The sequence below is a fragment of the Bacillus sp. FSL K6-0255 genome, assembly GCF_045040725.1.
Taxonomy (GTDB): domain Bacteria; phylum Bacillota; class Bacilli; order Bacillales; family Bacillaceae; genus Bacillus; species Bacillus subtilis.
Genome location: NZ_CP150278.1, coordinates 1,269,242 through 1,325,092, shown reverse-complemented (window position 1 = coordinate 1,325,092; position 55,851 = coordinate 1,269,242). Strand labels below are relative to the sequence as shown.

The 55,851-nt window shown below is 44.7% G+C and carries 69 protein-coding genes (2 of these 69 only partly in view); 14 read left to right on the top strand and 55 right to left on the bottom strand.

Features of this window, described 5'->3' with window-relative positions; all coding sequences use genetic code 11:
* Positions 1-504 carry the 5' portion of a D-aminopeptidase DppA gene (dppA, locus tag MHB62_RS06935; RefSeq protein ID WP_032721396.1) on the bottom strand. The gene continues 321 nt to the left of window position 1, outside the view, so the window shows 504 of its 825 coding nt (coding positions 1-504); its start codon is at positions 502-504; the stop codon falls past the left edge of the window.
* A gap of 128 nt (positions 505-632) precedes the next feature.
* Positions 633-1,451, bottom strand: a complete 819-nt coding sequence (gene proG, locus MHB62_RS06930) for a pyrroline-5-carboxylate reductase ProG (protein WP_032721395.1) — start codon at positions 1,449-1,451, stop codon at positions 633-635.
* Positions 1,452-1,619: 168 nt separating this feature from the next.
* Between proG and htrA the strand changes: the two genes are divergently transcribed.
* Together htrA and MHB62_RS06920 are read left to right on the top strand one after the other, a co-directional pair.
* Complete coding sequence (gene htrA, locus MHB62_RS06925; RefSeq protein ID WP_009967069.1) at positions 1,620-2,969, top strand: serine protease HtrA; 1,350 nt, start codon at positions 1,620-1,622, stop codon at positions 2,967-2,969.
* 157 nt (positions 2,970-3,126) lie between these two features.
* Positions 3,127-3,303: a hypothetical protein gene (locus MHB62_RS06920; RefSeq protein WP_003245413.1), complete on the top strand. Its 177-nt coding sequence runs from the start codon at positions 3,127-3,129 to the stop codon at positions 3,301-3,303.
* A 183-nt stretch (positions 3,304-3,486) separates the two neighbouring features.
* Here the strand turns inward: MHB62_RS06920 and MHB62_RS06915 are convergent, their stop codons facing one another.
* The 4 genes from MHB62_RS06915 to MHB62_RS06900 form a co-directional block, all read right to left on the bottom strand.
* A complete protein-coding gene (locus MHB62_RS06915; protein ID WP_003232632.1) occupies positions 3,487-4,458 on the bottom strand; it encodes a glycosyltransferase family 2 protein in 972 nt (323 codons plus the stop codon).
* Positions 4,459-4,469: 11 nt separating this feature from the next.
* Entirely contained in the window at positions 4,470-6,620 is a 2,151-nt protein-coding gene (locus tag MHB62_RS06910; RefSeq protein ID WP_160214995.1) for a glycosyltransferase family 39 protein, read from the bottom strand.
* Between the two features lie 7 nt (positions 6,621-6,627).
* On the bottom strand, positions 6,628-6,774 hold the full coding sequence (locus MHB62_RS06905; RefSeq protein ID WP_003244977.1) for a hypothetical protein: 147 nt from the start codon (positions 6,772-6,774) through the stop codon (positions 6,628-6,630).
* 100 nt (positions 6,775-6,874) lie between these two features.
* Positions 6,875-7,825 carry a ring-cleaving dioxygenase gene (locus tag MHB62_RS06900; protein ID WP_003245086.1) on the bottom strand — a complete coding sequence of 317 codons (951 nt, stop codon included), beginning with the start codon at positions 7,823-7,825 and terminating at the stop codon, positions 6,875-6,877.
* A gap of 388 nt (positions 7,826-8,213) precedes the next feature.
* Here MHB62_RS06900 and steT point away from each other — a divergent pair, with 388 nt between their 5' ends.
* From steT to spoIISC, 6 genes are all read left to right on the top strand, one after another.
* Positions 8,214-9,530, top strand: coding sequence for a serine/threonine exchanger (steT, locus tag MHB62_RS06895; protein ID WP_003244819.1), 1,317 nt, complete (start codon positions 8,214-8,216; stop codon positions 9,528-9,530).
* A gap of 275 nt (positions 9,531-9,805) precedes the next feature.
* On the top strand, positions 9,806-10,423 hold the full coding sequence (locus tag MHB62_RS06890) for a DUF47 domain-containing protein (RefSeq protein ID WP_003218470.1): 618 nt from the start codon (positions 9,806-9,808) through the stop codon (positions 10,421-10,423).
* 12 nt (positions 10,424-10,435) lie between these two features.
* Positions 10,436-11,437, top strand: a complete 1,002-nt coding sequence (locus MHB62_RS06885; protein ID WP_003232642.1) for an inorganic phosphate transporter — start codon at positions 10,436-10,438, stop codon at positions 11,435-11,437.
* A 109-nt stretch (positions 11,438-11,546) separates the two neighbouring features.
* Positions 11,547-12,293: a toxin-antitoxin-antitoxin system toxin SpoIISA gene (spoIISA, locus tag MHB62_RS06880; protein WP_003244695.1), complete on the top strand. Its 747-nt coding sequence runs from the start codon at positions 11,547-11,549 to the stop codon at positions 12,291-12,293.
* Positions 12,293-12,463: a three component toxin-antitoxin-antitoxin system antitoxin SpoIISB gene (spoIISB, locus tag MHB62_RS06875; protein ID WP_003232646.1), complete on the top strand. Its 171-nt coding sequence runs from the start codon at positions 12,293-12,295 to the stop codon at positions 12,461-12,463. Before spoIISA ends, spoIISB begins: the two co-directional genes overlap by 1 nt.
* An 85-nt stretch (positions 12,464-12,548) precedes the next feature.
* The gene (spoIISC, locus tag MHB62_RS06870) at positions 12,549-12,686 is read left to right on the top strand and encodes a three component toxin-antitoxin-antitoxin system antitoxin SpoIISC (protein WP_003232648.1); all 138 of its coding nucleotides are present in this window, start codon (positions 12,549-12,551) and stop codon (positions 12,684-12,686) included.
* Between the two features lie 36 nt (positions 12,687-12,722).
* On the opposite strand, the gene MHB62_RS06865 is transcribed toward spoIISC, so the two are convergent.
* From MHB62_RS06865 to MHB62_RS06690, 36 genes are all read right to left on the bottom strand, one after another.
* Entirely contained in the window at positions 12,723-13,616 is an 894-nt protein-coding gene (locus MHB62_RS06865; protein WP_003245230.1) for an N-acetylmuramoyl-L-alanine amidase, read from the bottom strand.
* 12 nt (positions 13,617-13,628) lie between these two features.
* A complete protein-coding gene (locus MHB62_RS06860; RefSeq protein WP_003232653.1) occupies positions 13,629-13,892 on the bottom strand; it encodes a phage holin in 264 nt (87 codons plus the stop codon).
* 12 nt (positions 13,893-13,904) lie between these two features.
* Positions 13,905-14,174, bottom strand: a complete 270-nt coding sequence (locus tag MHB62_RS06855; RefSeq protein WP_003232655.1) for a hemolysin XhlA family protein — start codon at positions 14,172-14,174, stop codon at positions 13,905-13,907.
* Positions 14,175-14,226: 52 nt separating this feature from the next.
* The gene (gene xepA, locus MHB62_RS06850; protein ID WP_032721388.1) at positions 14,227-15,066 is read right to left on the bottom strand and encodes a phage-like element PBSX protein XepA; all 840 of its coding nucleotides are present in this window, start codon (positions 15,064-15,066) and stop codon (positions 14,227-14,229) included.
* Between the two features lie 43 nt (positions 15,067-15,109).
* On the bottom strand, positions 15,110-15,274 hold the full coding sequence (locus MHB62_RS06845) for an XkdX family protein (RefSeq protein WP_003232658.1): 165 nt from the start codon (positions 15,272-15,274) through the stop codon (positions 15,110-15,112).
* Complete coding sequence (locus MHB62_RS06840) at positions 15,271-15,600, bottom strand: XkdW family protein (RefSeq protein ID WP_003232660.1); 330 nt, start codon at positions 15,598-15,600, stop codon at positions 15,271-15,273. The genes MHB62_RS06845 and MHB62_RS06840 overlap by 4 nt, the downstream gene beginning before the upstream one ends.
* A gap of 11 nt (positions 15,601-15,611) precedes the next feature.
* Positions 15,612-17,675 carry a phage-like element PBSX protein XkdV gene (locus tag MHB62_RS06835; protein ID WP_003244681.1) on the bottom strand — a complete coding sequence of 688 codons (2,064 nt, stop codon included), beginning with the start codon at positions 17,673-17,675 and terminating at the stop codon, positions 15,612-15,614.
* Positions 17,676-17,677: 2 nt separating this feature from the next.
* The gene (locus MHB62_RS06830) at positions 17,678-17,950 is read right to left on the bottom strand and encodes a hypothetical protein (RefSeq protein WP_003232665.1); all 273 of its coding nucleotides are present in this window, start codon (positions 17,948-17,950) and stop codon (positions 17,678-17,680) included.
* Positions 17,947-18,525, bottom strand: a complete 579-nt coding sequence (locus MHB62_RS06825) for a YmfQ family protein (RefSeq protein WP_003244743.1) — start codon at positions 18,523-18,525, stop codon at positions 17,947-17,949. Before MHB62_RS06825 ends, MHB62_RS06830 begins: the two co-directional genes overlap by 4 nt.
* Positions 18,509-19,555 carry a baseplate J/gp47 family protein gene (locus MHB62_RS06820; protein WP_003232669.1) on the bottom strand — a complete coding sequence of 349 codons (1,047 nt, stop codon included), beginning with the start codon at positions 19,553-19,555 and terminating at the stop codon, positions 18,509-18,511. Before MHB62_RS06820 ends, MHB62_RS06825 begins: the two co-directional genes overlap by 17 nt.
* Entirely contained in the window at positions 19,548-19,973 is a 426-nt protein-coding gene (locus MHB62_RS06815) for a DUF2634 domain-containing protein (RefSeq protein ID WP_003232671.1), read from the bottom strand. The genes MHB62_RS06820 and MHB62_RS06815 overlap by 8 nt, the downstream gene beginning before the upstream one ends.
* 56 nt (positions 19,974-20,029) lie before the next feature.
* Positions 20,030-20,296, bottom strand: a complete 267-nt coding sequence (locus MHB62_RS06810) for a DUF2577 family protein (RefSeq protein ID WP_003244812.1) — start codon at positions 20,294-20,296, stop codon at positions 20,030-20,032.
* Positions 20,296-21,273 (bottom strand): phage-like element PBSX protein XkdQ, encoded by a 978-nt coding sequence (locus MHB62_RS06805; RefSeq protein ID WP_003245730.1) that lies wholly within the window; start codon positions 21,271-21,273, stop codon positions 20,296-20,298. Before MHB62_RS06805 ends, MHB62_RS06810 begins: the two co-directional genes overlap by 1 nt.
* A 15-nt stretch (positions 21,274-21,288) precedes the next feature.
* Positions 21,289-21,948, bottom strand: a complete 660-nt coding sequence (locus MHB62_RS06800; protein WP_003232674.1) for a LysM peptidoglycan-binding domain-containing protein — start codon at positions 21,946-21,948, stop codon at positions 21,289-21,291.
* The gene (locus MHB62_RS06795; RefSeq protein ID WP_010886493.1) at positions 21,941-25,939 is read right to left on the bottom strand and encodes a transglycosylase SLT domain-containing protein; all 3,999 of its coding nucleotides are present in this window, start codon (positions 25,937-25,939) and stop codon (positions 21,941-21,943) included. The genes MHB62_RS06800 and MHB62_RS06795 overlap by 8 nt, the downstream gene beginning before the upstream one ends.
* A gap of 1 nt (position 25,940) precedes the next feature.
* Positions 25,941-26,090 (bottom strand): hypothetical protein, encoded by a 150-nt coding sequence (locus MHB62_RS06790; protein ID WP_003239113.1) that lies wholly within the window; start codon positions 26,088-26,090, stop codon positions 25,941-25,943.
* 29 nt (positions 26,091-26,119) lie between these two features.
* The gene (locus MHB62_RS06785; RefSeq protein ID WP_003232676.1) at positions 26,120-26,566 is read right to left on the bottom strand and encodes a phage-like element PBSX protein XkdN; all 447 of its coding nucleotides are present in this window, start codon (positions 26,564-26,566) and stop codon (positions 26,120-26,122) included.
* A 91-nt stretch (positions 26,567-26,657) separates the two neighbouring features.
* Positions 26,658-27,101: a phage tail tube protein gene (locus MHB62_RS06780; protein WP_003232677.1), complete on the bottom strand. Its 444-nt coding sequence runs from the start codon at positions 27,099-27,101 to the stop codon at positions 26,658-26,660.
* 1 nt (position 27,102) lies between these two features.
* Positions 27,103-28,503: a phage tail sheath family protein gene (locus MHB62_RS06775; RefSeq protein ID WP_003245369.1), complete on the bottom strand. Its 1,401-nt coding sequence runs from the start codon at positions 28,501-28,503 to the stop codon at positions 27,103-27,105.
* A complete protein-coding gene (locus MHB62_RS06770; protein ID WP_003232679.1) occupies positions 28,500-28,718 on the bottom strand; it encodes a hypothetical protein in 219 nt (72 codons plus the stop codon). Before MHB62_RS06770 ends, MHB62_RS06775 begins: the two co-directional genes overlap by 4 nt.
* A 3-nt stretch (positions 28,719-28,721) precedes the next feature.
* Entirely contained in the window at positions 28,722-29,162 is a 441-nt protein-coding gene (locus tag MHB62_RS06765) for a phage-like element PBSX protein XkdJ (RefSeq protein ID WP_032721380.1), read from the bottom strand.
* A 12-nt stretch (positions 29,163-29,174) separates the two neighbouring features.
* Entirely contained in the window at positions 29,175-29,660 is a 486-nt protein-coding gene (locus MHB62_RS06760; RefSeq protein WP_003245226.1) for an HK97 gp10 family phage protein, read from the bottom strand.
* The gene (locus tag MHB62_RS06755) at positions 29,657-30,013 is read right to left on the bottom strand and encodes a YqbH/XkdH family protein (RefSeq protein WP_009967053.1); all 357 of its coding nucleotides are present in this window, start codon (positions 30,011-30,013) and stop codon (positions 29,657-29,659) included. Before MHB62_RS06755 ends, MHB62_RS06760 begins: the two co-directional genes overlap by 4 nt.
* Complete coding sequence (locus tag MHB62_RS06750; protein WP_003245011.1) at positions 30,010-30,393, bottom strand: DUF3199 family protein; 384 nt, start codon at positions 30,391-30,393, stop codon at positions 30,010-30,012. The genes MHB62_RS06755 and MHB62_RS06750 overlap by 4 nt, the downstream gene beginning before the upstream one ends.
* A 21-nt stretch (positions 30,394-30,414) precedes the next feature.
* Positions 30,415-31,350, bottom strand: a complete 936-nt coding sequence (locus tag MHB62_RS06745) for a phage major capsid protein (RefSeq protein ID WP_019712464.1) — start codon at positions 31,348-31,350, stop codon at positions 30,415-30,417.
* 25 nt (positions 31,351-31,375) lie between these two features.
* Positions 31,376-32,203: an XkdF-like putative serine protease domain-containing protein gene (locus tag MHB62_RS06740; RefSeq protein ID WP_003232691.1), complete on the bottom strand. Its 828-nt coding sequence runs from the start codon at positions 32,201-32,203 to the stop codon at positions 31,376-31,378.
* A gap of 19 nt (positions 32,204-32,222) precedes the next feature.
* Positions 32,223-33,710, bottom strand: a complete 1,488-nt coding sequence (locus MHB62_RS06735; RefSeq protein ID WP_019712463.1) for a phage portal protein — start codon at positions 33,708-33,710, stop codon at positions 32,223-32,225.
* A 3-nt stretch (positions 33,711-33,713) separates the two neighbouring features.
* A complete protein-coding gene (locus tag MHB62_RS06730) occupies positions 33,714-35,015 on the bottom strand; it encodes a PBSX family phage terminase large subunit (protein ID WP_019712462.1) in 1,302 nt (433 codons plus the stop codon).
* The gene (xtmA, locus tag MHB62_RS06725; protein WP_019712461.1) at positions 35,012-35,809 is read right to left on the bottom strand and encodes a phage terminase small subunit; all 798 of its coding nucleotides are present in this window, start codon (positions 35,807-35,809) and stop codon (positions 35,012-35,014) included. The genes MHB62_RS06730 and xtmA overlap by 4 nt, the downstream gene beginning before the upstream one ends.
* 114 nt (positions 35,810-35,923) lie before the next feature.
* Positions 35,924-36,433 (bottom strand): sigma-70 family RNA polymerase sigma factor, encoded by a 510-nt coding sequence (locus MHB62_RS06720; RefSeq protein ID WP_019712460.1) that lies wholly within the window; start codon positions 36,431-36,433, stop codon positions 35,924-35,926.
* Positions 36,434-36,548: 115 nt separating this feature from the next.
* Positions 36,549-36,755 carry a phage-like element PBSX protein XtrA gene (gene xtrA / locus MHB62_RS06715; protein ID WP_032721378.1) on the bottom strand — a complete coding sequence of 69 codons (207 nt, stop codon included), beginning with the start codon at positions 36,753-36,755 and terminating at the stop codon, positions 36,549-36,551.
* Positions 36,752-37,102, bottom strand: a complete 351-nt coding sequence (gene xkdD / locus MHB62_RS06710; RefSeq protein ID WP_021479479.1) for a phage-like element PBSX protein XkdD — start codon at positions 37,100-37,102, stop codon at positions 36,752-36,754. The genes xtrA and xkdD overlap by 4 nt, the downstream gene beginning before the upstream one ends.
* Before the next feature lie 84 nt (positions 37,103-37,186).
* Positions 37,187-37,354, bottom strand: a complete 168-nt coding sequence (locus tag MHB62_RS06705) for a hypothetical protein (protein ID WP_003245588.1) — start codon at positions 37,352-37,354, stop codon at positions 37,187-37,189.
* Positions 37,354-38,154, bottom strand: coding sequence for an ATP-binding protein (locus tag MHB62_RS06700; protein WP_080009791.1), 801 nt, complete (start codon positions 38,152-38,154; stop codon positions 37,354-37,356). Before MHB62_RS06700 ends, MHB62_RS06705 begins: the two co-directional genes overlap by 1 nt.
* Positions 38,054-38,890: a phage portal protein gene (locus MHB62_RS06695; protein ID WP_019712458.1), complete on the bottom strand. Its 837-nt coding sequence runs from the start codon at positions 38,888-38,890 to the stop codon at positions 38,054-38,056. The genes MHB62_RS06700 and MHB62_RS06695 overlap by 101 nt, the downstream gene beginning before the upstream one ends.
* On the bottom strand, positions 38,877-39,056 hold the full coding sequence (locus tag MHB62_RS06690; RefSeq protein WP_019712457.1) for a hypothetical protein: 180 nt from the start codon (positions 39,054-39,056) through the stop codon (positions 38,877-38,879). Before MHB62_RS06690 ends, MHB62_RS06695 begins: the two co-directional genes overlap by 14 nt.
* Positions 39,057-39,234: 178 nt before the next feature.
* On the opposite strand from MHB62_RS06690, the gene xre reads away from it, so the two are divergent.
* Both xre and MHB62_RS06680 read left to right on the top strand, forming a co-directional pair.
* A complete protein-coding gene (xre, locus tag MHB62_RS06685) occupies positions 39,235-39,576 on the top strand; it encodes an HTH-type transcriptional regulator Xre (protein ID WP_003232719.1) in 342 nt (113 codons plus the stop codon).
* Positions 39,577-39,738: 162 nt separating this feature from the next.
* Positions 39,739-40,335, top strand: coding sequence for an ImmA/IrrE family metallo-endopeptidase (locus MHB62_RS06680; protein ID WP_019712456.1), 597 nt, complete (start codon positions 39,739-39,741; stop codon positions 40,333-40,335).
* A gap of 35 nt (positions 40,336-40,370) precedes the next feature.
* Here the strand turns inward: MHB62_RS06680 and MHB62_RS06675 are convergent, their stop codons facing one another.
* Both MHB62_RS06675 and MHB62_RS06670 read right to left on the bottom strand, forming a co-directional pair.
* Positions 40,371-41,207 (bottom strand): manganese catalase family protein, encoded by an 837-nt coding sequence (locus tag MHB62_RS06675; RefSeq protein WP_003245071.1) that lies wholly within the window; start codon positions 41,205-41,207, stop codon positions 40,371-40,373.
* Positions 41,208-41,283: 76 nt separating this feature from the next.
* The gene (locus MHB62_RS06670; protein ID WP_015252289.1) at positions 41,284-41,886 is read right to left on the bottom strand and encodes a poly-gamma-glutamate hydrolase family protein; all 603 of its coding nucleotides are present in this window, start codon (positions 41,884-41,886) and stop codon (positions 41,284-41,286) included.
* A gap of 104 nt (positions 41,887-41,990) precedes the next feature.
* On the opposite strand from MHB62_RS06670, the gene MHB62_RS06665 reads away from it, so the two are divergent.
* Positions 41,991-42,368: a PH domain-containing protein gene (locus MHB62_RS06665; RefSeq protein WP_014476529.1), complete on the top strand. Its 378-nt coding sequence runs from the start codon at positions 41,991-41,993 to the stop codon at positions 42,366-42,368.
* Positions 42,369-42,407: 39 nt separating this feature from the next.
* On the opposite strand, the gene MHB62_RS06660 is transcribed toward MHB62_RS06665, so the two are convergent.
* On the bottom strand, positions 42,408-43,361 hold the full coding sequence (locus tag MHB62_RS06660; protein WP_032721375.1) for an N-acetylmuramoyl-L-alanine amidase: 954 nt from the start codon (positions 43,359-43,361) through the stop codon (positions 42,408-42,410).
* Positions 43,362-43,480: 119 nt separating this feature from the next.
* Here MHB62_RS06660 and MHB62_RS06655 point away from each other — a divergent pair, with 119 nt between their 5' ends.
* Positions 43,481-43,738 (top strand): YciI family protein, encoded by a 258-nt coding sequence (locus MHB62_RS06655; RefSeq protein ID WP_003232731.1) that lies wholly within the window; start codon positions 43,481-43,483, stop codon positions 43,736-43,738.
* 30 nt (positions 43,739-43,768) lie between these two features.
* Here MHB62_RS06655 and phrA read toward each other — a convergent pair whose 3' ends face one another.
* The 3 genes from phrA to yjoB all read right to left on the bottom strand — a co-directional run bounded on the left by phrA (position 43,769) and on the right by yjoB (position 46,445).
* On the bottom strand, positions 43,769-43,903 hold the full coding sequence (phrA, locus tag MHB62_RS06650) for a phosphatase RapA inhibitor PhrA (RefSeq protein ID WP_003245487.1): 135 nt from the start codon (positions 43,901-43,903) through the stop codon (positions 43,769-43,771).
* Positions 43,893-45,029, bottom strand: coding sequence for a response regulator aspartate phosphatase RapA (rapA, locus tag MHB62_RS06645; RefSeq protein WP_015252291.1), 1,137 nt, complete (start codon positions 45,027-45,029; stop codon positions 43,893-43,895). The genes phrA and rapA overlap by 11 nt, the downstream gene beginning before the upstream one ends.
* Positions 45,030-45,173: 144 nt before the next feature.
* Complete coding sequence (gene yjoB, locus MHB62_RS06640; RefSeq protein ID WP_003245490.1) at positions 45,174-46,445, bottom strand: ATPase YjoB; 1,272 nt, start codon at positions 46,443-46,445, stop codon at positions 45,174-45,176.
* Positions 46,446-46,593: 148 nt separating this feature from the next.
* On the opposite strand from yjoB, the gene MHB62_RS06635 reads away from it, so the two are divergent.
* Both MHB62_RS06635 and MHB62_RS06630 read left to right on the top strand, forming a co-directional pair.
* On the top strand, positions 46,594-47,058 hold the full coding sequence (locus MHB62_RS06635) for a DinB family protein (protein WP_014479541.1): 465 nt from the start codon (positions 46,594-46,596) through the stop codon (positions 47,056-47,058).
* Positions 47,059-47,281: 223 nt separating this feature from the next.
* Complete coding sequence (locus MHB62_RS06630) at positions 47,282-48,046, top strand: sulfite exporter TauE/SafE family protein (protein ID WP_014476525.1); 765 nt, start codon at positions 47,282-47,284, stop codon at positions 48,044-48,046.
* 38 nt (positions 48,047-48,084) lie between these two features.
* Here the strand turns inward: MHB62_RS06630 and MHB62_RS06625 are convergent, their stop codons facing one another.
* The 7 genes from MHB62_RS06625 to MHB62_RS06595 form a co-directional block, all read right to left on the bottom strand.
* The gene (locus MHB62_RS06625; RefSeq protein ID WP_019712454.1) at positions 48,085-49,578 is read right to left on the bottom strand and encodes a UxaA family hydrolase; all 1,494 of its coding nucleotides are present in this window, start codon (positions 49,576-49,578) and stop codon (positions 48,085-48,087) included.
* A complete protein-coding gene (locus MHB62_RS06620; RefSeq protein WP_003245710.1) occupies positions 49,575-51,017 on the bottom strand; it encodes a tagaturonate reductase in 1,443 nt (480 codons plus the stop codon). The genes MHB62_RS06625 and MHB62_RS06620 overlap by 4 nt, the downstream gene beginning before the upstream one ends.
* Before the next feature lie 76 nt (positions 51,018-51,093).
* The gene (locus MHB62_RS06615; protein WP_003244946.1) at positions 51,094-52,095 is read right to left on the bottom strand and encodes a LacI family DNA-binding transcriptional regulator; all 1,002 of its coding nucleotides are present in this window, start codon (positions 52,093-52,095) and stop codon (positions 51,094-51,096) included.
* Between the two features lie 87 nt (positions 52,096-52,182).
* Complete coding sequence (locus MHB62_RS06610) at positions 52,183-53,451, bottom strand: MFS transporter (RefSeq protein ID WP_003245531.1); 1,269 nt, start codon at positions 53,449-53,451, stop codon at positions 52,183-52,185.
* Positions 53,452-53,498: 47 nt separating this feature from the next.
* Complete coding sequence (locus tag MHB62_RS06605; protein ID WP_003245605.1) at positions 53,499-54,335, bottom strand: SDR family oxidoreductase; 837 nt, start codon at positions 54,333-54,335, stop codon at positions 53,499-53,501.
* Positions 54,332-55,411 carry a mannonate dehydratase gene (uxuA, locus tag MHB62_RS06600; protein ID WP_003244855.1) on the bottom strand — a complete coding sequence of 360 codons (1,080 nt, stop codon included), beginning with the start codon at positions 55,409-55,411 and terminating at the stop codon, positions 54,332-54,334. Before uxuA ends, MHB62_RS06605 begins: the two co-directional genes overlap by 4 nt.
* Before the next feature lie 24 nt (positions 55,412-55,435).
* Positions 55,436-55,851: the 3' portion of a zinc-binding alcohol dehydrogenase family protein gene (locus MHB62_RS06595; RefSeq protein ID WP_003245542.1), read on the bottom strand. Its footprint extends 604 nt past the window's final position; the window shows 416 of its 1,020 coding nt (coding positions 605-1,020); its start codon lies beyond the right edge, outside the window; the stop codon is at positions 55,436-55,438.

Here is a 55,851-nt window from a genome sequence, read left to right as displayed (position 1 = left end):
CACGTTCGGGATAAGCTCTTCCGCTTCCTTCGCCGCCCGGTCATCCCCGGCTACCAGTAATACCGGGACATCATAATAACCGGCAACGTATGCATTTAATCCAAGCTCACCGACAGGCCGATCGTTTATGTAAAAATGACGGACGCCGAAAATCATGCTGTGTGACATGACACCGGGAGTCGAGGCTCTCGCATGATAACCGAGAAACAAAGCGCCTGTAAACTTATCATCCAGTCCCTCCACCATTGAAAATGGTTTGACGTCACCAGAAATCAAGTCTGCTTCAGGGTGAAGCTTTTCAACCATCAGATTATTCATCTTCGAATGACTGTCATTGACCAGCACCTCGGTACACCCGCTGTTAAACGCTTCAGCAATACAGTAGTTTGCTTCTTCAGTCATGATAAGCCGTCCGCGTTCATAATTCCGCTTGCCGGAATCCACAAAGGTATCGTCCGGAAGACCCGAAATACCTTCCATATCTACTGACATGTACAATTTCATAACGCTCCTCCTTTTTTACTAAATTATGAATATTCTAACAGATTATATTAAAAAAAGAGGGAAAATGCAATATAACTGGGGAAAATCTCAACCATTCAGTAATAAAAAAAGAATCCTCTTTCAAGGATTCATGTCTGTTTACCAACCTGTTCTGTAAGCAGTTCATATTTTTTCAGGGTTCTTTCAAACACCTCATCAAAAACGTCTGGCACAGAGGCGCGTATCACCTCAGCTCCCTCTCCCGTTATTCCGCCTTTGGTTGCGACACGTTCCAGCGTCTCCTCGAAAGACATATTTTTTTCGATCAGCATCTTGCCAGTTCCGTATAGCGAATGAATCAGAAAATCAAAGGCTTCTTCTTTGGACAGGCTGCTGTTTCTGACGGCAGACAGTGCCAGTTCTTCAAAGATTGCGGCTATGAATCCCGGTGCCGAGCTCGTTAAATTGCTGGCCGCATCTAAATTCGATTCTTTGATTTCTCGTACACGGCTGAAAACCGATAACAATTCATTCAGACGTTCTTTTTTCTCTGCAGCCAGTGCTTCACTGTGAACGACAAGTGAGATGCCAGCTTCTGCTTCGGACGTAATGGCAGGAATAACACGTGAGATACCCGCCTCTGTTTCTGCCTCCAAAAGACGCAGCGGCACACCGGCAGCTATGGATACGATGTGAGTATTTCTGTTCACATACGGGTGCAGACGGCGCATTGTTTCGATGACATGGAGTGGCGGGACGCATATCAAAATCAATTGGCACGTATTTGCCCAATTCTCCAACGGATCAGCCGATACGTTTGGATAATCTGACATGAGTGCCCGCAGCCGCTCCCCCTTCGTTCTCGTCTCAATAAATAGCTCATTCTCTTTTATTTGTTCATGTTTCAACAGCTGTCTAGCGATCATATCCGCCATGCTGCCATATCCAATCAATCCAATCTGTTCCATCGACTCAGTCCTTTCATATACAATATGAAGTGTACCGTTTTCCGCACTTTTTCACAATTTCCCATAATCTTTTCATTTTTATCCCACAGTTTTTGTTTATGATAAACTCAAGTCATAAACCTATCAATATAAATAGACATGTGAAAATAGAGAAACGGAGTGAACATGATGGATAACTATCGTGATGAAAACAGAACGAAAGGTAATGAGAATGAGGTCTTTTTAACGAAAGAGAACGATCAGAGCGCCTCCTACTCGGCCCGCAATGTCATTCATGATCAGGAGAAGAAAAAACGAGGATTCGGATGGTTCAGACCGTTGCTTGGCGGAGTGATCGGCGGCAGTCTTGCTCTTGGCATTTACACGTTTACACCGCTTGGTGACCATGATTCTCAGGACACTGCAAAACAATCATCCAGCCAGCAGCAAACGCAATCTGTTACAGCAACAAGCACCTCCTCTGAATCTAAAAAAAGCTCAAGCAGCTCATCTGCATTCAAGAGCGAGGACTCTTCTAAAATCTCAGATATGGTAGAAGACCTTTCACCAGCGATTGTCGGTATTACAAATCTTCAGGCACAATCAAACAGCTCTTTGTTCGGCTCTAGTTCTTCTGATTCCAGCGAAGATACAGAAAGCGGTTCAGGGTCAGGTGTCATTTTCAAAAAAGAGAATGGCAAGGCTTATATCATTACAAATAACCACGTCGTAGAAGGGGCATCATCACTGAAGGTATCTTTATATGACGGCACTGAGGTTACTGCAAAGCTGGTAGGCAGTGACTCGTTAACTGATTTAGCCGTCCTCCAAATCAGTGATGACCACGTCACAAAAGTGGCAAACTTCGGTGATTCATCTGATCTTAGAACAGGCGAGACCGTTATTGCGATTGGGGATCCGCTTGGAAAAGACCTGTCCCGCACAGTAACACAAGGAATTGTAAGCGGCGTGGACAGAACGGTTTCAATGTCTACATCAGCCGGCGAAACGAGCATTAACGTCATTCAGACAGACGCAGCAATTAATCCAGGTAACAGCGGCGGTCCTTTGTTAAATACAGACGGCAAAATTGTCGGCATTAACAGTATGAAAATCAGTGAGGATGATGTTGAGGGTATCGGATTCGCCATTCCAAGCAATGACGTAAAACCGATTGCTGAAGAATTGCTGTCTAAAGGACAAATTGAACGTCCATATATCGGTGTCAGCATGCTTGATCTAGAGCAAGTGCCGCAAAATTACCAAGAAGGCACACTCGGCCTGTTCGGCAGCCAGCTGAATAAAGGCGTTTACATCCGTGAGGTCGCTTCAGGCTCTCCTGCTGAAAAGGCCGGATTAAAAGCGGAGGATATTATCATCGGCCTAAAAGGTAAAGAAATTGATACAGGCAGTGAATTGCGCAATATCTTATATAAAGACGCAAAGATCGGTGATACCGTTGAAGTGAAAATTCTCCGAAACGGCAAAGAAATGACGAAAAAAATTAAACTGGATCAAAAAGAAGAGAAAACTTCGTAAGACATAATGCCTCAGGCCGTAAAAGCGGTCTGAGGCTTTTTATTAGATAAAAGACCTAATTGTTCTATGAAACTTTCTGACGAGATATCCGTATATCATACAGATTGACATCATTCACATCAGATGCTAGAAACATCGTTTGCTAGGAGGCATGAACATGAAAACCGTGGGACTGGGTATGATCTGCGCAGGATTGGCTTTTCTTTTGCTGAGCTTTCTTCTCTCTGAATCGACGTTGACGTGGGGAATTGTATTGGGTACGAGTATTCTATTAAACATAACTGGTACGGCTCTAATCATGCGTTTCTTAAAAGCCCCCCAATATAACAGCTGACATGCAGCAAAGCCGAGGACGAAATCTTTAAGTTTTGCTGTTTTTATTTCAGCATGACTGAACCGCAGTACAAGCTCACAATCTCTTCTTTACCCAATTTCCATATATCTATCAGCATCTTTTGCTTTAGATCGTGCTCAGAGCATAAAAACCCCCTGTCCATTACGGACAGGGGGTTTGAGGTTATGACATATGCTGGTCTCTATAGAGTCTTTTATTTTCAATTCCATACGATTTTTGGACGATGTAAAGCGGCCTGTCTTTGGCTTCATCGTAGATTCTGCCGATATATTCGCCAATCACGCCCAAAATCAGAAGGACAATGCCGCTGAACAGGAGCTGGATCACAATAAGTGATGACCAGCCGGTAATCGTGCTGTCTGTGAATAGCTTCAGATACAGCACGATAAACATATACAGAAATCCAGTACCTGACATTAAAATCCCCGCATAGCTTGCCAGCTTCAGCGGTTTATGTGAAAATGTCGTGATGCCGTCCATTGACAGCTTCAGCATTTTCTTGAGCGGGTACTTTGTTTCTCCGGCGAGCCTTTCATCACGTACATACTCGACCGCTGTCTGTTTGAAACCCACCCAGCTGACTAGCCCTCTTACAAATGGATTTTTTTCTTTTAATCTCTTCATTTCATCACAGACTTTTCTGTCCATGAGGCGAAAATCCCCCGTATCAATCGGGATATCAATATCTGTCATACCGCTGAGAAGCCGGTAAAACATAGCCGCGGTTTGTTTTTTGAAAAAGGTTTCCCCTTTTCGTTTAGTCCGTACGGCGTACACGACTTCATAGCCTTCCTTCCACTTTTCAATCATTTCTAAAATCAGTTCAGGAGGGTCCTGCAAATCGGCGTCAATGACGACGATTGCATTCCCCTGTGCATAATCCATACCTGCCGTAATGGCGATCTGATGTCCAAAATTCCTTGAAAAATCAATAATTTTCACTCTCGGATCGATCAGGCTGTGCTCTCTTAAAATCTCAATACTGCGGTCTTTGCTGCCATCGTTGACAAAAAGCAGCTCGTAGTTTTCCTTCGTTTGATCCATGACCTCTTTTAAGCGCTGATAGGTTTCATGAATGACAAGCTCTTCATTATACACAGGTACAACAATTGAATATTGAATATGTCTGCTCATGTTTTTGCCTCCTATTCATCAGCATGTAGTTCGTATAATGTTGCTGACTGATTCATTCCGCCAGGTCCGCCCATTTTGCCGTTTTCACCTGAAGCCTTGCTGCTTGATGTATCAGCTGAATCAGTATTTTCTGTTTTTTGATCAGAACTTGATTGCCATTTTTCTGATGCTACTTCTTTTCCATTTTTCTCAACCCATTCAACAATGTCATTGTTTCCGCCTCTTCCCATTCCAGAAGCCAAGAAGTATTTCACTTTTCCTTCTTTTACAAGTTTTTTGAATTGAGTCAGTGTGATTGCCGGGTCAGAACCGCTGTATCCACCAATAGCCATGACAGCTTTTTTCGTTTTAATGATATATGGTGCCGCTGTGTTCGAATCGGTTGTGGCGAATAGGTATTCAGCTCCGGAGTTATTCTCCTCTAGATATTTGATCAGTTTTTCATTTACAGTCGCATCAGACATTCCCATGCCTTTTCCGCTCATTGATGCGAGTTGAGGGCCTGTTTCAGGCAGTGAGCTGTTGCCTCCGTACAGAAGCGGTGTACTTGCCCAATACATCGGCATCACCAGAAATGCGAGGAGAGCTGCAAGTGAAACATAATAACTGAACGGTTTTTGGCGCTGTTTAAACAGCAGCAAAGCAATCGCTGACAACACGCCGATAACACCTACCCCGATACTCCATCCAACACCGATTTGATCGTTGTAGTTTCTGAGAATAAACAATTCAAATCCAGTTGTCGCAATAATTGCTCCCGGCAAAAGCCATGCTTTCCAGCCTGTCTGATTGCGGTACAGATGAACAAGAGCGACCCACCCCGCACCGACAAGAGCCGCAATCGGCGGTGCCAGCATGATGAGATAATAATGATGGAAAAATTCTGCGACACTGAAGAATCCGGCAATCGGTACAAGCCACGCAACCCAGAACACCGTTTCCTTCTGCTCTACAGATAATCTTCTTCTTTCTCTTGCGCCAGCGATCAGTAAGCCTGCGATTCCAAATATCGCAAATGGCAGAAGCCAGCTGATTTGATCAGATAACTCTTGTTGGAAAAGCCGCAGTGGACCAGGTGTTCCCGTTCCAAACATCCCTGAACCTGATTGCATTTTCGAACCGGTTCCTGTACCGCCTTTCCCTCCGTCTCCGCCGGGTCCGCCTTGGCCGCCATCTCCGCCGCTTGGAGGGCCTCCTTGACCGCCGCTTGGCATTTGGCCATTGGATGGAGGCGCCGCCATATTGCCATTTGAGGATTTACCATCGCTTGATGAGCTGTTGCTTGATGACTGATTAGGCGGTGCTTGAGTGTTATCAGAAGAAGACATTTCTTTTGAAGCGTCTTTGTTTGGCGCACCCTGGCCGCCGCCTGAATTTTGGCCTGTCAGCCGCTGGATTCCGTTATAGCCGAAAGCCAATTCCAAAACAGAGTTGGTTTGGCTGCTTCCGATATAAGGCCGCTTGCTTGCAGGGATATTGTCAACAATGAGCGGCCACGATAACGAAACGGCTGCTAATACGGCTAACGCACTTACCAATGAAACGATTTTTTTCTTGATTGTGGCGTTTGCCGCAATCAGATAGAACAATAAGAAAGCCGGTAAAATCATGTAAGCCTGCAGCATTTTTGTATTAAAACCTACTCCAACAACGAAAAATGCTGCTAACAGCCAGATCAGCTTTCCTTTTCTGATCGCTTTAAAGAGAAGCCATGTAGCAAGCAATAAGAAAAATACCAGTAATGCATCAACATTGTTTGTACGTGCTACAGCTACAGCTATCGGCGTACATGCCATAACAAATGAGGCAATACGCGCCGCCGTTTTTCCAAATGTCGGCTTTATCAGCAAGTACATAAGAAGGACAGAACCTACACCAGCAAGTGCCTGAGGCAGGATGACGCTCCAGCCGTGCATACCGAATATCAGTGCGCTGATCGTTTGGATTTGGTATGTAACAGGCGGTTTATCTACTGTTATAAAGCCGGCAGCATCGAACGAAGCATAAAAGAAATTATGAAAGCTTTGCATCATACTTGTAACTGCCGCGGTGTAATAAGGATTCACCGTGTCGTCCTTCCAAATGTTATAGATATTTAAGAATGCAGATGCGAGCAAAATGAGGAGGAGGACGATATCCAGCTCGCGTTTTTTCTTTTCCACTTATTTTTCACTCCTTTTTGTCTAACTTTGAAATAGTGTAACAAGCAAATATGAATAAACTATTAATAAACAAAGACAATATTTTTGCCGAGGCCATTCCATACCAATCACCCATATTTGCAAAGGGTTTTAAGCCATTTCTCCCAATCAGCATCTGATATTTCCTCCCTAATAAGGCATGCTGTTTAGGTCAAAATTAATTATGGTAATAAAAAAAGCCCTCCGGCGGCGCCGGAAGGCAAAAGAATCACAATTTATTGGATCGGTTTCAATTTTGCTTCAATTTCTGCTCTTCGATGCTCTAGATATGGCGGAAGAGCAATCGTTTGGCCAAGCTCATCAAGATTTTCATCTACCATAAAGCCCGGTCCGTCTGTTGATAACTCGAACAAAATGCCGTTCGGTTCTCTGAAATACAGCGCCTTGAAATAGTAGCGCTCAACTATGCCTGAATTGCTAAAGCCTTCGCGGCTGATGATCCGGTGCCACCCGGCAAGTTCTTCTTCATCTCTTACCCGAAATGCGACGTGGTGAACACTCCCTTTGCCTTGACGCTCTCGCGGAAGATCGTTTCTTTCTATTAAATGGATTTCCGTTGCAGCACCGCCTTCTCCTGATTCCAGAATAACGGCGGTTCCTTGCCCTTCGACTGGTTCACGGCTGATTTCTGTAAATCCAAGAATATTCGTCAATACGTGTAAAGTTGGTTCAGCATATGGCACAGTCAGTTCAACCGGCCCTAACCCGCGAAACGAAAATTCTTCCGGAATGCCGCTCTGTTTAACAGGCAGGCCATATCCTTTTCCTTCCTCATCAGCAGTCAGCACAAGTCGCTGCCCCTCATGATCTTGAAATGCCAATATGTCACGTCCGGCTCTTTTGGAGATGCCGCTGTGCGTTACTTGCTGCTCTTCAAAACGTTCTTTCCAGTAATGCAGGGCTTCTGTGCCTGGAACGCGCAATCCAATAGAAGAAATACTGTTTGTTCCCGCATGAAACGGTGCAATGCGGGGAATCTCGAAAAACGTCAGCTCAGTTCCCGGGTTTGCCACTTCATCTCCGTAGAACAGATGGTACATTGTCGGTTCATCCTGATTGACGGATTTTTTGACGAGCTTTAATCCTAATACTTTCTTATAGAAATCCAAGTTTTTTTGTGCGTCGGCCGTTAATGCCGATACGTGGTGAATGCCGTTAACTTTCATATGCTGTCCCTCCAGGTTATTTTATCTCGATTTCGAGATATCATATCATAATTGTATATTTATTGTTCTAATAACAAAGTATTTTATTCGCATGAGAAAGTCAACATATCAGCTTCACCGAAGGTTCGTTCATTTTCTGAATTCTCATCTCCCCTCTGTACCGGCTAAAATCCTAATACATAAAACACGAACTTTGTAAATAAAAATTATGAATTTTATTCGTTTATAGACCATTAAAACAGGTATTTCTACAGTTTTATCTGCTGTACACAAAGCAAATTTCGAAAATCAGAAAATTTATTTTATTTCACTTTTCTAAAATAGGGTTTACAATATGAAAAAATAGATTCTTCAACATGAAGCTTCAACATCATAGGAGGTTAAGGACATGCATACTGAAGACAACGGTTTGAAAAAAGAGATAGGCCTCTTGTTTGCCCTTACTCTTGTCATCGGAACCATTATCGGTTCTGGTGTTTTTATGAAGCCCGGCGCTGTGCTTGCTTATTCAGGTGATTCAAAAATGGCGCTTTTCGCCTGGCTGTTAGGCGGTATTTTAACACTGGCGGGCGGTTTGACAATCGCGGAAATCGGAACGCAGATTCCAAAAACCGGCGGGCTTTATACGTACCTTGAAGAAGTGTACGGCGAGTTTTGGGGATTTTTGTGCGGCTGGGTGCAGATTATCATTTACGGCCCGGCGATTATTGGCGCGCTGGGTTTATATTTTGGATCTTTAATGGCGAATCTTTTCGGCTGGGGATCTGGACTATCAAAAGTCATTGGAATTATAGCAGTTCTCTTTTTATGCGTCATTAATATTATCGGTACAAAATACGGCGGTTTTGTCCAAACGCTGACAACGATCGGAAAACTGATTCCGATTGCCTGCATCATCGTCTTTGGCCTTTGGAAAGGCGATCAGCACATCTTCACAGCAGTAAACGAAAGCATTTCTGATATGAACTTCGGGGCGGCTATTTTAGCTACGTTGTTTGCTTATGACGGATGGATTCTCCTTGCCGCTCTCGGCGGAGAAATGAAAAATCCCGAAAAGCTGCTGCCACGCGCTATGACGGGCGGATTATTAATTGTAACGGCGATCTATATTTTCATTAATTTTGCATTGCTTCACATCCTGTCAGCGAACGAAATTGTCACGCTTGGTGAAAATGCGACAAGCACCGCTGCAACCATGCTGTTCGGTTCAATTGGCGGAAAGCTGATCAGTGTAGGGATTATCGTCAGCATCTTTGGGTGCTTAAATGGAAAGGTGCTTTCTTTCCCGCGTGTTTCATTTGCAATGGCGGAACGCAAACAGCTTCCATTTGCTGAAAAACTGTCACATGTACACCCGTCGTTCCGCACACCATGGATTGCGATTTCTTTTCAAATTGCTTTGGCTTTGATTATGATGCTGATCAGCAACCCTGATAAGCTCTCAGAAATCTCCATTTTCATGATCTACATTTTTTATGTGATGGCCTTTTTTGCAGTGTTTATTCTCCGCAAGCGAGCAAAGGGAGAAAAGCGCGCCTACAGTGTTCCGCTTTATCCATTTATGCCAATTCTGGCAATCGCGGGCTCCTTCTTTGTGTTAGGCAGCACACTCATTACAGATACAATGAGCTGCGGATTATCCATCCTCATCGGCCTTGCCGGACTGCCTGTTTATTACGGGATGAAAAAACGAAAAGCAAGCTGATAAAACGGTTCCCTTGTTTAGGGAACCGTTTTTTGGTGAAACAGAAGATAAAAGTTGACAGGAAAAACACAACTTTTGATATACTTTTTACGTTAAGCAGAAAGTTTTTGCAAACTTGGGTCGTTTTTTTAAAGCGAAGTAGGTCAAAATAAGGAGACACGATTTATCAAAAAAGTCAAGATACGTTTTTTTCGACTTTACCTGTTTTTTTTCGACAAAAGGCTATATAATAATTTGATGTGTGCATTGTTCATTCAAACTATGGAGGGTTTTTAATGATAAGAAGAAAAAAAGATAAGTTCTCACTCCTTTTAACAGAAATTGCAAAGAACATAGACGAAACTGCAGAATATTTTGTGAATTTTAAGGTCACTAACCAAACGACTCTTAAAGAATTTGCAGATACGTTAAAGGAATATGAAACAAAAGGTGACAATCATGTTCATGTCATGATTAAAGAGCTTAACAAAGCGTTCATCACTCCTATTGAGCGCGAAGATATCCTTCAGCTGACAAACAGCTTGGATGATGTGCTTGACGGAATCGAACATTTCTCTGCCATGATGGAGATTTTCTCAATTACTTCATCAGACGAGCATATTGATAAATTCAGCGGATATATCAGAGAATGTGCGAAAGAGATTTTGATTACGATCGAGCTGCTGGCAGAAAATCGCTTAAAGGATATTCAGCCTCACGCAATCAAAATTAAAGAGTATGAGCACAGTTGTGACAACTTGCACAGAAAATCATTAAAGAATCTTTTCGGAAATGAAACAGATCCAATCAAAGTCATTCAATATCGTGAAATATACGAAACGCTTGAAGAAATCGCCGACTCTTGTCAAAGTGTTGCCAATAATCTTGAAACCATCATTATGAAAAACGCGTAACGAGGGGTAAAAATGGATATTCTATTAATATTAACGATACTAATAGTCATTTGTGCTCTGGCGTTTGATTTCATCAACGGGTTTCATGATACGGCAAACGCAATTGCGACTTCGGTATCAACAAAAGCGTTAAAACCGCGCCATGCCATTATATTGGCTGCTGTGATGAACTTTGTCGGAGCAATGACGTTTACAGGTGTTGCCAAAACCATTACGAAAGACATCGTAGATCCTTATACGCTGGAAAATGGCTCTGTTGTCATTTTGGCTGCGCTACTCGCTGCAATTGCCTGGAACCTTATCACATGGTACTACGGTATCCCAAGCAGCTCATCCCATGCCATCATCGGCGCTATTGCCGGTGCAGCCATTGCGGCAGCCGGATTTGCAGCGTTAAACTATAAGGGCTTCATTAAAATCATTGAAGCACTGATTCTATCACCAATTATTGCCTTTGTCCTTGGTTTTATTCTTTATAGCATCGTTAAGCTGATTTTCAAAGACAGCAACTTGGCGAAAACGAATAAGCAATTCCGCAGAGTGCAGATTGTAACAGCTGCCCTGCAATCGTATACACACGGAACAAACGATGCGCAAAAAGCAATGGGAATTATCACAATGGCTCTCATCACAGCGAATTTACATACTTCTGCTAATGATATTCCTACCTGGGTGCAATTCGCCTGCGCGACAGCCATGGGTCTCGGAACATCAATCGGCGGCTGGAAAATCATCAAAACCGTTGGCGGAAAGATCATGAAAATCCGTCCGGTAAACGGTGTTTCCGCTGACTTAACCGGAGCAGCCATTATTTTCGGCGCCACGTTTATTCATTTGCCGGTCAGTACAACCCACGTCATTTCTTCATCAATTCTTGGCGTCGGTGCGTCCCACCGCGTAAAAGGCGTAAACTGGGGTACGGCCAAGCGAATGCTCATTACATGGGTCATCACGCTTCCGATTTCAGCGACACTTGGTGCCATCGCCTACTTTATTTTAAATATGATATTTTAATGTCACACCGCTTCTGTCAAAGGAGCGGTTTTTTTGATGGAACAGGAAAACCATCCGGATCTCTCGAATACAATAAGCAGAACCTATTTCAGATGTGAGGGATTCGAATATGGTTTTATTCTTTCAGATCATGGTCTGGTGCATCGTGGCCGGACTGGGGTTATACGTGTATGCCACGTGGCGTTTCGAAGCGAAGGTCAAAGAAAAAATGTCCGCCATTCGGAAAACTTGGTATTTGCTGTTTGTTCTGGGCGCTATGGTATACTGGACATATGAGCCCACTTCCCTATTTACCCACTGGGAACGGTATCTCATTGTCGCAGTCAGTTTTGCTTTGATTGATGCTTTTATCTTCTTAAGTGCATATGTCAAAAAACTGGCCGGCAGCGAGCTTGAAACAGACACAAGAGAAATTCTTGAAGAAAACAACGAAATGCTCCACATGTATCTCAATCGGCTGAAAACATACCAATACCTATTGAAAAACGAACCGATCCATGTTTATTATGGAAGTATAGATGCTTATGCTGAAGGTATTGATAAGCTGCTGAAAACCTATGCTGATAAAATGAACTTAACGGCTTCTCTTTGCCACTATTCGACACAGGCTGATAAAGACCGGTTAACCGAGCATATGGATGATCCGGCAGATGTACAAACACGGCTCGATCGAAAGGATGTTTATTACGACCAATACGGAAAAGTGGTTCTCATCCCTTTTACCATCGAGACACAGAACTATGTCATCAAGCTGACGTCTGACAGCATTGTCACGGAATTTGATTATTTGCTATTTACGTCATTAACGAGCATATATGATTTGGTGCTGCCAATTGAGGAGGAAGGTGAAGGATAATGGAACGTGCGTTTCAAAACAGATGCGAGCCCAGAGCGGCGAAGCCGTTTAAAATCCTGAAAAAACGTTCAACCACCAGTGTCGCAAGCTATCAAGTCAGTCCGCATACAGCAAGAATCTTCAAAGAAAACGAACGGCTGATTGACGAGTATAAACGAAAAAAAGCATGATCACACTAAAAGGACAAGGGAAAACAGCTCTTGTCCTTATTCCTTTTCTTAAAGGGTGACATATAATAAATACAAACAGAGGATAATGTCAGGTGATACAGTGAAAAAATTGGTGAGGCGTGTGAAGTTTGTTGATTACGGAAGGTTTGGGCTTTCCGGGTACTCGCTTCGGGTGAGGGAGCGCAGTGCTGGAATTATAAAAAAGTTGAAGAAGAAAAAATAAATCCCGGAGCGGCTCCGGGATTTTTATGGTCTTTGATCAGCTTAATTGCGCTGCGATCTTCTCTTTCGTCGCAGGCCCGTAGATACCGTCAGCAGTTAGACCGTTAACAGACTGAAAACGGGCAACTGCGTCAGCTGTTTTCGGTCCGTAAACGCCGTCAATTCCGTTGTTAACAGCGCCTTTATCAGGGTAAAAATACAGAGCCGCAAGTGCTCGTTGCACCTGAAAGACGTGTTCTCCTGATGTATAAGGTGTTGTCAATTGAATGATACCATCAGGGAGCGGATAGAGCTCGGGTTTTTCAGCAGCCGATGGAGCACTTACAATTAATACTTGACCAACGCGAATAAGATTCGGGTCTTCGATATTGTTCCACTCTTGCAGCTGAGCAACCGTAACACCAAATGCTCTCGCTATAGATGTAAGTGTGTCGCCCTGTTTCACGACGTAAGTTTGGCTGCCGCCTCCCCCAATTCCTGCTTTGAACGAATCCCACGTATCTAACAATTTTCGCGGACATTCCTTCCCTGACCAATACTTATGAGGGACGACATTGGCGAGACTGATATTATGTTCAGCCATTAATGTTTTGATGAGCCACTGGGCATTTGCTGTTGCTTTTGCAAAATCGCCATCGGCATTTTCGCAAATTTCAATTCCAATAGAAGCCCGGTTGCCGCTGCCATTTCCGTCTCCCGCATGCCAGCCGTTTTCATTTAAAGGCAGATGCTGATAAATTTCTGTATCATCAACTGTAAAATGCCAGCTTGTCGTCGTATCAGGATTTTTCAAATAGCGGGCATGCGCTGCAGCATCTGCTCCTACTGCGGTATTCGCTGTGTTGTGCACCGTAATGTAAAGCGGCGTCATTGCGTAGCCTGGACGGTTATTTGCGCCAACCGGAATAAAGTCTTGAATAATGTTAACCATTTTCATCTCTCCTTATTTCGTCAGATTATTGTCCCTTAACAAGTCGCGCTGTTTTTTCCCTTTTTCTGTTACATAGTTGTTTTTAAACCAAGCGGCAAGTGTCGTTCCAATTGTAAATGCGATGGAACCGGCTGAATAAAGAGCGTCAGCGAGCTGATTGACCTGCTCCTCCTGAATGTCCAATGGTGATTTGCCGAGCATCAGCATGGTCTGGTTGATTAAAGCAATTAAAAGAAGCACCGTCCTGATGACCGTGCCCTTGTCAAACGTGTTCATAAAAATCCCCCTTTAATGCTGCAGCAGGCTGTACATAATGGCGATGGCTCCGCCAATGATGCCTGTAGACACTGCTGTAATGATGGCACCTGTGATGGTGCGTTTAATCCACGTGGTGTTTTCTTCAATTTTGTTTAATTTTTCGTTCAGCGTCATGATTTGCTGGTCTTGCCGGTCAGACACGCGTTCTAATGCGGAAACCCTCTGCTCAAGTGCTTTGTGCTCGCCTTTCATGTCTGCTAAATCCTGCTGAAACACATTCACGTCTGCCTCTTGCTGCATCTCTCACTCCTCCTTCACATGCAGATCACCTCCCTTCCGAGGGCCGAGACTATTATGAAACCGCGGTCCCTTTTACCGAAAGAGTACCGCCGGTGATACTGATAATCTCCATGATGATCTCCTTAAACCCTTTAATATCAAAGGCCCATGCCTCAGCTTTTCCTAATGTACTGGAGGCAGTGGTAGCATCATCAGTTTTCACGCCTCTGATCGGCAGTTTCTGTCCTGACACCGATTTGCCCCAAAATTTGACTTCGCTCATTTCTGCTGTGCCGTAGACTTCAACGAGTAAATGCGCGGCACCGTCAACAGGTAAAGCAGCCCCCTCGCTGGCGGACTCTGCATTTTCATGAAAGACAAAGTCAAATGTTTTGCGAGCCTCGACTTTCAGCCGTCCATCGTGTGTTTGATTCTCCGCAAAGTCAATCTGTAAAGGCGTTTTTTCATTGACACGCACATCCATCTCACCCGCACCGACTGATTGGTATAATACAAACTCAGATTGCTGAAGATTCCCGTTCACATAGCGGAAACGGTAATAGCGTTTAGAAAGATATACCCAGTCCGTCGCTGTCAGGACGCCTGCTGCGACATTAACTGCTGCTGTCGTTGTCCAAACATTGTTGTTGTCGCTTTCTTCTATAAAGAGCGTACCTTCACGATCTGCATACGCCCAGCCCTTCACTTTCGAAATCAGAACTGCGCCAAGCCTGTCCTGCCCGAGCTGACTGTATGCCTCAGTCGCCTTTAAAGCAGCATTTGTTAAAATCTCCGCTACGCCTGACATATTCGAAACAGGTGTCACAAAATCATTTTTTCCTCCTCGATAGGGCTTTACAGCGCCGGCTTTTCCAGCCTTATCGAGAGGAAATTCATATTGATACTTCACCATCTTCATCCTCCTTTGATCTAAAAACAGGCAAAATAAAAAAGCCTTACATGGCTTTACCGGTAATTTCTTTATACTGGTCAGCTGTGATCAGCTTTTTGTTCACACCCTCTGCCAGATCCTGAATTGAACAGTCTTCATATGCTAAAGCCTGTTTCACCATATCCGTTGTCGCCCACTCATAATAGAGGGCAAGCACCCAATAATTCATTCAGCATAATCTCCTTTCAAGGAAAGTAATGATAGCTTTATATCTGACAACTCGTTCCCTAATGTTTTGTTCAGCTCTTCAAGCTGCTTGCGTGCCAGCTTTTCCTGTGACAATTCTTGAGCGAGAAGCTCCACCTGATCAGGCGGCTCGTACGGCGGATTTTTTTGCAGCTCTTCCCACCAGGTTTCGAGTTCTGCCTGAGTCGGCAACGGCGCCCGGAGATTCCATTTCTCAATGTATGAACCGTTCCCGTCATTACGCAATTCAAAATCCTTTCTCGATACTGCGTTTGGATACTTGTACATAATGGCATCATATAAGATCATAAAGGTACCTCCTAAACTCTCGGGTAATTTCTTCCGCCAAGCTCCAGAACATCAAAATAATTGAGAGCTCCATTCGAATCTGTAACATATCGTGTTACATCCCCGGAATAACCAACATAAACATAAATTTCAACATAATCTCCTGCATCAAGCGGAACTGTAACAGATCCAGTAACAGTTGCATTAAACTCATTATCACTGTTATTGGAAGGGGTAGGCATTCTAAATTGATTCATTAATTTATACTTTGTGCCGTTTACATAAACATATAATTCAAAATTGGAGTATCGCTCAGTATTTTCTATATATAAACTAGCACTGACTAAATGCATTCCTGCATGACTGGCTACAAACCTATTGTTTTTTGTATCAAACAATTTATGGCTATCTTTTATAATACGGTTATATTTAATTTTGTTATTTTCTCCTTTAATAAGGGCTTGACGCCCAGTAGTCCCAATATTAGCGTGAGCAAACCCTGATATCTTTTGCCACGCAGTCCAGCCTGAATCTGCCCACCAATGGCGGATCCAAGTCCCTACATGATCATAACTTCCACTAGTTGTGTCTGCATTTCCATAGAAATACTGAGTAAAGCGATAATTACTATGCTTTTCATTTTTTACAAATCCATAAGTGAGCGGGTATCCTGTAGTGTTATTGGCCCCTATGTCCATAAAAGTGATTCCGTATTTGTAATCATTTCCGCTTATTCTCGCATCTTGGATTGCATTTGATCCTGTTAGAACAGTTAACTTTTGATTTGTATAATTTGTTTCAACATAGTTTTTAGCATCAGCTAAAGCTTTATCCGCTTTATTTTGTGAACCTTCCGAATTCTCTAATATATACCACCCTGAATAATCAGTACCATTAACTGCTACCCTTGTATAAAGTGTTTTCGTAGAGATGCTAAACCAATCTTGACGTGTAGCCCATTTATTTGCAGAGGGGTAGATAATTAATAAACCTGTTCTGTTATCATTTAATGGAAATTGATTTTGCAAAACTGGATTTGCATTCATGTAATTAGTGTCTAAACGATAAGTGCCAGGCGGAAGATTTAAATCATTTGCATCGGTTATTGAATTTAATGGTCTAGTAATAAAGGCCGTGCTGTTAGTATAATCTTTTGATTGGTTTAAAGCAGTATCAGCTTTTTTTTGCGCACCATCAGGTGTCTCCTGCTTAACATTCTCAACATTTCCGAGACCCACTTGTTGTTTAGTAACTGAATGAGGATTAGTTTTATCATTTTCATGAAGATCTAATTCTGTTTGAACTCTATCTATAAAATCTGTTGTTGCAATTTGTTTCCATCCTCTAAATTCTCCATCAGTGTGAACCATTCCAATCCACATCATACTTCCCCAACTTTGGTAAGCTACTATTGTTTTCCTTCCTGAACCGCCTTCTACAATATCGTAGTTATACCAAGCTGCATCGCCTTCCACCGGGTTGTTTACAACTGACTGACCAACTGCACAATAAAATCCAGAAGATAATGTAAGAATATCTGTACCGTCTTGGAGTTGTATTCTTTTACCGTCGTCTCCAGTAAGTTTAATTAGTTGGGCAGCATTCCATTTGTTTCTTTCCCCTTCAGATACATGAACTTTAGAATTGCTTAAATGAGCATCAAAATCTGCTAGTGAGGCTTGTTTCACATTTTCGACATTCCCAAGTCCAACCTGTGCTTTTGTTACTTGGTTAGGATTATCTCTTCGTGCAGCAAAATTGTCTGTATATGCTTTGGCGTTTGCTTCAGCTTGATCTGCCTTATACTGGGCTCCGGCAGGTGTTTCCTTCGCATTCCATTCATCACGTTCTACTGATGTAATATGCCGGGTTGAATCATGATTATGTTCATTAAATTCCGTCTTTGAAGCCTGCTGCACATTATCCACATTCCCCAGCCCGATTTGCGCCTTTGTTGTGTTGTGGGGGTTGTTCATGTCGTTTTTGTGGGCAGCCAGGTCGGTGTGGGCGTCTTTTATTCCTTTTTCCCAGCGGTTGACGTCATCTTCGTTGATTGGGTCGTCCGGAAGCCAGTCTGTTTTTTCTTCGTATGCCATGTTTACACCACCTCAAAAGTAAATCTGAAATCGAGTGTTCTGTTTTCGCTGACGTCCAGGTCAGTCTTTCTCTCTGTGATCACATTGCCCAGCTCGTCAAAAATTTGTACCGTTTCAATATGCTTGATGTCTTCCTCACGTTTTGTCAGAACGGTGACTGTCGCACCGTCAATGGCGAGCTCTACTATTTCTGTTTTTTGGCCGTTGAGCAGCACGTGATCGATTCTGCTTTTTAGATCAGCCGCTGTGCGTTCTCTGTATATGGTTGAAATCAAGTTAAAACCACCTCATTGTTGTTAAGAGTGACAGAATAACCGACCTTGAGCTCACTGGCTGTTCGGTATCTGCGGTGATTCAGGATGACTGTATCTTTGATTCGCAGCGTCTCATTCAATCCGCCTCTGAGCGTATACGCCAAATGAGCGGGTTTCATGTTTTCTATCGCTTCGATCAGCTCATTCATGTGCTGGAGGTCATCAACATTGATATCGACGTTAAATCGGTATTCGCCGGGAAGCAGGCGGACCTGTGCAGACGGGTTTTTCAAGAAACGGTTTACCGCCTGCTCAATGGCCCTGTATGTGATTGGCGGGATGTTCGACATTTTGGAAATGAGCCGCAATCGTCTGATCTCATCAGTGTCGCCTGATTCCCGCGGGACGTTTAAAATTTTTTCCCAGCGGCTGAGCCCCCAAGTCGCCGTCGGTACGAATAACTGATCCGTCAGATCAAATATGCTGTCATTTTGTTTATCAAACTCAGGCGCTTCCGCTTTCAGCAGCTCGGCCATTTCTTTAAGGCTGGTGAGAAACGGCGGCAGATAAGCTCGCATGTCATCTTGTTTGCTCAATGATCTTCACCTGCCCAAGCTTAGGAATTTCCACGTCGCTCAGCACCAGATTTTCAGACGTGCCGTTGATTTGAATATTGGAGTAGTCACTGACTGATGGTGAATTATAGACGATATTGTTAATTTGAGAAAGGCGGATAACGTTGTCTTCAAACGCCATTTTTTTAAAGAGGTTTAAAACGCCTTCCTCAATTTCCGACTTCACTTCATCAATTGAGTGATTGATCTCAGGCAGCACTTCGGCAGAAATCTCAACTTCCTTCCAGACCGCGCTTTCCACCGTGACAACGGCTCCGATTGGCGCCTGTCCCTCTCCCTGTCCTGGTTCAGGGTCGATATAATCTTTCACTTTTTGAATTAAAATAGGAGAAGCGGGCTCAAGATTCGCATTGGTGACGACAATTTTGACCGTGCCTTCACCGTTCCAAAGCGGGAAGATCTTTGCCTTTCCCACACCGTCCACTTCCTCAGCCCACTCTTTATAATGCATTTTATTGGCACTGACGGCCTCACGCCGAACCCTTGTAAAATACCGTTCTCGCAAGCTGTCATCTCCCTCTTCCTCGCGCCCCGGAATCAGGATTTCTTTGACAATGGCCGTTTCTAAACCGGGAATGGTATCCAATGACAGTAAATTGCGTCCGGTCAGATTGGCGTTTCCCGCTTCACCAGGTGTTTCACAGATGAGCGTCCCGTCTGCCGTATATTGAAAATAAAGATTATCCACGTAAAAGCGGGAGCCGACAGGAATAGTAACTCCAGATGTAAACTCTCCCGCTCTGACCGCCTTTGTCGCGGCTGTCCGTTCAATTCCCGCTTCCGCTGCACGCCTGTCTAAAAATTCGCCTTGTGCGGTATCAGAAAAAACTAGCTCAAGCACAGTATCCAGCCATATATAAGACTTCGCAAGCTCGGCCGCCGCCGGGGCTAACGCATTATAAATGACGCTGCCTTCTCTTGTGTCAATATCTGCGGAAATGCTGTTCAGCATACGCTCCATAATCGCTTCAAAAGTCTGATCTTCAAACATCTTCGCCAATCACCTCCTCAATCTCAAGCGTTCCTTCATCCGTCTCCACCACGAAGGACACATGAAACGCGTCGCCTTGTTTTTCAATCTCAAAATCTGTTACAGCAGATATCCGGTCATCATAAACCAGCGCCTCTTCTATCAGTCTCGGAATCTCCATCTTTTTATACGCATCAGTCGTCTCATGATCTGTCAGCACGTCCTGAAGCTCGTTTCCGACATTATGGCTGTATATGGAATATGCATAGCGTTCTGTCTGTAAGGCGATATACACGAACTGCCTGATCGCTTCAAGCCCGGTAATCAGCTCATTCGTAATTCTTCCGTTTTCAAAATCTATTTTGTACGTTTGCGAGGTTTCAATGACTTCGCTCTCAACTTCAATATCTTCAAACTCCACTTCTGGTGTCAGGGCCATGTTGCCCACTCCTTTTACATGCTAAATAAAAACCCCTTCGTACTGAAGCGGTTTGTCTATACCTTATCTAAAATAAAAAACGATTGCCCGCCAGTCAGAGCCGCGGTCATGAGGCGATCCCCCGGCTCGAGTGCATCGTCTCCTCCGGACTGCATTCGTTTTGGGATAATGATGGCGTCTTCCGGTATGATCAGTTTGCTGTTTTCTTTTAATTTGATTTCCACAGGAGAAACCGAAACGACTTCAGCCGGGAGCAGTTCTACCGGAGACTCAGCGTCAACTGCGCCGACTGCCAAATGTTTTATAGCCTCACTTAATCTCATCAGGAAACTCCTTCCGGCATCGTATTCTTTTCGACAACATCGATCGTCATCGTATGTTTCGTTCCTTTAAATTCATGCCGGTCCGTATCTACCCAATAGGTTTTCTTGATGCCGGCCTCCGGAATCGAAATATAGACAGGCAAGCCGCTCTGCACTTCTGGGATGCCCACTGCCTGAATATTTTTCAGTTCTTTTTTCACGCCCTTTTTTTCAGCAAGGCGTACATCTGCCCGCTGCTGAAGCTGTGCCTGGTTGATGTCATCTGTGACCGTTTCCGTATATTGAAGCACACCGTATTTATTTAAGCCTGAACTGTCCTTGGCAGAGGCTTTATATGTCTTATTGTCCTTCTGCCGGCGAAGCACCACCCGAGTAGCAGTGTCGTTTATAGAAGTGCTGTATTGGTAGCCCGTGATATTGACGCCCGTTTCAAGCACCCATACCTCTGACGGATCTGGCCAAGCGCGCAGGCCGAGCTTTCCTTTTTCCGAATACAGCTGGTAATGTCGTCCTGTCTGGCTTTTCGTCTGTTTCAGCGCTTTTAATATGATGTCATACAATGTCGTATCATTTTTAATGACAAGACTTTTGATCGTATGGCCTGTGTTTGCGATCGAGGTTGTCGGTATCTGGAAGTCACTCGCAATCCTTCTGATGATCTGGTCGGCCCGCTGATTGGAAAACACGTACATATCCTGGTTTTTGACCAGGTACTGCAGCATGTCATAAGCGCTGAAGGCAAGCGTATGCTCGTCCGGGGTTCTTGCAAAAACAATGCCCCGAAACAGCTCTTTTCCCTTCCATTTAAACAAGACCGTATCTCCTTCTGAGACACTGTAATACGTCTGGTCGCCCTGCTTGGTGACGATGGTTGCTTCAATGGAACGCGGCGCCTGATAACGATGGCCTTCAAGCGATACGCTTTCTGCAACCAGCTCAAGCCACTCTGTGTCTTTAATGACGAACAGTTCTATCATCATACATCACCTGTTTCATTGCGGTATCTTTAATTTTTGGCCGGGAAAAATCCAGTGGCCCGGCTGCCTGATGTTCCGTTTGCTTCGTTTGATCATTGCTGTTTTATTGGCATTCCAAATTTTGCGCCATTGGGTGCTGTTCCCGTAAAATCTGCCTGCAATGTCCCATAGCGTGTCTCCCTTTTTCACTGTGTACGTCTTCGGCGCAGCCTTCGACGGACGTTTTGCCTTTGTTTTTTTCTTCTGCTTGATTTTCCGCGGGGAAGCGGTTTTGTATTCTTTTAATTGAATATCAAAGGAACGATCACCTATATCCTGCTGGCCTTCGCTATAGGAAAAACCTTCAATACTGCATGTTAAATTCACTTTAGTTCCCGTAATCAAAAACTGAACCGGTTTTTTGGCCTTCATCCATTTTTCAATTTTTGTTATCGCATTTTCCGGCGACGGGAAGTTTTGATATTCTGCTATCGGACTGTATTTCTTCGGAAAAAAAGAAGAGAACGAAATTTCTTTCGCTCCCTGCTCGTCAATAAATGTAAGGTCACCGAACTTGGCTACTTTAACCGTCTCATTCTGAACTGTATTTGAAATACTCAGCTGGTCGGGAAGAACGGGGAGCCGCAGCTTGTCCTTCCCTTGTGAAATCCAAAATTCATATACGGATTTAGTCAAATGCAACGACTCCCTTCGTTCCAATATTGATATCCTTTTGCAGTTCATCTATAAGCGCCTGCTTGATCTTCGCCGCTAGGCTTTCGGCGTCTTGTCCATTATGGAAGTGCTGGTCACCGTTAAATTGAATATAAATCTCTTTTGATCCAGAAACCGCTGCAGTCGGCCGGCTAGCCGAGGTAACAGCTGAAACTTGTCCTGAAGAAAGCTCAGACTGCTGGGATTGAGACGGATCTGTCACTTCCATACCAAGAGCCTGTGCCGCTCTCTGAAGAAGGTAGCGACCGCGGATGCCCCGTTCCTCTGGGATGATCCATTCCCGCTTGTTTCCTTCACCGACACGGGCAATTTGTTCTTTCGTGATCAGCCCGCCGTTTGCATAACCGACATAAGGACCGCCACGTTTCAGGCTTTTAATGCCAGGTACATTATCAATTGAGCCGTATCTGCTTTTGATATAGCCGATCGCGGCAGCAGCGTTGTGAATCGGATTTCTAATGTTACCCATGCCCGGTGCTTTATGAGCATTAAATGTGGTTGGAACTGTCTGCATGAGTCCTTGTGATGGATTTCCCGCCTTCGCGTTGCTATCCCACAGGTTAATAGAGTTCGGGTTGCCCCCTGATTCATACTGTGCAATCGTCATTAATCCCGAGAGCCAGCTCAATGGTGTCTTTGTGGCCATTATTGCTGCCATAAGCCACTGTTTCACATTTCCCCCTACTGCACCCATTCCGGAATAAGCAGCTGCCAATGAACCGGCTTGTTTTTCTGCGTATTTTTTCACATCGACAGAATCCAGTCCTTTTACAACACCGACAGAGGCAAAACGCCCCAAGCTCATCATGACTCGAGAAGGTGAATGGATATCTAATTCTTCACGGAAAGCCTGCTCCACTCTCTTGGCCATATCCTTTGCTGCTTGTTTTACTTCACTGGATTTAGAATTCATGCCTGTCACAAAGTTTCCAATCAAACCGGAGCCCCAGCTGTTCGATGTGTCTTTTGAACGCAGGAACGGTTTGTCAACATGTGTACTCACATACTGTGCAGTCCCTGTTTGGGTTGAATTTTGTCCTTGCGCAAAGCCTTTGACCGTTCCTGTGCCCCATGAAGACGATTTGCTCACAGTGGCTTGGAACGGCGTTTTAACTTTTGATTGCAAAAAGCCGTCTGTTCCGGTTGCAGTGCCGCTTTGGCCCTTGGCATACCCACTTACCATTTGTTTACCGTAATTTGGTGAAGCAGAAATCATTTGTGTAAATGGTGTATTGATGTTTTTCTTTTTCCAGTCTTCCATTTTGACCGGCTGATCGCTGATGCCTTTACCAAAGCCTTCTGAAAATTGCTGTCCGAGTGTGGACGCTTGGCCTGTAAGATTTGCAGTGTTCATTACTGGGGAGGCTGTGCCTGATAGAGGACTGACAGCTGCTCCTCCTGAAACAGATGCTGGACTTCCGCCAGAAGACGAAGCTGCGCCCATGTCGTCTACAACTTGCATACCCAGCTTAGACGCCGCTTGTGAAAGAAGCATCTTCCCCCGGCCTCGGTTGTTATCAACCGGGATAACGAATTCCTTGCCGGCTTCACCGATCCACGAGATGGTTGGTTTGGTGATGTAGCCGCCTGTGGCGTTCTGATCTAGTGCTTGTTGAAAAACAGTCATATTATTATTTGATGGAGATTGAGCAAAAATGTTATTAGTAGTTGGTTTGGAACTAGTTTTTTTCTCTTTCGAATCCTTTTTGATTGGTTTTTTCTTGAGGTGAGTAACTTCTTCCCCCCTGTGTATTACTTTTGCAACGAAACCACCAACTGAATCTTTTAAATCGAATAGCCATTGAAATTTCTCAGCAATTTTCTCTGATACTTTAACCAATGGATCTTTCACATGTTCATTAAACCAAGTTTCAATTCCATCCCATGCATCCTCAAAAAATTTCCTTGCATCATCGAATTTTTCTTTTATTGAAGTTTTAATATCTTCTACTTTTTTGACGATCGGGTTCCATACATTATCATAAAACCAATTCGATACTCCTGTCCAAATATTGGAAATTATTGTCCATGCATCATTGATCTTACTCCAAATCCATGTTGCCGCAGTGGTTACGGCTTCACTTACAGGATTCCACACATTGTCCATAAACCATGTTGAAACAGTAGACCATATGCCTGAAATAACCGTCCAGGCGTTGCACAATCCAGTCCATATCGTTGTAGCAACATTAGTAACTGCTCCGCTTATTGGATCCCACACGTTATCCTTAAACCACGGGTAGACAATGTTCCATACTGCCAATATGCCATCCCAGGCATAGGCAAACAATCCTACTATAAAATTAATTACAGGTACAGCAACATTATATATAGGTGTAAACACATACTGGTCAAACCAAGTTGAAACTTTACTCCATGTATCTTCAATCCAAGTAATAGCCCCATTGGCAGTATCAGAAATGGAGTTCCATTTTCCACTCCACCACTCTTTGTTAAATAGTGAATTGCTTATGCTCTCCTTTAACTTAGAAGTATCAAACATCTTACCAATGTTCTTACCTGCTTCTTCGCCGCCGATTCCGCCTACTAACCCGCCGCCAATTCCGCCGATTGCGCCGCCGATTGCTGTACCTTCCGGACCAACGAAAGATCCAATCGTTGCACCAGCTTCCGCTCCGGCTGTTGCACCAGCTTCCGCTCCGGCAATACGTCCTCCAATTGAACCAACCTTTTCGCCAGCATTATCTTTATTGATTCCAGCTAAATCAAACACTGCTAAAGCAGATCCTACGTATGGAACAGCCTTTCCCATTCCTCTGAACGCTTTACCTAGTTTAGATGAATCCTTCCCTAGCGATTTTAAGCCTCCAAGCCAGTTCTTTAACTTGGAACCCGAGGTCCTAGGTGCACTTTCAGCAGGTGTGCCGCTCTGGCGTCTTCTTATCACCTCTCCAGGAACCTTGAGTGTTCTGTTTGGAGCCTTTGTGGGACTTTTCTTTTTTCTATAGGTTTTTTTATTTTTAGTGCCCGGGCTGATACCGCCTTCACAGCAGTCACAGCAACAATTTCCTCCTGTATTACGGTTAAGGACTTTTTTATCTGTGTCAGAATTTTCACCAGAATCGTCCTTTTTTTGTGGTCCTAGAATTTTATCAATGATCTTATCAAACACATCATTTTTCAGCTTTTCTATCAATCTCTCTTTGAAACGATCCAAAAAAGCTTTGCCTATTTCATTGAGCGTATCTTTGATCCAAGGCCAAGCTGATTTTGTCCACCAATCCTTCAGCCAGCCTTTTATTTTTCCGACCCATCCAGGTTTTTGATCTGAGTTTTTATCAGAGCCTTTATCTGAGGATTTGTCTGATTCTTTCTTAGAAGTTTCTTTGTTAATCAGGCTTTCTTTTTTATTGATTTTGTCTGATATTTTTGTCTTAACAACCACTTTTACATAATAGGTTTTTTCAAATTTCCTTAGAAGGGCTGTTAATCGATTAACTGTTTTGGTGATTTCATCGATGACCTTTAGTTTTACTGTGTATCCGTTTTTCAAATTTTTCTTAATATAACCGATAATCCTTTTAACTGTAGAAGTAACCTTGTCATCTGGAATCAAAAGGAATGATAGCTTTTGATTAGAAAGCATCTTCTTTATTTTTTTATACGCAGCTGCTGTCCGATCTACCAAAGAGACAGTCAGCTTCGTTTCTTTCGGCAGCCGTTTAAGTTTTCTTTCAATTGCATCAAGCTTTGAAGTGACTTGGTCATCAAGTACAACTTTAATTTCAAGCGATTTCGCGAATTTCAAAATGATATAGTCGTTTATTTTTCTCAGCCGGTAAAATGCCTGATCTTCCGCTCTGATACTGATTTTGATTTGCCGATTAATGGTTTTGACTTTTTTTTCGACCTCTTGGAATCCTTTATGTATCCGTTTTAGTTTTTTAGATACCTTGTCTTCGAGATCAAAACGGGCTGTTAATTTTGCGATATTAGTTCCCTCCTCTCCTTGATTCTTTTTCTAATAGATCTAGCTTATAACCTATCAACCCAAATAAAAGAGCTTTAAAATGTTTTGGTGCTTCATATAATTCAAGAAGTTGGGATGGCGAGTAATGAAGCTCATGCATTGCATAGTACAAATACACAGCTTCCTTATCGCCATCCTTTACTAGTTTTTTGCTTCTTCTTCTAGATCTTCAAGATCATCTTCAAAACCATTGATTTCAATTGCTTTATTCAGCCAGTTCGCATACTCTCCCCCAACAGATAATACACGTTTGGCAACTTCTACCGGATCCGCAGTTTTGTATGCTTCCCTTAAATCTTTTGAACGAAAATCAGGATAAATAGTAGATTCGATGGCAATTCTCGCATAAAAGCGCTGGGAGTCTAAATCTTTGACACGGCCGCGGCCTTTCACATTTTTAAATGTGGTGTTTTCTTTCTCTAATTCATCAATCCGTTCAGTAGTAATTGGTTTTAAAATAAACGGAATGACATTCCCTTTTTTATCAACAAAACGCTTTGAGATCGGCACTTTGATTTCCTCAGCTTCAATTGTTTTTCCCGGCATAAAAAAGGAAAGATCATATACGTTTTCGTTCTTCTCGCTCATGTAAAAAAACTCCCTTGTCTATTGTTTGGTTTCATCTTTAAAAAACAGACCTTTCTGAGAAAGGTCTGCGTATGGGCTGATTCAGCTTTGATTAAAACGTGTCAGATAGCTTTTCAGGGACGTCGAAGTCTTCGAATGTAAATGGAACTTCTTCCTCTAACGCTTCTGAATCGACATCAAGGCTTGCGATTTTGGCAGAGTCAAAGTTGACGTCGTACAGCGTGACTCGCTCTGTGCCCCGGCCGGAGGATTGATCATCCAGCACAGCTTGGAGCGTGAAATAAGGGTCGCTGCCTTTTTTGACATAGTCCATCATCAATAGCACGAATTTTGATGTGACTTTGTAGAACGTCGCGGTCCCTGTTCCATTTGCCCCTGTTGTTTTATGGCCTGTCATGCGGCGGCCCATAATGTTGACTTCGGATTTGTTTTTCTCGACGTTTGCTTCAAAAGTTTTGATGTGTGCCATTTCCTCACCATCGAGGAATAAACGGCCTTCTTTTCCTGAGATTGTGTTTTGTGCTTTTAATGCCATATTAGTTTACCTCCACATTAAAGTAGAATTTTTCTGCTGCGTCGACAGGCTGTACAGCCAGGTCAATCAAGAAGCCGTCACGATCTTCATTCATTGAAATTGTGATATCTTCATCGGAATCAAAGCCAGTGATGCCGCCTGCGTCCTGAAGCGTTGTCATGTATTGTGTGATCATCGTTTTTACATACTGCAGTCCGTCTTCAGATGCCGGGATATCGCTTCCGCTGCCTTTTCTTGATTTAATTAAGGCTTTCAGCTCGCGTGTTAAATCATTATTCACAGCATCCAGGACACGAACGATTTTGTTCTTCGCAAATTTCTTGTTTTTCTCAGCTGTGAACGTCACGAGTGAGTTAATGTCCTTTTCTACGCTGACGGATTTATCACGGGCGTCGAATGTGAATAAAAATTCACCTTTACCCAGACGTTCAACAATCGTATCGTGGTCAAGGCGGTGTAACACATCAACTGCGCCTTCGTACTCTACAAATGTAAGTGATTGGTTAAAGGTTGCTCCTGCACTCGCTCCAGCTACCCAAGCTGTTGCTTTGTCCGGTGTAACTTCCGTGCCATCTTCAAGCAGCACACCCTCGGTTACGTTGATGATGCCTTCATAATCACCGGCATAATTGGCTGTGACGCCTTGCACTTTTTGTCCTTGGCCGTCGCGCAGGCGTTTAATGAAAGCAGCAAACGTCGCTTTCAACTGGTCACCTTCTGCAACAGGCAGCGCAATCACATCAAAGCTCTCCGTTTCAGCCGCGGCTAAGAAATCTGTATAGTCGGAGTTGACAGGGGCTTTATCCGTACCGCCGGATAAACGGATGCCCGCGGATGCATTCAGCGTCTCAGCTGCAGTGTCTCCTTCTGATCCAGTGAGAGGAATCGTTGAAGAAAGATCGCCTGTTCCGGTAAAAGTGACATAGCCGTTAGCTGTTAATTCTTCAGCCTTTTTGACAGTCTGTTTATCAACCTCTGATTCGTCCATATATGTTGTCACATCGAAAGAATTAGCATCCAGCACATTTTGATTGATGCGGATGATAATGTCATTTCCTTTTGTTCCGCCATATACTGCAGTTGCTTTGACGCCTTCAGCAATATCAGCAGACGCTCGGACACCTTCGGTTAGACGGTACATCAATACCGTTTTCGCATTTTTCTTCGCTTCACGCAGCAGCAATAAAGACGGGTCATCAATGCTGAGGCCCACTTTTTTGTTTAGGTCTTCAACGCTGGAAATGGAGACGAACGTTTTCGCTTCGCCCCAGCTTGAGGCGACCGGAAGTGCGACTGTTCCCCGTTCACTGAGTGATACCCGCTCCTGTGCCGTCGTTTTAAAGTTAAAATAAATGCCTGCACGTTCTTTTTCTTTGCCTGTTGTAAATGTTCCGCCATTCATGATGACATGACCTCCTTGGTTAGAAATGTTTGAATCAATTGGTTGGCTTCTGATTTCGTCATACGTGGTTGATCCACGCCAAATAAAGCCCCCTGAAGAATATCCGGCTTAACGCCGAACAGTTCCTTCGCGTGCTTAATCAAATCCGCTGTATCAAATAGAGCTTCCCGGCTCTTTGTATGTACAGCCTTCTTCTGTTGTTTGTCCTTTGACACCGTTTATTTCACCCCGCTGTTCATGTCGATATCCTGTAAGACAGGCTGTTCTGTTTTGTGATAATAATATCTGCTGCTCCACCTGATCACCATGGCCGCCTCGCCCCTGTCCCCTACCCTTGTCTCGATTTGGGAGATGCGAACCATATCCCCCGTCTTCTCGCCGGATTCACTCAGCAGCGGAATCATATTTCTCGCTTCTCTGATGGCATCCGTGAGCCTGTCCGCTTCATCCAGCGCCTGAACGGAGTCCAGATGAAACAGTTTCACATTGAGACTGTAGGTTTTTTTAAATGTGGAGACCGTATCTGTTTCCTCGAAAACAGATGGTGGCGGGACATATAACGACGGCACCTGAAAGTGATCAGGAAGCTCGCGTTCATAAATGGGAACAGACCACCGGCTGTACAAAAACGCCATGATCGATCCTGTTTCACTGTTCATCCTGCTCCTCCTTTACAGCTTCTTCAGCCACTGGCGCAGTTTGCTTTCCAGCGATTTTTCAAACAGCTGTTCATATAAAAGCAGTGCATGATCCCAGTAGCCCGTGCCCGGTATCCATTTTCTCTTGAGCGCCATTCCCGTTGAAGCCGCTGGATCATAAATAAACCGTGAGCCTTGAAAACGCCCCGGCACCCATCTCACATCTTGTTTTGACGTCCAATGGCCGTCATTAAGAAATGAGGCGTAATCAAGCTGTGTCCCCACCTCAAGCGAAAGCCCGCCGCTTTGCACAATCCAGAGATTGTCCTCTGCGCCTTTCTCAAAGGAACTGAGCAGTTTTTCTGTATCAATCGTTTGTGTGCTGATGAGTTCAGATTGGACGATCTCTAGAAAATCTTGCCCGCACTCCTCAAGCCACCGGGACGCCTGTCTGGAAAAACCGCCTGAAGCCGCTTCTTTTAATGCCGTGTTCAGCTGTTTCAATCCCGCTATTTTCATAGGCTTTCATCCCTGACTGCGACGACCTCCCAATGATGATGTCTGATCCTTTTCGGCAGCTTTAGTATATATTTATGATTCTCCCAAATGATTTTATCGTTCACGCGGATGTCCGCTGACAACGGAAAATGGACGAGAAAGCTATGATATACAGTTTGATCCGGCTCCTCCTGAATCAGCTGCTGTGTTTTTTCGGTAAAATAACAAGGGACATCTTGTTCATCGGGTGTATCCGGATATGAAATCACCGGCTGCAGCCTGTCTGCCGGAATCCCAAATCGGCCTGCAGACGGCGCTTGCGCTGCTTCATGATAAATATCGCAGCGGTGAATGAGCATCTGCCTGTAGCTCATAAAGATCTCACCTTCAGTCTGGAGGATTCAGGGACGTAGCCCGGCTTAATAAACTCTTCGAGCAAATGATACACCTCAGGCCGCTGAATCCTGCCTTCTCCGGAAACCGTGTAGGAATAATCCCCCATTTTCTCATACTGATAGCTTGATGAGGCAGATTCATCGCTGTTGACAAGCGCAAAATACTGGGCAAGCTTTACTAAAGCCAACTTCACCTTGCCGGGCAGCGGATCATACAAGCTGTCTTCAAAGCGGTGGCCCGTGATGAGAGCCGCTTCTGCTTCCGCCTCGATGATATCCTGCGCCAGCAGCTCTTCCGGCCTGTTTTTCACCCGATCATAGACCGAATAGGAAGCTACGTCAGTCGGTTCAATGAGCATGAGCTGACCACCTCGTTTCTATTATTCTTTTACGTTAATTAATTTCGCGCAGGCATCCTCTTCCTCGAACTTGCTGTCCAGCTTGGCCGTTAAGACAATAATGAATTTACGGGAGCGGATGTCTTTGTCGACTTCAATTCGGATATTGCGGGAGAAGCCGAGAATGATATTTTTCGGATGTGTGAGAATGATATCAGAAGCGTCATATTGCGCGTCTCCCTCACCGACTGTGTACGGCTGAATATTGGATACCCCTTTGACCGGTACGCCGAATGCTGTTGACAAGCCGCCCTGAACAGCTTGGTCCCCAAGGTTTGTCTGGCGGTCTGCCACGCGGTCCTTCCATTCAACTTCTAAGCCGTGAGACGTATAGAATCTGAATTCCTGAGGGATGCGCAAATATTTCGGCGGAACTGCCTTTAAGCCCTTCTTGAATGTCGCTCTGGACAGTTCTTCACCGTTCATGTCAACGATATGGGAAACCGCCTGTTTACGGATGCCGTCCAGCTGTGCCAGATACGGATCAGCTGATGCTGTATCACCGTTAACGATCAGCTCTTCAATATCAACTGCTGCGCGCTCTGCTAAAATTTGCATGATTGTCTGCTGCAGGCCGTCTTTTTCAATATTGTTTTCAAATGTGTCATACGTAATGTTAATTTCCGCAATGACTTCCTTCGTGTTCAGCTGGACAGTGCTTGTCGTTGGAACTGTCAGCTCGTCGTTTGACAGTGCTTTTCCTTCTTGCGCAGCCCGCAGAATACGCTGGCCGAAGCCGATTTTCTCAAATTTTTGCGAGTCATTTTCCATTTGAATCACGCGGGATTCACTGAAAATGGTCGGCGTGTTTTGCACCATGCGGATAAAAGCCGATGCTTGCGCAGGGTTCATAAGCCCGCCGCTTTTTAAAGCAGAAAGCGACATTTCCGCTTTCCGAATGATCTCTTGATTTCTCAATTGATTTCCTCCTCCTTGACTGGTTTTACAGCAGTCCGCTCCAGATTGATTTTTTGACTTGCTCTGTATTGCCGCCCGTATCGTCCGCTGTCTGCTTAGACGCGCCTCGCGCTTTTTCCAAAGCCTCGATGCGTTCGATCAGCGGGGCAAGCATGTCTTCAACGAGCTTTTTCAGACGCTCGTCATCACCCGTCTGCTCCGGCTTTTCCTCCGTGTCTGTGTTTTTTTCAATCCGCTCAAGCCGTTTGAGCAGAGGGTAAAGCGCATGCTCGAATGATTCTTTCATGTCTTCTTTTCTCATTTCTTCAGTCTCCTTCCCTGTTTTGTCAGCAAGCATTTGCTTGAATACACTGAAGAACCCTGCTTTTTCGACCGGTTCTTCTTCATACACATCTGCAGTGCCAGCCATGCTGTAGCCGGTGATAATTCCAGCCTTAATCTGTTCCCACACCTCGTCAGACGCTCTTGTCACGAGTACCCATGAGCCCTTTGTAATCCGCTTTGATCCAATCATAAAATCATCGGGCGCCACATAGGACTCGACCACGACGCCGGTTCCGCCCTCAAAGCTGTGATTGATATCAATCTCCCGTGCCTCCGCGAGAAAACCGTGCGCCGCTTTTTCAATTTCCTCGGCGGTCATAAAATCGCCGTGGGCATCAGGAACATCAGGCTCATACACGATTCCGTACACGAGCTTTTGTTCATCCTGCTCACTTTTTGTAAACAGCCGAACCTTTTTTTCAAATGACGGAGGTTTGGCTGACTTCGTAAAGAAAAATTCTGTCTGGTTAGCCGCCTTGTCCACATAACTGACAAAGCTGATTTTGGCATTTCTTAATTCTCGCGCCACCTGCTTGATTCACCTCCCTTCAGGACGTTTTGATATCTTCGATGCTTTCTTTCAACTCCTGCATGAGCGCAGTCAGGTTTGTCTTTTCCGCATCCTGTCCTGCAGGCCGTTTATAAATGTCCTCAGGCCACTCCTCCAGTGTTTTGCCAAGCACCCGTCCGGCAAGGTCGCGTAAATCATTCGGCGAGACCGCTCCTGCTGTAATAAAAGGACCGAGCACCTTCGCAATCTCAAGCGGATCACGAAAGTCTGGTCCTTTTAATGTCAGCCTGACGTCATGGATATTCAGCTCCGGCAAAAGCAGCGTATTCAGTTTATTCACGAGCGTTTTTCGCTCCGGCTGAAAAACCTGCTCCTCCGTAATTTTTCTAGCCGTATCAGCTGTCGCCCGGTTGTATTCCTGGGCCTCGCCTGTATACAGCGGCGGGAGGCGGAACGCTGAACGCAGCTTATTTCTGCTTTTTTCATCGTATTCAAGAAACAAGGCGTCGTTTTGGAGAATTTCAGCCAAGGATTTGATTTCCACGGAAACCGGCGTAATATCCTCGCCTCCGTGGAGATCCTTTTCTTTTGCGATTCCTTCCGCTTCGATCAGGAGAAATTTATGGGCGTTTTCCACGCCTTCAAGATCATTCATGTATTCCTGCAGCTCCCGGTAAGAAGCTTCAGACAGCATCCCGTTTTCCACTGTAATCGCAGCGGGGACGTGACGTCCCTGCTTAAAATACATAAAATTGAGCTCTTCTGCTTTTCGGGCTCCGTATAAATTGACAATATTGCCGATCCAGCGGGGTACACCGTATACGCCGCTTCCGATTTTGAGGTGAATGGCTTCATTTGCTTGATACTTCTCTGCCAATGTGTTTACATATTCACCTGTGCGAATATCCATTTTTCGCGGATCGCCGTATTCTTTAAAAAATACTTTCTTTCCATTGATCATCTGCACATATTTTCGGAAGCGTTTTTGCCTTTTGATCCTTTTCATTTTCCCGTTTTCTTCATATACGAATGAAACCTCTACAGGCTCGCCTGCTCCGCATACACGCATATATTTCACATCTAAATATTCGATGCCGGCAGGTTTTCCCGCCCCGTCGCGAAGCACTTCCATAAACCCGTTGCCTGTTTTTTCTCTGTCTTCGATGGCATAGCCTAAAATCATTTCAGCTGATTCATCAAAGTGAAGACATTTATAAAAGGCTTCGAGTCTGGCCCAGTCTTTTTCCGCTCTTTTCTTTTTTGCCTGATCGACATCACTTGCGTTGACATCAAATGTGTACTCAACATCGAATCCAAAGCCTGTAATATTCACTCTGTACGCATCAATGCATTGCTGAAGAATGGTCGAGTATTCGGCAATGGTTTTGAGCTCGGTGATATTGTAGGGCGGAGCGATAATGTCCTCTCCGTACAGCTCAGAAAAGTCATCTTCATAGATTTGCTTTGTCTGAGGAGCCGCGGCATTGGCTTTAAATACAGTTGCTCTGACTGTTTGATTGTGCATGATTTATGACCTCCTCCTTTCTCGGTTCGGCCGGATTCGTTTGTGTGCTGTCTCTTTCATATCAGCAACCTCATAATCATCAAGCGCATACCAAATGGCAGAAAGCGTATGCGGGTCAATTGTGAATTCATCCTCAATCAGAGCTCCGTTTTTATCTTTGGCATACGTAAGTGTCTTGAGCTCATAGATGACATTTTCACAGCGGTCCGAACAGAAGATTTTTTTGAACCGTTTTACCTTTTTGGTATATTGAAGCCTGGAGCCGGGAAACTTTCTGGCTCCAACCATCCGAAAGCCCTGCTGGCGGAAATATTGGATGCTTTTCGGCTCAGCCGAGTCGGCTTTGATCAATTCCTGTGTCTCAATAAACTCACGCAGCTCCTCAGCCGTCCTATCATCTGTCATTTTATTTTGATAATACTCCCAATAAATGTAGAGGTATTTTTTTTCAGGATCTACAGCAAGCCGGACGACGGCATTATAGGATTCCTCGAATCCAAAATCCATGCCTGTACGAAAGATTGGCTTGCTGATGGCTGCGATACATTTTTTCACTTGATCATGCGGGAGTACCTCGAACTGCGGCAGCACCCTGATCCCGTTGACGCCGAATCGTCCTTTGCGGGCAATCCGGTACAGGTCGGGATCATACTCTTTGAGTCCGTCAAGCTGTTTCAGATAGCTTTCCGGGAGAAAAAGATTGTCGTTAGCGGTGGAATGATGGTAATACGTATCTCCCTTTACAATCGTCCGCTTTTCGTAAAGTTCGCTGTCATCCAGCACAAACCGTTTCTTGCGTTCATCCCGAAAAAAATGCCTATACGTCCAATTGGAGGTGCCGACGGGATTGGTGGTACAGATCATATGAAGCTTCAGCTCAGGATGGCGAAGACGTCCGATTAACTCCTTGAACCCCTCATACTTCACCTCTGAGCACTCTTCAATCCATATTAATGAAATGTTATGAACCGATTTTAATTTTGCCGGATTGTCCATTCCTTTGAACATGATCCGGCTGCCATTGTGAAATCGCAGCTGCAGCGGGGAAGAAAGAGATGCCACGGCCTTTGTGAGACCGAGCTCTTCGATCACCTCTTGAAACAAGGCGAAGGTCGAATCCCGATGGGTATCGAACACCTCCCGGATCACAAGGGCCGTCCGTTTTTCCTTCAGCAGCTTTAGCACGATTTTCAATGCGGTATGATAGCTTTTGGATGAGCCGTAGCCACCGACAAGAAACTGGTACGTCTGCTCCCAATTGAACACGTAATCTTCGAAATGAGGGTTGATTTCTTTTACAATCATGACTTGCGCTCTTTTCGTTTGATCATAATTTCAATCGGCTCTTGGCTGTCATCTGTTTTCTCCGCTTTTTGTTTGGCAAGCTTCAATTTCTCATTTTCTATTTTTTGTTTAAATTGATCTGGAAACAAATCAAAATATAAGGATAGCTTCTCAAGCGCCTTCATTTTATCTGCAAGCTTGATGGCAATGCCTTCTTTGCCAAGCTTTGCTTCCGTTACAATGGTGCCATCAACGAGCCCGGAGTCTTTAACATCGACAAAGCTGATTTCCTTCATAATCGGGTTATCATCTTCATCAAACAGCGGACCCGATTTCCCGACAGCCTGGACCTCTTTTTTTCCAAAGGTCACATAGTCCGTAATATCCGCAAACGCGATCTTGATATAAACCTGCAGCACATCCATCGCTTCAATAAACATCTCATTGACCATTTCTTTTTTTATGCGTCTGATTTCAGCAGCGACCTTTTCGTTTTTTAAGAGCCGGCTGCCCGTCACATGAGCGCTGTCCGGAGAATAGCCCGCTTTGATTGCTGACTGTGTGGCATTGAAGCTTTTGACGTAATACAGGCAAAACAGCCGCTGGCGTTCATTTAATTCATCGTTGTCTATAGGGCGCTGTTTTTGTTCGTTTTTGGACGCAGAAAACAGGGCCTCTTTCCATTTGTCTTGTTTTTTCCAGATGCCGATTGTTTTCGCGGAAACACCGATTGTGTCCGCAATCGCCCGATTTGTGATCTTTCCTTGATGTTGTTGATAGATTGCTAATGCTTGTTCGCGAAGTTGTGTTTTCATGCTACGGCATCACCGCCACCTCCAGCATGGTTGTCTATTCATAAAAGCGGCTGATCAGCCAGCCGCTTATGTGTCATGCTATTCACTTATAGGTGGCAAACGTATGACAAGCTTTCATGCAAGTGATCGATTCATTTCTTCCTGCTGTCTTTGCACCTTTACGATTGCCCGTTTGATCGTCGTTTGCACTGTCGATTTTTTCACGCCGAGAAGATCGGCGATCCGTTCATAAGAAAAACATTCTACCTTATGCAGCAAAAACATTTCCTTTTCTCTGTCCGTTAACAGGGCTAATGCTTCTCGAATTCTCTCTCTGTCTTCTTCTGATACCTGTCCGTCCGGCTCAAACATCATAGCGCTGGAAAATGATTCGATGATCCTCGGGTCCTTGATCATCAGCCGCTGGTAGGCATCACGCCGGTCAATCGCCCGTCTGATGCCGGGCTGCCTTCCTTTTTCAAGCCACTCTGTTACATATTCAAGATCAGTAATCATATTTCTAATGATTTTTTTATCCTTCAGCTCTTCAGCTGAGAGCACGGATTCATCTGCCTCAGCGAGCGGTTTATATTGGTTTCTTGTTTGTTTGAGCGTTCGTTTATATTCAAATAGTAAGTCTTGCACTCTATGATCCTCCTCATTTTTGGCAAATAAAAAACGGACACCAATCAACGCACAAATGCTGTGCAGTTGATCAGTGTCCGCAGGCTTTCCGTCTTGGACGTATTCTGTTTTCGCTTTAATTTAATTTGTAGCCGATTTCAAATTCCACTCGGGCAAGGTCGCCCTTTCTTGTTTCGACGAGCGTTTTTCCATGCTCGGGCGCTTCTGTGATCCATGCTTCTTGCTTGATGCCATCCACAACAATGACACGGATTTTCCCTTCCTCCAGCTGGCTCTTAAGCGTGATGGAATCGATATGCAGCAGTTTTTTAGGATGAATCATGTTTTATTTCCTCCCCTTTTCGGTGCAGCGCTTGCTTCAGCTTTTTCTAATAGCTGAATGATGCGCTCCTTTGAATGAACAGAATTCCCTTTCAGAAAATCAAGCGCTGCTTTAGACGCTTCCAGCAATTCAGGCGCAGCGGCCATCAAAGCGGCATTGCTTTTTTGCGAATAAGAGCTAAGGTCAAATACAGCGGCAATCAGCCGTCCGTTTGAATATGGGAATCTTTCTTTTTCTTCTTCACTGTAAGCTGAATAAATATAGATCGGTTTCGTATCCCCGCACGGGACAGCACGCCACGGCGCAGGGCTTTTCTCTGCCTGTTTTGTCTTTGCCAACACTTTCACTTCCCGTCGTCCTTATACCATTGTTCAATGTTTTTTTCTGTTCGCTTTGCCCGAAACAGCAAAGTGATTAGAGCAGTCAGCTGTTTAATCATAGATATTCAGCCTCGCTTTTCCCGCTGTCAGCATTTGCTCCAGCTTTTGAATGACAGGCGTTAAGTCAGTGCCGGACCGGCAGTTCGGACATGGATGAAAAACGACTCCAATACCGGTATGTTCCACAATGACTTTCTTTGTTTGACAAAGCTTGCACATTATCTGACGCCCTCCAATCTATGGTTAAGCTCGTAGGCTGCTCCTTTGATAATCACTAGATAGTCACTGCACATCTCATAGATTCTCGTGCCGAGCGCTTCATCAACCCGTACAAGTGCTTCAATTGTCAGCTCGCTCGAAAGCAAAATCGGTTTATGATTTAAGTAGCGATAATTGAGTACCGAATACATTTGCTCTAATTGCCAATCTGTAGCGCGGGGTTTGCCGTTAACCGGTTTAAACAGATCATCAATGAACAGCACATCCGCCTGCTTCATCCGGTTCAGCTTCGCTTCTAATAGGGCAAAATCATTTTTCAGATCAGTAAAGCCTTCCACGAACGGAAAATAAATGACAGGCACATAGCATGTTCTCATTAATTCGTTGGCAGCGGCAGTCAAAAGGTGTGTTTTCCCTGATCCAGGCTGTCCTAAAAGGGCAATGCTGTTTTTTCGGCAATCCTTGATTTGTTCATAATCGGCAACATACTCTTTTGTACACTCAAATGCGTCTTTTATGGCCTGCGGCTTTCCCTCCGTGCGGAATTCCTTGAAGCCGAGCTGTCTGAAAGCGTGGGTAATCTCACTTGCACCCAGCAGCCGCTTCACTTTCCGTTCTGCTATGCAGCTGCACATCGTCCAGACTTCCAGGCCATTCTGCCTGACGAGATAACCTCCCTGATCCTTGCAGCGCAGGCAATCATACCTGCTTGCGTCTGATTCGGCCGGTTTGTCCGCCAGTAATGGACGTCTCCCTCTTCTCAGCTCGTCCAAAATCTGTTCGATTGTTCGTTTTGTCATGTTTTTTCATCCTCTCATGCTGAATTGCGGCATTCTTTTTGGCTTGCTGCGCGAAAAATCGGTCTTCAATGAATTTCGAGCAGTAGCGAAAGGCCTTGATTGTTTCTGAAGCGGCGGTCCGCCGGTTTTCAAAAGCCTGAAAGCATTCTTCAAGCCATTTGATTGTTTGCGTGACAGGAACGCCGATGGCAACAATGCGGGCGATGGCTTGATAATCTCTTGAGGAAGGATACACGGTGCGTCCTTCTTGAGCCGACCGTAATTGTGTAAACCGCTTCGCAATGTGATCCACTGCATCATCAGCAGCAGTATATTTGTTTGTTTTATCTATATCTGTACGGTCGTTTGTGTCCGGTGTCTGCGGCGAAAATGGCCGTTCTTTTAGACTCCCGTGTACAGTATTGTCCGATCTGAAGCTGAATTTTTTGGAATGCTTGACCGAAATCATCAGTCCGTATGGCGCACGGACGGCCTTTATGTAATCATGGTTTTCGAGAAGCTCCAGCCATCTTCTGACGGTTTTTTCACTTACGCCGAAGACTGCCGCCATTTCTCTCGCTTTTAACGGCTTATGGCCGAGTACGATGCCCCAGCTTACGCCGTCTTTTTCGATTTCTTTTGTTGTTGAGCTGATAAACCAGAGAAACAGCCATAGCGCCGGGCTAATTTTGTCATAATGTTCTGAATTCAATAACCCTGAATACGTCGGAAAAGGATAGCTTTTATCGTTTTTCATTGGACGCCGCTTCTCCTTTTAACATCATGTATGCTTGAAACTGTTCCTGCGTTTCAAAGTGAAACACCGGAAGGCCGCATGCGGTAAACGAAATGGTGCCGCCGGATTGTCCGAGATGGCGCTGATCTATGGGACTTTCACTAAAAACGATTTGGATCGGATACATGTGATCACTCTCCTGATCTTTTTTTGATACATTTTGTATCAGCTGTTACCAAGTATAAACGATACGTTCTGTATCATCAAGTTATTTTTGATACTTTTTTTATCATAACTTTATTTTGATACATATTGTATCTATAATCATAAGTAACTTAGGGAGTTTAAAAAAGAGAGGTCATAGTATGATAGGCGGCAGATTGAAGAGTCTCAGAGGGAAAAGGACACAGGAAGAAATCGCATCACACATCGGTGTGTCACGGGCACGATATTCCCACTATGAAAATGGGCGAAGCGAACCTGATTACGACACACTCCAAAAGCTGGCTGATTACTTTCAAGTAACGACTGATTACTTATTAACGGGAAAAGACAAAAAATCCGATGACGATATGTTCTCAGATCCGGACCTGCAGCTTGCATACCGCGATATGCAGGATTTTTCCCCAGAAAGCAAACAGCAGGCCATCGAATTTATCAACTATTTAAAAGAAAAAGAGAAAAACCGCAAACCGAAAAATAAATAAATCGTTCTCTGTTCTCTAAAACATATAAAAAGTAGACCGATATAAAGAAAAAAGTGTTTATTTTTTAAAGAAAAGGGAAAGATTTCTACACTACTTTCCAGTCCTATACGGGCTTTTCTTTCTCGCTAAAAACAGAACAAATGTTCGAAAGGGAGTATTCAATTGGGCGATTACTTATCACATCTGGAGGAATACGTTAAAAATTTATACGGCCGGCTGGGCATCACATCCCCTCATCACATTGACATGCTGAAAATCGCAAAGGATCTGGATATTTGGGTGCATTTTGAGGATATGGGGAGCATGATGGTGAAATACGACGGCATGTACAGTATCGTATTAAACCAAAAAAAGTCACGGGAAGAGCAATGGGAAGATTTTGGCCATGAGCTGTGCCACGTGTTAAAGCATGCAGGCAATCATTTTCAGATGAACAAACTCTTCAGAGAGCTTCAGGAATTCCAGGCAAATCAATTTATGTACCACTTCTGTGTGCCAACCTTTATGCTGTTGCAGATGGAACTGCCGCAATGGAGAAGCCAGGCACTCGCCACAATTTCGGCGGTATTCCGGGTAACAAAGGAATTTGCTGATAAAAGGCTTGACATGTTTGAACGGCGTAAAGCAGGTATTCAATTTCAGAAGCGGCTCGCTTATTTATTATCTCACAAGCGGCCACATGCGTACGAGGAAGGCGATCAGCAGCACTTGCAGGTCGCTGAGGAAAAAGCGTTATATCATATTGGCAAAATCAAATAAGGGCTAAGGATATATTCCTCAGCCCAGAAGAGAACCTAACATTTCGACATTGGGGGAACTGTATTATGCAGCCACATGGGCGCCGGTTTAAGATGAGGCGCAGATGCGAACGCAATCGGAGCCGGGATATACCTGAATTCACCCCGGCCGTCAAAGGCTTCCCCATGTGCCCATCTTCCTTGTGAGCTTTCATCCCCCCTGGAAAAGTTAAACAGGTCATAGGAGACTTCCTGCTTTTCGAGCTCACGCGGAAACGTCGTCGGGACGACAATATCCCGTTCTCTTTCCTCCAGCTCTTTAATGGCCGCGTACCACATATTTTGATGATAGGTATCCCTTGCAATCAAAAATGACAGCATATCTCTTACCCCTGGATCATCGGTCATGGCATAAAGCCGTGTCACCTGAAGGCGTCCTTGGGCCTCCGCATTTAAGTTGGCGCGAAAATCGGCCAGCAGGTTTCCGCTTGAGATAATGTATTTTGCATTCCACGGATAGCCCTCACTATCTGATGCCATCGCCCCCAATCCGGACACAATCGCGTGCTGAGGGTTCATCCCTGACATGACTGCTGCAATAGCGGGATTGCTTTTATAAGCATCCTCCTGTACATCCGCGGGTGCATTGTCCAGAAGTCTGGAAATCATCGTTGCCAGCATTTCTACGTGCCCAATCTCTTCGGTCCCCACATCATATAACAAATCTTTATACTTAGCATCCGCCCTGCAGTTAAACCCTTGAAACAAATACTGCATCATGACGCTAATTTCACCGAATTGGCCGCCTAGCACCTCTTGAAGTTTTTTCGCATAAACCGGATCGGGATGAGCTGGCTTTGCTTGATATTGAAGCTCTTTTATATGATAAAACATGAATCATTCCTCCCCACACTTTCGCACAACCCCAGCGTATGAAGGAATAGGCCAACCGTGCAGGTCCCGTCTAGTTTTATTTATAAAAGCCAAGCTTGACGGCTTCCACATATCGATCAAACAAATCGTTTTGTATGTAGCTTTTATCACGGCACCCAAAATTGCGGAATAGCGCATTTCGCTGTGCCGTGCTTACCTCCAATTGCAGTCCCATTTCTCTTTTCGTCCGATTGACAATATTGTTTGGGTGTACACCTGCCAGGCGGTCTTTCTCATTAGTGAGCTCGGCGCTAAAACCTGCTTCATTCAGACGCTCACAAATGAGCTTGGCTTTTTTACGATCCGCCCCCCCGACCAATGTATGCGGGATTTTCGGATCATAATACCCGTGAAACGCTAATGCGTAATGGTGGTCATTCACTTTTTCTAAAGCCAGCGGCTCATCAAAACGAATGCTAGTGAGATGCAAGGAACGGTTGTTTCGCTGCTTTAGACCCTCAAACAAATAGATGGAACATCGATCCGAAAATGCCCGCACCAGTTCACTGACGCCAGGCTCAATTCTGCCGCCGTGAGGACCGAGGACGATAAGCTCACTTCCGTTTTTCTCCTCATAAATAATCCGGTACTCCGACTCAGAAGCAGAAAGGGCTGCAAAGCTGTCATACATATCTTCCATTTTGAACGCCCCCTTTACCAGTCAGCACCAGTTTACTCTACTCATCTATGAATGAAAACCTTTTTTATAGTATGATTTGATAGAATACGCAGAGGAGGTATATGATGGGGTTTATTGATGGATTACTCGGCAATGCGTCAACACTGTCAACGGCTGCTGTGAAAGAAGAGCTTGCCCATATTTTACTTGAGGGTGAGAATGTTGAAGCCGCGTTTAAGCTGGTTCGCGATTTGATTGTCTTTACTGACAAGCGGCTTATCCTTGTAGATAAACAGGGAATCACAGGCAAGAAAACGGAATTTCAATCGATTCCGTACAAAAGCATTTCCAGATTCAGCGTGGAAACTGCCGGCCGCTTTGACCTTGATTCAGAGCTGAAAATTTGGATCTCTGGCGCGGAACTTCCCGCTGTCTCAAAGCAGTTTAAAAAAGATGAGAGCATTTATGATATTCAAAAGGTGCTTGCCGCAGTTTGTATGTAAGGCGAAAAGACGGAAGCTTCACAGCTTCCGTCTTTTCATTTACAGCTTTTCCTCCATCTTCGCTTTCGTTTTCGGACCGTAAATCCCATCAGCCGTTAAACCGCTGACAGACTGAAAACGTTTCACTGCATTTGCTGTTTTCGGGCCATAAACGCCGTCAACGCCGTGATTTTTCGCTCCTTTATCAGGATAAAAATAAAGAGCGGCTAAAGCAGTCTGCACCTGCTTTACTTTTGTCCCTTTCGTCAGCGGGCTTGTCACTTTGATCACGCCGGATGGGAGCGGATATGAGGATGCGGCATGGCTTTTAGAAGCAGATGCCGTCTGAGGCAGTTTGATCACCTGTCCGATTTTGATGTGGTTCGGGTCAGTGATATGATTTATGCTTTGCAGCGTTTTCACACTGGCCCCGTGTGATGCGGCAATCCCTGACAGTGTGTCGCCTTTTTTTACATGATATTCAGACGCCGAAGAAGAGACTGCAGCTTTTTTCGCTGATACGCCCCCGTTTAATTCCTTTTCAATCGCCGCCTTCACTTGATCCCAGCGCCCCTCTGATAAAATGCGGTGCGGGCAATACTTTCCGCTCCAGTCCTGATGCTTTCTCACCCGATCGATGCCCCAGCCGCGCTCCTTCAACAGCTGTGCAACAAATGAAATCGCCAAGGCTTCAGCTGCCTCATACCTCGGGCCTCCCGATTTGCTGTAGCAAATCTCAACGCCGATTGATTTGCGGTTTCCCGGACCGTTTGTGCCGTCACCTGTGTGCCAGGCGTTTCGGTTAAGCGGCAGACCTTGAATCACCTCTTTATCATCGACTGCAAAATGAAAGCTTGTCGAGCTTGTGTTCCCGATCATATAGCTGATTTCATTGGCCGCTGACGCATCGTTTGCCGTGTTGTGAATGGTAATGTATTCAGCGGACATTGCATTAGGACACTTCAACGCGTATTTCGCCTCAGAAACCAAATTTTGCTTTACTGGAATGCTCACCTATCATCTCTCCTTTTCTTTTTTCATAAATAGGTGGCATTCGTAGGACGAAAAACTCATATCATCTACACTGTAATATGGATAAATATGTTAAACTGAAGTTCACGGAGGGTCTGAATATGTATACATATTTAATGCTGACAATGAGAACGGAGAAATTTAATCAGGAGCATGTTGCTGGGCACTATGAATTTCTGGATCGTTTACAGGCAGAAAAGCGTTTAAAAATGTTTGGGCCATTCAGCGACGCCACAGGCGGAGCGTATGTCATCGAAGCAGATTCACTGGAAGAGGCAGCGGAAATCGGGCATGCGGATCCGCTGGTGGCAAGCGGATCTTCTGAGCTGACAATAAAAGAATGGAAGCTGAAGAAATAAAAAAGACCCCTAAGGGTCTTTTTTTATGCATCATGTTTGATTGCGTGCCGCAATATGAAATGTTTTCCCTTCTGTGTTTGCTGTTTCACCTGCATGAACCATCACCTGAGTAAAGCTGAACCCGACCGCAACGAGCAACAAACCTGACATCCATTTAGATTTCATATAAACAATCTCCTCTCTGGATTTGTTTTTGTGCGTGCACCATTTTCTCATAAAATGAAAGTGCTTTTTCGGGCTGTCCGTTTTCTATATAGAATTGGGCAGCATCATGCGCCAGCTCTTCAATATAAGGATACAGCATATGTTCTTCAAGAAATTGAAAGGTGTGTGAGACCGATTCTGTGTCAATGTTTTTTCCGTATAACGCATGTAAAAATTGAAAAAGCTCCACAAATAATTCATCACTGTATTGACGGGCGATTTCCAATCCTTCACGATACTTTTTTTGCGCTTCGGCGTCATTTTTTTGTTTATACAGAACTTGTGTTAAAGAGTAGATAGAATGCGGAAGATTATCGAACTTTTCCGACTTGCAAATAGAAACAGATTTCTCAAAGTATTCGGCTGCCTTTTGCAGTTCACCCATTTTCTCATAGCAGTTTCCGAGATTATACAGGGCGGAACTGATCAGGCGGGGATTGCCTTCTTTCTTTGCAAGATCTAAAGCCAGTTCTAAGTGGGGCAATGCTCTTTCTGGATACTGCATATCATCATAATTACCTGCAATAACGAATTCACATTGGATTCTGCGGACGGTGTACGTTTCATACATTTGGTATGTTTCTAATGCCTGAACGGCGTAGCTCATCGAAACATAGGTTTGTTTTAAATTGTAAAAAATCTCAGCCATTTTAAAAGCAAACTCGGCTTTCTCAATATCATCCGAGACGAGAGCAAGATTCTTTTCTGCCCGTTTATAGTACATCATGGCACTGACAAACATCTTCTGCTTAAATTCATACATTCCTCGAAAAAAATTAAAGTAATATTCGAGAAGCCCTGTCAGCTTGTACTGATTCCCTTCGATGTCTTCTAATAATTCTGAAAACTCCAGCTGCGACGTGTCCTCTCCAAAAGGCTTAATGTAATCCAGCATGACACGATGCCTGAACTCCATTAAAGAATAATACAGCAGCAAATCTTGGTCTTCTTCCATATCCTCAATTTCTCTTTCTACTTCGAGCTTGACCCGTTCGGCTTCAGCGACGTGGAACTGCCGGATATGAGTATACCATTCATTAATTTTAAGCCCGACATATGAGGACGGAATCGTCTGCTTCATCCTCAATTAATCCCCCCTTTTGAATTACCCGAGATATGTCATATTTTATCATATTTACAAGAAAAAGAAGAACGCAAAATAACCGCAATTGTCGAATTTCGGCTAACCGCAACAAAAAAGCACGGGGTTTTCAAACACCCGTGCTTTCTTTTAGTGAAAACCGACTTTGTTTCTTTCCATCCAGCTTCCCCGCTGGCTTTTTCTTTGCTCTCCTGTCATGTCTTTCACCATGGTTTCAATATGATGATTCCCTTCTTGGTGCCATTGAAGGGCTGAAGATACATATAATTCTCCCAGCTGTGCAAAGGAAAAGCCTTCTGTAAGTTTTGCGGCGTTTTTTATTTCTCCTTCACTCAAAAAGATGCCAAAGCCTCTCATTTTCATATATTCCAGCCGCAGCTCTTCATCCGGAAGCCCGATTTCATAGGCACGATCAAATCGCCCTGCACGATTCATCAAACCTGGATCGATCTCTTCGGGATAGTTTGTCGTACCGATGAGAAATAGCCCCTCTTTTGATGTCGCGCCGTCCAGCGTATTGAGAAAAAAGGACCGCACATCTTCCGGCATCGAATCTATATCCTCGATGACCAGAACTGCAGGAGCGAGGCGTCTCGCTGCCTGAAAGACTTCTTCTATTGTCTCGCTCGACGTAAATTCAGTAATTTGCCAATAAGCAACAGGTGCATCGATACTGCCTGCGATCGACTTCACTAACGTCGTCTTTCCGTTTCCAGGAGGTCCATATAACAGAATGCCGCGCTTGTAAGGGATGTCATATGTTTGATAAAACGATTTATCACTATGAAAAAACTGATCAATTGATCTGTATATCTCTTTTTTCAATAGCGGATTCATGATGACTTGACTCCGCTGAACCTCTCTGACAATGGCTTCCTGCTCTCTTGAAGTCCCTCCATCTCCATCCGTAAACACGGTCACTTTCCGCTTGCTTTTTTCCCAAAGACGCGGTCTGACTCCCTCCAGAAATGCACGCATCTTTTCATCGTTAACCGCAAACAGACAATCAAAACTCATAATGCTCCCATCTTGAAAATATGGAATTCTGGCAAAAGCAACTCCCTTTTCAGGATACGCGTATACACTGTTTCTTATAGACTTATGGACGGTATAATCCGGTTCTTTCTCATCTTCATCGTAAGCAAAGGTTTTCTTTTCAAGCTTTTCAAATATATATGCCACATGCTCAGGCTCCAATGAACCGCTGCGGACATCTTCTACAAGAAGCTCCCAGTATTCCGTATTTGGATCATCACTGGCATAGAGCTCATAGAATACACCGTATTGATCATAAAGCGTTTCTTCAATCCGTGTGATAAGGTAACCGAAAGTGCCGTAGCCCGCCGCAGCTCTTTCATTCTCTTTTTCTTCGTACTGATAAATGAAAGGTATGTTAGTCATGTTTATACTCCATTTCATGTTTTGTGAACGTTATATATACGATTGACATAGCATTTTGTTTCATCCCACAGCATATTACTTGTGAATTCATAACCGTTGATATAGGATTTCATTGCACCATTTATTTTTACATATGGAGGAGATCATAATGAGCCAATCCAATCAAATTGTCAGCCATTTTTTATCCCATCGAAACGTGACCAATGAGCTTGCCGAAAAAATCAGCAAAGACCATTACAGCTACAAACCGGCAGAAACATCAATGTCAGCAGAAGAGCTGGTCAAACACATTCTTACGTCTTTCCACTTGTTCGCAAATGTCATTAAGGAAGGCAATGCCTCACCATTTCAAAACAAGCAGGAAGAAACAGAAACAGATCTCAATGTTCTGGCAAAAACATATACAGAAAAAACGGCCGCTATCCTTGAACAGCTGACTGAAGAGCAGCTGGACAGAGAAATTGATCTGACATCCGCTTTCGGCAGAAAAGTCACAGGCCGCGCGCTGCTTCAGCTTGCAATGGAGCATGAAATTCACCATAAAGGCAACCTGTTCGTGTATGTGCGGGAAATGGGCCACACTGAGCTTCCTTTCTATCAGCAGCGCATGTAGCGTAAACAAGAAAAAAGATACCTGTTAAGAGGTATCTTTTTTTGCGCCTTTAGTACTTCTCGATTTCGTCCAGACACTCATTATAGGGCAAATGAATAGAGATATTGAGCATACCAAAATTTCAAGCAGCTAACGTGCAAAAATTCAAAAAATTTAATTGATTAACGCGTCCTAATCATATATAATCTGATAAAAATAGTCGGGTTTTCAGGAGGCCTTTATCATGAGTGTAAGCATCATATTGATGGGTTTGTTTGTCGGAGCCTTAGTCGGATTGACGGGAGTGGGTGGAGCGGCCTTATTAACTCCCCTTTTAATTGTGCTTGGAATTAATCCTTCCATCGCGGTCGGTACAGATCTTGTATATAACTCGATCACAAAGCTCTTTGGCGTTGCCTCCCATTGGCGGCAGAAAACGATTAACTTTAAATTGGTAAAATACTTAGCCATCGGCAGTATTCCGAGTGCTTCGCTAGCCATTGGCATCTTGCATTTGTTCCCCGCCTTTCACCAGCATCAGGAAGAAATTATTAAGCACGCTCTAGGATATGTGTTAACGCTGGTTGCCATTTCAATCATCGTTCGTTTGTTTTTGGATAGAAAACTTCGTCCCAACCGCTGGCAGCTGATGCCGCTTGAAAATAAGCGGGCGCTGACGATTCTTATTGGTGTTGTGTTTGGGTTTATCGTCGGCTTAACATCAATCGGTTCCGGCTCATTATTTGCAATCGCCATGATTTACTTATTTAACATGAAAGCGTCACAGATTGTCGGAACAGATATCGCGCATGCATTTCTTCTTGTTACGGCAGCAGGCATTTTGAACGCTAGCTTCGGAAGCGTGGATTACATGCTGGCAGCTAATCTGCTCATTGGTTCAATTCCCGGCGTGCTGATCGGAAGCCATCTTTCGCCTCGATTCTCCCCGCGTCCACTGCAATTTATTATGGCGTCCATTATTTTAGTCAGCGGTTTAAAATTGATTTAATGAAGAAGGCTATCCGCTTGAAGGATAGCCTTTTCTTATTATAGCGTCACACCCGATTTAAAAATGGCGAGTTCTCTGAAATCATTTTTTTCATGGTTCACAAGCTGGCCGCTTGCCACCTCAACCATATAGTGGATAAACTCACGCAGCACATATTCCTCATGAACATCATCCTCTGCTAAAAGGCCTGCGTTAAAATCAATCCAATGCGGCTTCGCTTCATACAGCTCGGTGTTTGTCGCTACTTTCACCGTCGGGACAAAGGTGCCAAACGGCGTGCCTCTCCCCGTTGTAAAGAGGACAATTTGGCAGCCGGCCGCCGCCAATGCGGAGGAGGCGATCAAATCATTGCCTGGCGCGCTCAAAAGCGTCAGCCCTCTTGTCTTGAGCACTTCCCCGTATTTCAAGACATCCGTGACAGGAGAAATCCCCGCTTTTTGCGTACAGCCCAGCGATTTATCCTCAAGTGTAGAAATGCCGCCCGCTTTGTTGCCCGGTGAGGGATTTTCGTACACCGGCTGATCATGTTTAATAAAGTATTGTTTGAAATCATTGATTAAATCGACTATCTTATGAAACACTTCTTCATTGGCAGCCCGCTGCATCAGGATGGTTTCTGCGCCGAACATTTCCGGTACTTCCGTCAGCACCGTGCTCCCTCCCTGTGCAATGAGATAATCTGAAAAACGTCCAAGCAGCGGGTTTGCGGTTATGCCGGAAAAACCGTCCGAACCTCCGCATTTCAGCCCGATCTTCAGTTCAGACAGCGGAATGTCTTCTCTCTTATCTCCTTTGGCCGCTTCATGAATTTCCTTCAGCAAAGCAACACCTGCCTCCATTTCGTCGGTCACCGACTGGGATTCCAGAAACTTCACCCGCTCCAGGTTCACATCTTGCAGTGCTTCCTTCATTCTTGCCAGCTCATTGTTTTCACAGCCAAGCCCTAACACCAAGACGCCGCCGGCATTTGGATGGCGAATGGCATTCAGCAGGATTTGCTTCGTATTTTCGTGATCATCGCCAAGCTGCGAGCATCCGTATTGATGCTTTAACACCAGTACGTTATCAAATGGAGCGATATCCCCTGTTTCTCTGACAAAACGCTGCAGCATTTTTTCTGCTATTCCATTGACACAGCCGACAGTTGGGACAATCCACAATTCATTCCGTACACCCGCATCTCCGTTTTCTCTTCTAAAACCTTTAAACGTCCGGTTCTCATTAGTATACGGATTTTCATCAAATCTCGGTGTATAGCTGTATGATTGGATATCAGACAGGTTTGTTTTCGTATTATGGACATGAATATGCTCTCCGATCGAGATATCTTGTGATGCATGCCCAATTGGAAACCCGTACTTGATGATGCTGTCATTTTCTTTAATAAGCTGCAATGCAATCTTGTGGCCTCTTTTTATATCATCCTTTACTTCAAGCGACACGCCGTAAGCATGCAGCCTCTCTCCCTTTTGAATATCCCGCAGAGCAAGAAGGACATTATCTTGCTTATGAATCTTTATAAACGACTTCAACGTACCTCTCCCCCTTGTATGCAGTATTGTTCAAGAGCCCTCTGCATGCCCAGCTCATGAATATGATTCAAGTAAACAGCGACTCTATCAGTCAGCTTCGGTATCTCATTGAGATCTGCCCCCCACAGCCGCTGTTCGCCTAACACTCTTGATGCAATCCGAAGCATGTCGCCATCCTCCTGACACCAAACCTCTTTGAAAAATTGAAGAACTGCCGGATCATCCTGCAATGTCTCGTTATCATGATAAAAATACAGAAGAGCGCTGAAAGAAAACACCAAGCGTTCAGGAAGCTGTCCCTTTTGTTCAGCATATTCCTTAAGAGTCGGCAGGTTTCTCGTTTTGAATTTGGAAATGGCGTTCAATGCAATGCTTTCCAGGTAATGCTTAATATACGGGTTTTTAAAACGGTTCAGCACATCGTCAGCATACTGAGAAAGACCTTCCATTTTTAAAACAGGAAGAATTTCGTCATCAATCAGCTCTCTTATAAATCGCCCCACTTCCGGATGCTCGACTGCATCCCTAACAGTCTTCAAGCCGTATAATAAAGCCACTGGCGTCATTGCTGTATGAGCGCCATTTAAAATTCTTACTTTTTTAGTCCGGTATGGGGTGAGGTCGCTGACGATCTTTGTATGCAGCCCTGCAGCCGCAAAGGGAAGTTCTTTTCCAATCCAATCAGGCCCCTCGATAACCCACAAATAATATTGCTCTCCCACAACTATCAAATCATCCTGATAGCCAAGATCTGCCGTGATCTCATCAATGCTGTCGACGGGAAAACCCGGAACAATCCGGTCTACTAAACTATTACAAAATGTATTGGCCTCATGAATCCACTGTGTAAATCCTTCCTCCAGCTTCCACAGATGTGCATAATGAAGAACCGTTTCCCTCAGCTTTTCACCGTTATTCTCGATCAGTTCACATGGGATCAGGACACACCCTTTTGTCTGATCTCCTTTAAAAGCCTGATAGCGAAAGTAAAGAAATGCAGTTAATTTCCCAGGGAATGTTTTTTGCGGCCTATCCTCTAAACGATCTTTTTCATCACATACAATCCCAGCCTCAGTGGTGTTGGAGATAATAAACCGAAGCCTTTCGCTTGATGCCAATTCTTTGTATGCTTCATAATCAGAAAACAGGTCAATTCCCCGGCTGATTGAGTTGATAATCATATGCTCGTTTACCGCTTCTCCGTCTTTCATTCCTTGTAAAAAAAGTGTATATAATCCATCTTGCTCATTTAATCGTTTGATTTTTTCTGAGCCTCTTGGCTGGACAACTGCCACGCTCCCATTAAAATCAGTGTGTTGATTCAATTGATCAATCTGCCAATCGATAAATCCCCGAAGAAAGTTTCCTTCTCCGAATTGGAGAATTTTTTCTGGATACTGAGTATAGTGATCGTACACATTTTTATTCAGCTTCTGCACCCTTATTGCCTCCCTCTCACTTTATGCACACGTTAACATTTTTCTGTATAAAGAATGCCCGCTGAAAAACGGGACATCACGTCGTCAATCGTCTGACTGAATCACGCACCATAAATTCTGTGTTTTCCAAGATTTTTTCTGCTTTTGTTTCGGGCTCGCTGATCAGCGACAAGAGTTTTTGCGCACCGAGCACGCTTATTTTCTCCACTGGGCGCTTTACTGTTGAAAGCCTTGGCGTGATGTACTGTGAAAACCCAATATCATCAAACCCGATCACCGAAATATCATCAGGAACGCGCAGGCCCTTTGCGAATATCGCATTCATCGCTCCGATTGCCATGTCATCATTCGAACAAAAAACAGCGGTTGGAGGATTCGGCAGTGCCAGCAGCCGCTCCATCGCTTGAAAGCCGCTTTCCATATCGTACTGTCCTTTGACACTGTATTCATGCTTGATCGGAATATGATGTTGAATCAGTGCGGATAAGTACCCTTCCTTTCGCTGCTGGGAGGATTTAAAGCCTTCGATCCCCTCGATGATGGCGATGTCTTGATGTCCGGACTGAATGAAGTATTCTACAGCTTCTTGAGAGCCTTCCTTGTCATTGGACAAAATATTCGTGATGGTACGATCATCAATATCACGATTCAGCACGACAAGCGGAATGTTTTTTTCGCGAATATGGTAAATAAAAGAATTATCAATGTCACTTTGGCTCATTAAAATGATGCCGTCATATCTCATCGGTGTAACGGAGTCATAGTTTTTCAGATCATCAATGCCGCGCACATACAGATTGTAATCCTCACTTATGGCTTGATTGACGCCTTTGATAGTGTCTGCAAAGAAGCTGTGTGAGGTTCCGTTTGTAATGCTTGTAAAGAATAGCCCGATCGTATGCGACTTTTGCATCGCCAGACTTTTCGCATTTACATTTGGTGTATAGTTGAGCTGCTCTGCTAGCTCTAATATTTTTTTCTTCGTATGTTCTTTGATGTAAGGGCTGTTGTTGAGTGCTCTGGAAACAGTAGTGTGGGATACGTTTGCGAGTTTTGCGATATCTTTTATGGTTACCATCTAATTCCCTTCCTTATCATACCGGCTGCGATTATTTACTGTATATTGTATCATCAAACATACCGCCTCTCCCACTATATTTCCAGATTAATAAGACACAGGATTCTCAGCTTCTGTTCCCGCTGGCTTACCAATGATTGGACGGACAAAACGAATCACAGCAAGTGAAGCGAAGACAGCCAGCCCACCGGCAAGCAAAAATGCTCCAGAAAACGTGCCTGTTTGGTCAACAATAAATCCGGTTAAAGCCGGGCCGATAATTCCTGCCGTGTTGGCGAGGAAATGCATGAAGCCGCCAACAGAACCGACATTGTTTTGATCAACCACATCTTGAATGACAGCCCAATAGATAGCACCGGTCAAATAAAGAAAGAACACTGACAGAGCGACAAGAGTGACAGCCCCCGCAGTCGTTGCCACAAGCCCGGCAAAACCAATCAGGACAGCTGATGAAAACAAACACGTGACAAGCACAACCTTGCGCGAGAACAGCACACCTTTTCGGGCCGTTTTTTTGTACACATAGTCAGAAACAAATCCCCCCGCAGCCAGCCCGATAAATCCTAAAATCCACGGTATGACCGTGATGACACTCATCGATTCAACACTTAATCCCCGCTCGTCGACAAGATAGCTCGGAAACCATGTCAAAAAGAAGAAGAGGATGTAGTTGTAAGCGAAAAAAGCGAACGCCGTGAACAGGACTGTTTTTTGCTTCAGGTAAAAGGTGAGCGGAATTTTTTCTCCGGGAGACGTTTCTGCTTTTATTGCCGGTGCTTCCTTGATCGTCTCTTGCGGCTTTTCTTTGACAAACTTGAACCAGAGCACTGCCCATATCAATCCAATAATCATAATGAGAACGAAGGATACCTTCCAGCTGAACGCCACTGCGATCATGCCGACTATCGGGCCGGAAATGGCTCCCCCGAGGGGCGTGCCGCTGTTGGTTACACCGATAACGGACGCCCGCTGGGTCGGCGGGAACCAGTTGTTCACCATCTTGTTGATGGTCGCCGAAAGCGGGCCTTCTCCCATTCCGAAGAGAATGCGTATAATCAGCAGGCTGACAAAGCCAAAAGCGAGGGCGACTGCTCCGCTAAACAGCGACCAAACAACCATCGCGACAAACAAGGTCAGCTTTGCCCCATAGCGGTCGGATGCCACGCCCCCAAGAAAATTAAAAATGGCATAACCTATCGAAAAACTGCTGAAAATCAAGCCCATTTGTGTGGCAGACAATGTGAGATCATCCTGAATAAAAGGAGCTGCAATGGAAAGCGCCGAGCGATCCAGGTAATTAATCACCCCTGCCAGGAACAAAAAAAGGATAACGGGAAGCTTATCTTTTGAAAACATCTCAACCTCACCCCTATGTTGGTTCAGTTTCTGTTGCACCGCTTTCGTTACACACCTGAATAAGCCATAAATCCTCCATCGACAGGAACGGTGATCCCAGTGACAAAACCGGAATAGGATTCATCCGCCAGCCAAAGGAGCGTACCGAGCAAATCCTCCGGTTTTCCGAAGCGCTTCATCGGTGTTCCCGCAATAATTTTGTGAGATCGGCTGGTGAACGTTCCGTCTTGGTTGATCAGCAGATCATGATTTTGTTTTGTCAGAAAGAAGCCTGGGGCAATCGCATTGACCCGCAGCCCGGTTTCGGCAAAATGAACAGCCATCCACATCGTAAAATTATTGATGGATGCTTTCGCAGCACTGTATGCCGGAACCTTCGTCATAGGTGAATAAGCACTCATGGAAGAAAGGTTGATGATCGCGGGTGAATCCGCCTTCAGCAGTTCTTTACCAAACACTTGCGAGGCCAGAAACGCACCGGTGAAGTTGGTGGAGAATACAGTTAGAAAGCCCCTCTCATCCATATCAAAAAAGGATTGGCCTTCTCCCGCTTCTTCATATGTCTCCACATCGGTTATCGCGTCAGGATGATTGCCGCCAGCCCCGTTAATTAACAGATCAACAGCGCCAAATTGGCCAAGGATGTCTTCCTTTGCCCGCTCCAGTGACATCCTGTCCAGCACATCCGCAGCAACAGCGCACGCTGTGCCGCCAGCCGCCGTTATCTCCTTCACGACCGCTTGGCCTTTTTCAGCCGTCCGATTCAAAATCGCCACCTTCATGCCATGACGGGCTAGCTCCCGGGCCATCGCAGAGCAAAGCACGCCGCTGCCGCCAGTGATGACAGCCGTTTTACCAGCCAGGTTCTCATGCAGCGGGATCATATGCCCACCTCTTTTTTTGCCATTGCTTCATAAGCGTCCCACAGCCCGTTCAAATACATGATGCCAAGTGCCCGATCGTATAAGCCATATCCCGGGCGGCATTGCTCGCCCCAAAGATGGCGCCCATGATCCGGTCTGACATATCCTTCGTAATCCTGCTTATGCAGTTCTTCCATCACGCCTTGAATGTTGATCGAACCATCCTTTGTTAAATGAGATGTTTCAATAAAATCGCCATTCTCATAAATTTTCACATTGCGAATATGTGAAAATGGAGCGATGCCGGCATACGTTTTAGCGATCTCCACCATGTCGTTAGCGGGATTGGCTCCCATTGAACCTGTACAAAGGGTGATACAATTAGACGGTGAATCTGATATCGCCCGCAGTTTCTTATAGCTTGCCTCTCCTGTGATAATGCGCGGCAGTCCGAAAATCGGCCACGGCGGGTCATCCGGATGAATGGCCATTTGAACACCATAGGCCTCAGCAACAGGAAGAATTTCCTGCAAAAAGAATGATAAATTGTCCCATAGCTTTTCTTCATCGACCGTTCTGTAGGCAGCAAAAAGCTCTTTGATCCGAGCCAATTTTTCGGGCTCCCACCCCGGCAGTGTCATGTCGGATGCTTCCTCCACCGTCCGAATCAGCTCTTGAGGATCAAGGCTTTCCACCTTGGCCTTTTCAAAAAACAGAGCGGTCGATCCATCTTCTAGCGGCCGGAACATGTCCGTGCGTGTCCAATCAAAAACCGGCATAAAATTATAGCAGATCACTTTCACGCCAAATCCGGCAAGGTTGCGGATCGTTTGCTTGTAGTTTTCAATATACCGGCCGCGTTCTTCGTTCCCAAGTTTAATCGCTTCGTGAACATTCACGCTTTCTACAACTTCAGCATGAAAACCATAGGATTGAATATATTCAGTTTCGGCTCTGATTTCTTCTTTTTCCCACACGTCGCCGACGGGCTTTTGATGGAGAGCCCAAACGATGCCTTTGACACCGGGAATTTGCTTCACGTATTCAAGTGTGACTGTATCGTTGCCTCGTCCATACCATCGGAATGTCATATTCATGCTCGCACCTCCGGATTCAGTCATTTAATCAAACGTGATGACGGCTTTCCGCACCTGATCTGGATGCTCCTTAATAAACTGAAATGCATGATGAACGTCATCAACTGAAAATGTATGGGTCACCAGCCCGTTATGCATTAACCGGCCTCCATTCAAAAGCTCTACCACTTTTGGAAACTGATTGGTCTGCAATCGGGATCCGGTTATCGTGACTTCTTTTTTTGTAATTGGCAGCTGAGAAATCTGAGCCGCTCTTTCATCAAATCCAAGCACAACCACATGTCCCGCCGGTGACACAGCCTCAATTGAAAGTGCAAAAGTCTCCGGCAGGCAAACAGCATCAATGACCACGTTTGCTCCTTCATTCCCAGTCCATTCAAGGACCCGCTCGGCAACATGTTCTGCTTGGACATTTACAACAGCATCGGCGCCGTTTTCTT

Bases quoted from the DNA above. Each gene is read 5' to 3' on its own strand.
- proG (WP_032721395.1), bottom strand. From the start codon at position 1,451: ATGGAACAGATTGGATTGATTGGATATGGCAGCATGGCGGATATGATC.
- htrA (WP_009967069.1), top strand. From the start codon at position 1,620: ATGGATAACTATCGTGATGAAAACAGAACGAAAGGTAATGAGAATGAG.
- MHB62_RS06920 (WP_003245413.1), top strand. From the start codon at position 3,127: ATGAAAACCGTGGGACTGGGTATGATCTGCGCAGGATTGGCTTTTCTT.
- MHB62_RS06915 (WP_003232632.1), bottom strand. From the start codon at position 4,458: ATGAGCAGACATATTCAATATTCAATTGTTGTACCTGTGTATAATGAA.
- MHB62_RS06905 (WP_003244977.1), bottom strand. From the start codon at position 6,774: ATGCTGATTGGGAGAAATGGCTTAAAACCCTTTGCAAATATGGGTGAT.
- MHB62_RS06900 (WP_003245086.1), bottom strand. From the start codon at position 7,825: ATGAAAGTTAACGGCATTCACCACGTATCGGCATTAACGGCCGACGCA.
- steT (WP_003244819.1), top strand. From the start codon at position 8,214: ATGCATACTGAAGACAACGGTTTGAAAAAAGAGATAGGCCTCTTGTTT.
- MHB62_RS06890 (WP_003218470.1), top strand. From the start codon at position 9,806: ATGATAAGAAGAAAAAAAGATAAGTTCTCACTCCTTTTAACAGAAATT.
- MHB62_RS06885 (WP_003232642.1), top strand. From the start codon at position 10,436: ATGGATATTCTATTAATATTAACGATACTAATAGTCATTTGTGCTCTG.
- spoIISA (WP_003244695.1), top strand. From the start codon at position 11,547: ATGGTTTTATTCTTTCAGATCATGGTCTGGTGCATCGTGGCCGGACTG.
- spoIISB (WP_003232646.1), top strand. From the start codon at position 12,293: ATGGAACGTGCGTTTCAAAACAGATGCGAGCCCAGAGCGGCGAAGCCG.
- spoIISC (WP_003232648.1), top strand. From the start codon at position 12,549: ATGTCAGGTGATACAGTGAAAAAATTGGTGAGGCGTGTGAAGTTTGTT.
- MHB62_RS06865 (WP_003245230.1), bottom strand. From the start codon at position 13,616: ATGGTTAACATTATTCAAGACTTTATTCCGGTTGGCGCAAATAACCGT.
- MHB62_RS06860 (WP_003232653.1), bottom strand. From the start codon at position 13,892: ATGAACACGTTTGACAAGGGCACGGTCATCAGGACGGTGCTTCTTTTA.
- MHB62_RS06855 (WP_003232655.1), bottom strand. From the start codon at position 14,174: ATGCAGCAAGAGGCAGACGTGAATGTGTTTCAGCAGGATTTAGCAGAC.
- xepA (WP_032721388.1), bottom strand. From the start codon at position 15,066: ATGGTGAAGTATCAATATGAATTTCCTCTCGATAAGGCTGGAAAAGCC.
- MHB62_RS06845 (WP_003232658.1), bottom strand. From the start codon at position 15,274: ATGAATTATTGGGTGCTTGCCCTCTATTATGAGTGGGCGACAACGGAT.
- MHB62_RS06840 (WP_003232660.1), bottom strand. From the start codon at position 15,600: ATGATCTTATATGATGCCATTATGTACAAGTATCCAAACGCAGTATCG.
- MHB62_RS06835 (WP_003244681.1), bottom strand. From the start codon at position 17,675: ATGGCATACGAAGAAAAAACAGACTGGCTTCCGGACGACCCAATCAAC.
- MHB62_RS06820 (WP_003232669.1), bottom strand. From the start codon at position 19,555: ATGTTTGAAGATCAGACTTTTGAAGCGATTATGGAGCGTATGCTGAAC.
- MHB62_RS06815 (WP_003232671.1), bottom strand. From the start codon at position 19,973: ATGGCCCTGACACCAGAAGTGGAGTTTGAAGATATTGAAGTTGAGAGC.
- MHB62_RS06810 (WP_003244812.1), bottom strand. From the start codon at position 20,296: ATGAGATTAAGTGAGGCTATAAAACATTTGGCAGTCGGCGCAGTTGAC.
- MHB62_RS06805 (WP_003245730.1), bottom strand. From the start codon at position 21,273: ATGATAGAACTGTTCGTCATTAAAGACACAGAGTGGCTTGAGCTGGTT.
- MHB62_RS06785 (WP_003232676.1), bottom strand. From the start codon at position 26,566: ATGAGCGAGAAGAACGAAAACGTATATGATCTTTCCTTTTTTATGCCG.
- MHB62_RS06780 (WP_003232677.1), bottom strand. From the start codon at position 27,101: ATGGCATTAAAAGCACAAAACACAATCTCAGGAAAAGAAGGCCGTTTA.
- MHB62_RS06775 (WP_003245369.1), bottom strand. From the start codon at position 28,503: ATGAATGGCGGAACATTTACAACAGGCAAAGAAAAAGAACGTGCAGGC.
- MHB62_RS06765 (WP_032721380.1), bottom strand. From the start codon at position 29,162: ATGAACAGTGAAACAGGATCGATCATGGCGTTTTTGTACAGCCGGTGG.
- MHB62_RS06760 (WP_003245226.1), bottom strand. From the start codon at position 29,660: ATGAAAATAGCGGGATTGAAACAGCTGAACACGGCATTAAAAGAAGCG.
- MHB62_RS06755 (WP_009967053.1), bottom strand. From the start codon at position 30,013: ATGAGCTACAGGCAGATGCTCATTCACCGCTGCGATATTTATCATGAA.
- MHB62_RS06750 (WP_003245011.1), bottom strand. From the start codon at position 30,393: ATGCTCATTGAACCGACTGACGTAGCTTCCTATTCGGTCTATGATCGG.
- MHB62_RS06735 (WP_019712463.1), bottom strand. From the start codon at position 33,710: ATGCACAATCAAACAGTCAGAGCAACTGTATTTAAAGCCAATGCCGCG.
- MHB62_RS06730 (WP_019712462.1), bottom strand. From the start codon at position 35,015: ATGATTGTAAAAGAAATCAACCCTCATTTCGAAGATTACGTGTTCAAT.
- xtmA (WP_019712461.1), bottom strand. From the start codon at position 35,809: ATGAAAACACAACTTCGCGAACAAGCATTAGCAATCTATCAACAACAT.
- xtrA (WP_032721378.1), bottom strand. From the start codon at position 36,755: ATGATTCATCCTAAAAAACTGCTGCATATCGATTCCATCACGCTTAAG.
- MHB62_RS06705 (WP_003245588.1), bottom strand. From the start codon at position 37,354: ATGTGCAAGCTTTGTCAAACAAAGAAAGTCATTGTGGAACATACCGGT.
- MHB62_RS06700 (WP_080009791.1), bottom strand. From the start codon at position 38,154: ATGACAAAACGAACAATCGAACAGATTTTGGACGAGCTGAGAAGAGGG.
- MHB62_RS06695 (WP_019712458.1), bottom strand. From the start codon at position 38,890: ATGAAAAACGATAAAAGCTATCCTTTTCCGACGTATTCAGGGTTATTG.
- MHB62_RS06690 (WP_019712457.1), bottom strand. From the start codon at position 39,056: ATGTATCCGATCCAAATCGTTTTTAGTGAAAGTCCCATAGATCAGCGC.
- xre (WP_003232719.1), top strand. From the start codon at position 39,235: ATGATAGGCGGCAGATTGAAGAGTCTCAGAGGGAAAAGGACACAGGAA.
- MHB62_RS06675 (WP_003245071.1), bottom strand. From the start codon at position 41,207: ATGTTTTATCATATAAAAGAGCTTCAATATCAAGCAAAGCCAGCTCAT.
- MHB62_RS06670 (WP_015252289.1), bottom strand. From the start codon at position 41,886: ATGGAAGATATGTATGACAGCTTTGCAGCCCTTTCTGCTTCTGAGTCG.
- MHB62_RS06665 (WP_014476529.1), top strand. From the start codon at position 41,991: ATGGGGTTTATTGATGGATTACTCGGCAATGCGTCAACACTGTCAACG.
- MHB62_RS06655 (WP_003232731.1), top strand. From the start codon at position 43,481: ATGTATACATATTTAATGCTGACAATGAGAACGGAGAAATTTAATCAG.
- phrA (WP_003245487.1), bottom strand. From the start codon at position 43,903: ATGAAATCTAAATGGATGTCAGGTTTGTTGCTCGTTGCGGTCGGGTTC.
- yjoB (WP_003245490.1), bottom strand. From the start codon at position 46,445: ATGACTAACATACCTTTCATTTATCAGTACGAAGAAAAAGAGAATGAA.
- MHB62_RS06635 (WP_014479541.1), top strand. From the start codon at position 46,594: ATGAGCCAATCCAATCAAATTGTCAGCCATTTTTTATCCCATCGAAAC.
- MHB62_RS06630 (WP_014476525.1), top strand. From the start codon at position 47,282: ATGAGTGTAAGCATCATATTGATGGGTTTGTTTGTCGGAGCCTTAGTC.
- MHB62_RS06615 (WP_003244946.1), bottom strand. From the start codon at position 52,095: ATGGTAACCATAAAAGATATCGCAAAACTCGCAAACGTATCCCACACT.
- MHB62_RS06610 (WP_003245531.1), bottom strand. From the start codon at position 53,451: ATGTTTTCAAAAGATAAGCTTCCCGTTATCCTTTTTTTGTTCCTGGCA.
- MHB62_RS06605 (WP_003245605.1), bottom strand. From the start codon at position 54,335: ATGATCCCGCTGCATGAGAACCTGGCTGGTAAAACGGCTGTCATCACT.
- uxuA (WP_003244855.1), bottom strand. From the start codon at position 55,411: ATGAATATGACATTCCGATGGTATGGACGAGGCAACGATACAGTCACA.